49 protein-coding genes, 1 tRNA gene and 1 pseudogene (1 of these 51 running past the window's edge) are annotated in these 57,671 nt (G+C 63.4%); 21 read left to right on the forward strand and 30 right to left on the reverse strand.

Annotated elements, in window-relative coordinates; translation table 11 throughout:
• Positions 1-323: 323 nt before the first annotated feature.
• The 5 genes from NKI59_RS24480 to hisS all read right to left on the reverse strand — a co-directional run bounded on the left by NKI59_RS24480 (position 324) and on the right by hisS (position 7,237).
• On the reverse strand, positions 324-1,427 hold the full coding sequence (locus NKI59_RS24480; RefSeq protein WP_352707416.1) for a calcium:cation antiporter: 1,104 nt from the start codon (positions 1,425-1,427) through the stop codon (positions 324-326).
• Positions 1,428-1,515: 88 nt separating this feature from the next.
• Positions 1,516-3,282, reverse strand: coding sequence for an AMP-binding protein (locus tag NKI59_RS24485; protein ID WP_352707418.1), 1,767 nt, complete (start codon positions 3,280-3,282; stop codon positions 1,516-1,518).
• A gap of 407 nt (positions 3,283-3,689) precedes the next feature.
• Positions 3,690-4,391 (reverse strand): ATP phosphoribosyltransferase, encoded by a 702-nt coding sequence (gene hisG / locus NKI59_RS24490; protein WP_352707420.1) that lies wholly within the window; start codon positions 4,389-4,391, stop codon positions 3,690-3,692.
• Positions 4,388-5,506 carry an ATP phosphoribosyltransferase regulatory subunit gene (locus NKI59_RS24495; protein WP_352707423.1) on the reverse strand — a complete coding sequence of 373 codons (1,119 nt, stop codon included), beginning with the start codon at positions 5,504-5,506 and terminating at the stop codon, positions 4,388-4,390. The genes hisG and NKI59_RS24495 overlap by 4 nt, the downstream gene beginning before the upstream one ends.
• Positions 5,507-5,677: 171 nt before the next feature.
• Complete coding sequence (hisS, locus tag NKI59_RS24500; protein ID WP_352707425.1) at positions 5,678-7,237, reverse strand: histidine--tRNA ligase; 1,560 nt, start codon at positions 7,235-7,237, stop codon at positions 5,678-5,680.
• A gap of 209 nt (positions 7,238-7,446) precedes the next feature.
• Here hisS and NKI59_RS24505 point away from each other — a divergent pair, with 209 nt between their 5' ends.
• Complete coding sequence (locus NKI59_RS24505; RefSeq protein ID WP_352707427.1) at positions 7,447-7,698, forward strand: hypothetical protein; 252 nt, start codon at positions 7,447-7,449, stop codon at positions 7,696-7,698.
• Between the two features lie 4 nt (positions 7,699-7,702).
• Here the strand turns inward: NKI59_RS24505 and NKI59_RS24510 are convergent, their stop codons facing one another.
• Positions 7,703-8,338, reverse strand: coding sequence for a DNA-3-methyladenine glycosylase I (locus tag NKI59_RS24510; protein ID WP_352707429.1), 636 nt, complete (start codon positions 8,336-8,338; stop codon positions 7,703-7,705).
• 222 nt (positions 8,339-8,560) lie between these two features.
• Here NKI59_RS24510 and NKI59_RS24515 point away from each other — a divergent pair, with 222 nt between their 5' ends.
• Complete coding sequence (locus NKI59_RS24515; protein WP_352707431.1) at positions 8,561-9,295, forward strand: L,D-transpeptidase; 735 nt, start codon at positions 8,561-8,563, stop codon at positions 9,293-9,295.
• A gap of 281 nt (positions 9,296-9,576) precedes the next feature.
• Positions 9,577-10,497, forward strand: a complete 921-nt coding sequence (locus tag NKI59_RS24520; protein WP_352707433.1) for a bifunctional 5,10-methylenetetrahydrofolate dehydrogenase/5,10-methenyltetrahydrofolate cyclohydrolase — start codon at positions 9,577-9,579, stop codon at positions 10,495-10,497.
• Positions 10,498-10,509: 12 nt separating this feature from the next.
• Here the strand turns inward: NKI59_RS24520 and glcF are convergent, their stop codons facing one another.
• From glcF to NKI59_RS24545, 5 genes and pseudogenes are all read right to left on the reverse strand, one after another.
• Positions 10,510-11,841, reverse strand: coding sequence for a glycolate oxidase subunit GlcF (gene glcF / locus NKI59_RS24525; RefSeq protein WP_352707435.1), 1,332 nt, complete (start codon positions 11,839-11,841; stop codon positions 10,510-10,512).
• Positions 11,842-11,909: 68 nt separating this feature from the next.
• On the reverse strand, positions 11,910-12,293 hold the full coding sequence (locus tag NKI59_RS24530; RefSeq protein ID WP_352614815.1) for a DUF4870 family protein: 384 nt from the start codon (positions 12,291-12,293) through the stop codon (positions 11,910-11,912).
• Positions 12,290-13,547, reverse strand: a pseudogene (locus NKI59_RS24535) (FAD-binding protein). Before NKI59_RS24535 ends, NKI59_RS24530 begins: the two are co-directional and overlap by 4 nt.
• 230 nt (positions 13,548-13,777) lie before the next feature.
• Complete coding sequence (locus tag NKI59_RS24540) at positions 13,778-15,274, reverse strand: FAD-linked oxidase C-terminal domain-containing protein (RefSeq protein WP_352707438.1); 1,497 nt, start codon at positions 15,272-15,274, stop codon at positions 13,778-13,780.
• Between the two features lie 136 nt (positions 15,275-15,410).
• Complete coding sequence (locus NKI59_RS24545) at positions 15,411-16,745, reverse strand: DUF3422 family protein (RefSeq protein WP_352707440.1); 1,335 nt, start codon at positions 16,743-16,745, stop codon at positions 15,411-15,413.
• 310 nt (positions 16,746-17,055) lie between these two features.
• Between NKI59_RS24545 and NKI59_RS24550 the strand changes: the two genes are divergently transcribed.
• Genes NKI59_RS24550 through NKI59_RS24560 form a run of 3 tightly spaced genes read left to right on the forward strand, consistent with a single transcriptional unit; the run spans position 17,056 to position 19,857 of the window.
• On the forward strand, positions 17,056-17,859 hold the full coding sequence (locus tag NKI59_RS24550) for a FadR/GntR family transcriptional regulator (RefSeq protein WP_352707443.1): 804 nt from the start codon (positions 17,056-17,058) through the stop codon (positions 17,857-17,859).
• A 55-nt stretch (positions 17,860-17,914) separates the two neighbouring features.
• On the forward strand, positions 17,915-19,051 hold the full coding sequence (locus NKI59_RS24555; protein WP_352707445.1) for an alpha-hydroxy acid oxidase: 1,137 nt from the start codon (positions 17,915-17,917) through the stop codon (positions 19,049-19,051).
• A 38-nt stretch (positions 19,052-19,089) separates the two neighbouring features.
• Entirely contained in the window at positions 19,090-19,857 is a 768-nt protein-coding gene (locus NKI59_RS24560; protein WP_352707447.1) for a metallophosphoesterase, read from the forward strand.
• A gap of 28 nt (positions 19,858-19,885) precedes the next feature.
• Here the strand turns inward: NKI59_RS24560 and NKI59_RS24565 are convergent, their stop codons facing one another.
• Positions 19,886-20,017, reverse strand: coding sequence for a hypothetical protein (locus tag NKI59_RS24565; protein ID WP_352506917.1), 132 nt, complete (start codon positions 20,015-20,017; stop codon positions 19,886-19,888).
• Positions 20,018-20,313: 296 nt separating this feature from the next.
• Positions 20,314-21,012, reverse strand: a complete 699-nt coding sequence (locus NKI59_RS24570; RefSeq protein ID WP_352707449.1) for a type 1 glutamine amidotransferase — start codon at positions 21,010-21,012, stop codon at positions 20,314-20,316.
• 74 nt (positions 21,013-21,086) lie between these two features.
• Here NKI59_RS24570 and NKI59_RS24575 point away from each other — a divergent pair, with 74 nt between their 5' ends.
• The 4 genes from NKI59_RS24575 to NKI59_RS24590 all read left to right on the forward strand — a co-directional run bounded on the left by NKI59_RS24575 (position 21,087) and on the right by NKI59_RS24590 (position 25,220).
• A complete protein-coding gene (locus NKI59_RS24575) occupies positions 21,087-21,734 on the forward strand; it encodes a hypothetical protein (protein ID WP_352707451.1) in 648 nt (215 codons plus the stop codon).
• Positions 21,735-21,766: 32 nt separating this feature from the next.
• Complete coding sequence (locus NKI59_RS24580; RefSeq protein WP_352707559.1) at positions 21,767-22,501, forward strand: 16S rRNA (uracil(1498)-N(3))-methyltransferase; 735 nt, start codon at positions 21,767-21,769, stop codon at positions 22,499-22,501.
• A gap of 185 nt (positions 22,502-22,686) precedes the next feature.
• Positions 22,687-24,060 carry a glutamate--cysteine ligase gene (locus NKI59_RS24585; protein WP_352707454.1) on the forward strand — a complete coding sequence of 458 codons (1,374 nt, stop codon included), beginning with the start codon at positions 22,687-22,689 and terminating at the stop codon, positions 24,058-24,060.
• A 101-nt stretch (positions 24,061-24,161) separates the two neighbouring features.
• Positions 24,162-25,220, forward strand: a complete 1,059-nt coding sequence (locus tag NKI59_RS24590; protein WP_352707456.1) for a DUF937 domain-containing protein — start codon at positions 24,162-24,164, stop codon at positions 25,218-25,220.
• A gap of 175 nt (positions 25,221-25,395) precedes the next feature.
• Here NKI59_RS24590 and NKI59_RS24595 read toward each other — a convergent pair whose 3' ends face one another.
• Complete coding sequence (locus NKI59_RS24595; RefSeq protein ID WP_292663848.1) at positions 25,396-25,686, reverse strand: DUF1127 domain-containing protein; 291 nt, start codon at positions 25,684-25,686, stop codon at positions 25,396-25,398.
• 234 nt (positions 25,687-25,920) lie between these two features.
• Here NKI59_RS24595 and NKI59_RS24600 point away from each other — a divergent pair, with 234 nt between their 5' ends.
• The 3 genes from NKI59_RS24600 to NKI59_RS24610 all read left to right on the forward strand — a co-directional run bounded on the left by NKI59_RS24600 (position 25,921) and on the right by NKI59_RS24610 (position 29,648).
• Positions 25,921-26,877 carry a LysR substrate-binding domain-containing protein gene (locus NKI59_RS24600; RefSeq protein ID WP_023680469.1) on the forward strand — a complete coding sequence of 319 codons (957 nt, stop codon included), beginning with the start codon at positions 25,921-25,923 and terminating at the stop codon, positions 26,875-26,877.
• 70 nt (positions 26,878-26,947) lie between these two features.
• Positions 26,948-28,513: an exodeoxyribonuclease VII large subunit gene (xseA, locus tag NKI59_RS24605; RefSeq protein ID WP_352707459.1), complete on the forward strand. Its 1,566-nt coding sequence runs from the start codon at positions 26,948-26,950 to the stop codon at positions 28,511-28,513.
• A 7-nt stretch (positions 28,514-28,520) separates the two neighbouring features.
• On the forward strand, positions 28,521-29,648 hold the full coding sequence (locus NKI59_RS24610; RefSeq protein ID WP_352707461.1) for a DmpA family aminopeptidase: 1,128 nt from the start codon (positions 28,521-28,523) through the stop codon (positions 29,646-29,648).
• Positions 29,649-29,707: 59 nt separating this feature from the next.
• Here NKI59_RS24610 and NKI59_RS24615 read toward each other — a convergent pair whose 3' ends face one another.
• The 4 genes from NKI59_RS24615 to NKI59_RS24630 all read right to left on the reverse strand — a co-directional run bounded on the left by NKI59_RS24615 (position 29,708) and on the right by NKI59_RS24630 (position 32,391).
• Positions 29,708-29,962 (reverse strand): DUF768 domain-containing protein, encoded by a 255-nt coding sequence (locus tag NKI59_RS24615; protein ID WP_023719384.1) that lies wholly within the window; start codon positions 29,960-29,962, stop codon positions 29,708-29,710.
• Between the two features lie 510 nt (positions 29,963-30,472).
• The gene (locus NKI59_RS24620) at positions 30,473-30,817 is read right to left on the reverse strand and encodes an Atu4866 domain-containing protein (protein ID WP_352707464.1); all 345 of its coding nucleotides are present in this window, start codon (positions 30,815-30,817) and stop codon (positions 30,473-30,475) included.
• Entirely contained in the window at positions 30,817-31,545 is a 729-nt protein-coding gene (locus NKI59_RS24625) for an SDR family oxidoreductase (RefSeq protein ID WP_352707466.1), read from the reverse strand. Before NKI59_RS24625 ends, NKI59_RS24620 begins: the two co-directional genes overlap by 1 nt.
• Before the next feature lie 93 nt (positions 31,546-31,638).
• The gene (locus NKI59_RS24630) at positions 31,639-32,391 is read right to left on the reverse strand and encodes an SDR family NAD(P)-dependent oxidoreductase (RefSeq protein ID WP_352707468.1); all 753 of its coding nucleotides are present in this window, start codon (positions 32,389-32,391) and stop codon (positions 31,639-31,641) included.
• A gap of 136 nt (positions 32,392-32,527) precedes the next feature.
• Between NKI59_RS24630 and NKI59_RS24635 the strand changes: the two genes are divergently transcribed.
• Positions 32,528-33,436, forward strand: coding sequence for a LysR family transcriptional regulator (locus NKI59_RS24635; RefSeq protein ID WP_352634650.1), 909 nt, complete (start codon positions 32,528-32,530; stop codon positions 33,434-33,436).
• Positions 33,437-33,497: 61 nt separating this feature from the next.
• Here NKI59_RS24635 and NKI59_RS24640 read toward each other — a convergent pair.
• Both NKI59_RS24640 and NKI59_RS24645 read right to left on the reverse strand, forming a co-directional pair.
• Positions 33,498-33,574, reverse strand: a tRNA-His gene (locus NKI59_RS24640).
• Positions 33,575-33,920: 346 nt separating this feature from the next.
• The gene (locus NKI59_RS24645; RefSeq protein WP_352707470.1) at positions 33,921-34,379 is read right to left on the reverse strand and encodes a phasin; all 459 of its coding nucleotides are present in this window, start codon (positions 34,377-34,379) and stop codon (positions 33,921-33,923) included.
• A 253-nt stretch (positions 34,380-34,632) separates the two neighbouring features.
• On the opposite strand from NKI59_RS24645, the gene NKI59_RS24650 reads away from it, so the two are divergent.
• Positions 34,633-38,379 (forward strand): PAS domain S-box protein, encoded by a 3,747-nt coding sequence (locus tag NKI59_RS24650; protein WP_352707472.1) that lies wholly within the window; start codon positions 34,633-34,635, stop codon positions 38,377-38,379.
• A gap of 281 nt (positions 38,380-38,660) precedes the next feature.
• Here NKI59_RS24650 and NKI59_RS24655 read toward each other — a convergent pair whose 3' ends face one another.
• A complete protein-coding gene (locus NKI59_RS24655; RefSeq protein ID WP_352707474.1) occupies positions 38,661-40,622 on the reverse strand; it encodes an acetoacetate--CoA ligase in 1,962 nt (653 codons plus the stop codon).
• A gap of 280 nt (positions 40,623-40,902) precedes the next feature.
• Between NKI59_RS24655 and NKI59_RS24660 the strand changes: the two genes are divergently transcribed.
• Entirely contained in the window at positions 40,903-42,753 is a 1,851-nt protein-coding gene (locus NKI59_RS24660; protein WP_352707477.1) for an AsmA family protein, read from the forward strand.
• Between the two features lie 7 nt (positions 42,754-42,760).
• Here NKI59_RS24660 and NKI59_RS24665 read toward each other — a convergent pair whose 3' ends face one another.
• The 7 genes from NKI59_RS24665 to NKI59_RS24695 all read right to left on the reverse strand — a co-directional run bounded on the left by NKI59_RS24665 (position 42,761) and on the right by NKI59_RS24695 (position 50,900).
• On the reverse strand, positions 42,761-43,579 hold the full coding sequence (locus NKI59_RS24665; protein ID WP_352707479.1) for an ABC transporter permease: 819 nt from the start codon (positions 43,577-43,579) through the stop codon (positions 42,761-42,763).
• Positions 43,576-44,544, reverse strand: coding sequence for an ABC transporter permease subunit (locus NKI59_RS24670; RefSeq protein WP_352707481.1), 969 nt, complete (start codon positions 44,542-44,544; stop codon positions 43,576-43,578). The genes NKI59_RS24665 and NKI59_RS24670 overlap by 4 nt, the downstream gene beginning before the upstream one ends.
• A 9-nt stretch (positions 44,545-44,553) precedes the next feature.
• A complete protein-coding gene (locus tag NKI59_RS24675; RefSeq protein WP_352683119.1) occupies positions 44,554-45,693 on the reverse strand; it encodes an ABC transporter ATP-binding protein in 1,140 nt (379 codons plus the stop codon).
• Between the two features lie 73 nt (positions 45,694-45,766).
• Entirely contained in the window at positions 45,767-46,864 is a 1,098-nt protein-coding gene (locus NKI59_RS24680; protein ID WP_352707484.1) for a polyamine ABC transporter substrate-binding protein, read from the reverse strand.
• A gap of 352 nt (positions 46,865-47,216) precedes the next feature.
• On the reverse strand, positions 47,217-48,170 hold the full coding sequence (locus NKI59_RS24685) for a DMT family transporter (RefSeq protein ID WP_023677450.1): 954 nt from the start codon (positions 48,168-48,170) through the stop codon (positions 47,217-47,219).
• Positions 48,171-48,352: 182 nt separating this feature from the next.
• Entirely contained in the window at positions 48,353-49,255 is a 903-nt protein-coding gene (locus NKI59_RS24690; protein WP_031211981.1) for a DUF2167 domain-containing protein, read from the reverse strand.
• Between the two features lie 193 nt (positions 49,256-49,448).
• Positions 49,449-50,900: a helix-turn-helix domain-containing protein gene (locus tag NKI59_RS24695; protein WP_352707487.1), complete on the reverse strand. Its 1,452-nt coding sequence runs from the start codon at positions 50,898-50,900 to the stop codon at positions 49,449-49,451.
• A gap of 238 nt (positions 50,901-51,138) precedes the next feature.
• Between NKI59_RS24695 and aceA the strand changes: the two genes are divergently transcribed.
• Positions 51,139-52,428 carry an isocitrate lyase gene (gene aceA, locus NKI59_RS24700; RefSeq protein WP_352683125.1) on the forward strand — a complete coding sequence of 430 codons (1,290 nt, stop codon included), beginning with the start codon at positions 51,139-51,141 and terminating at the stop codon, positions 52,426-52,428.
• A gap of 70 nt (positions 52,429-52,498) precedes the next feature.
• Positions 52,499-52,753 carry an SMc00767 family acetate metabolism repressor gene (locus NKI59_RS24705; RefSeq protein WP_023677446.1) on the forward strand — a complete coding sequence of 85 codons (255 nt, stop codon included), beginning with the start codon at positions 52,499-52,501 and terminating at the stop codon, positions 52,751-52,753.
• A gap of 53 nt (positions 52,754-52,806) precedes the next feature.
• Here the strand turns inward: NKI59_RS24705 and NKI59_RS24710 are convergent, their stop codons facing one another.
• Complete coding sequence (locus NKI59_RS24710) at positions 52,807-53,268, reverse strand: RidA family protein (RefSeq protein WP_352571628.1); 462 nt, start codon at positions 53,266-53,268, stop codon at positions 52,807-52,809.
• A 430-nt stretch (positions 53,269-53,698) separates the two neighbouring features.
• Here NKI59_RS24710 and NKI59_RS24715 point away from each other — a divergent pair, with 430 nt between their 5' ends.
• Complete coding sequence (locus tag NKI59_RS24715) at positions 53,699-54,088, forward strand: ANTAR domain-containing protein (RefSeq protein ID WP_352707491.1); 390 nt, start codon at positions 53,699-53,701, stop codon at positions 54,086-54,088.
• A gap of 32 nt (positions 54,089-54,120) precedes the next feature.
• Here NKI59_RS24715 and NKI59_RS24720 read toward each other — a convergent pair whose 3' ends face one another.
• Entirely contained in the window at positions 54,121-54,837 is a 717-nt protein-coding gene (locus NKI59_RS24720) for an HAD family hydrolase (RefSeq protein ID WP_352707494.1), read from the reverse strand.
• 167 nt (positions 54,838-55,004) lie between these two features.
• Here NKI59_RS24720 and NKI59_RS24725 point away from each other — a divergent pair, with 167 nt between their 5' ends.
• Entirely contained in the window at positions 55,005-56,438 is a 1,434-nt protein-coding gene (locus NKI59_RS24725; protein ID WP_352457076.1) for a glutamine synthetase family protein, read from the forward strand.
• A 148-nt stretch (positions 56,439-56,586) separates the two neighbouring features.
• Positions 56,587-57,671, forward strand: partial view of an NAD(P)/FAD-dependent oxidoreductase gene (locus NKI59_RS24730; protein WP_352707496.1) — the 5' portion only. The gene runs 202 nt beyond the window's last position; only the first 1,085 of its 1,287 coding nucleotides appear in the window; the start codon lies at positions 56,587-56,589; the stop codon falls past the right edge of the window.

Raw genomic sequence — 57,671 nt, forward strand, 5'->3', positions numbered from 1 at the left:
AAACCGAAATCTCCACCCCGCGGGTTCCTTCCCTGGAGGCTTCCGGACGCCGGCCTCGAGCCACGCCATCTCAGTAGACGGCCGGCATCCGAAACCCATCACAGATCGAGACGTTCAAGGCCTCGATACTAAGCGTCCGCCCATGGCGCAAAGGAGACAAATTGGCGCCCGCCCCTCAAGCCGTCTTTGCCGTCACCACCCCAACTCTCGACCATCGCCTCATCGGGAACTTCTGCGGATTGCCTACTTCGCAACTCAGTGCGGAAACGCGTGGCTGCTCGGTCGAGAACAGTCGTCAGTATCTGCCTGCCCCCATGCCTCCCTCACGGCACAAATATCAAAAACACCCAAGTAAAAAACACCACCAGATGCACCAACCCAGTCAGAAACGTCGTTCTTTCCGTGCTGAAGCTTACATTGCATATGAAAAGCGCCAGGACCAAGAGCACCGTGTCGGTCGCCGGCAGCCCCATCGTCAGGCCTCTTCCGGTCAGCAGGCTGGCGGCGGCTATGCCCGGTATTGTCAGGCCGATTGTGGCACAGGCCGAACCCATGGCGACGTTCAGGCCGCGCTGCAGCTCGTTGTTGAGTGCGGCGCGAACCGCCGAAATGGCCTCCGGCATCAGAACCAGCGCGGAGATCATTGCGCCGACAATGGCGTCGGCCTGCGGCACCTGGTAGGCGACGAGCGCGTCCTCGACGCTGGCGGCGACCTGCTCGGCCAGCATGACGATGCCGATCAGCCCGATCAGCAGGAGCAGAGCGCCGGCGGCGATGCTTTCGCGGGCGTCGGCCCGCACCGCGGCGCCATGTGCTTGTGCGTCGATGAAATCGTCGCGGTGTCGGACAGTCTGCGCGAACAGAAAACCGGCATAGAGCAGCACTGAAAGGACGCTGACGAAGCCAAGTTGGGCCGCCGAAAACGTGCCGGGATCGGTGGTTCGCGTGTAGGTCGGCAGAATGAGCGTCATGACGCTCAGCGCGACCAGCACCGCCAGATAGGCGCTGGTCCCTTGCCGGATGATCGCCTGCTTGCGATGGCGCCAGCCGCCAAACGTCAGGCACATGCCGACGACGCCGGTGGAGGTGATCATCACCGTCGAGAACACGGATTCGCGGGCAAGCGTCGGGTTGTTCGCGCCGTGCAGCATGATGGAAACGATGATCGACACTTCGATTGCCGTCACGGCGATGGTCAGCACCAACGTGCCGTACGGCTCGCCTACCCGCCGGGCCACCGCCTCGGCGTGGTCGAGCACCACGAAAATGGTGATGAACATGATCGCGCTCGACAGCGCGCCGATGAATATCCTGGTGCCCAGCGACCCTTCGTCCACCGACACCCCGCTGGCTCTGACCGCGCCAGCCATCGCCAGCGCGGCCAACGGCATGCCGTACGAAACCGCCGATCTTGCGAGACCACTCATTCCAAGCCCCTTCCGCAAGCCCCTTTTGCAAGTCCCTTCTGGGCAAGCCCCTCCTGCGAACCCTGCGAAAGCCTGAAGCGCCTCGCCCTCACGCCGTCTTCTGCGTCACCAATCCCAGCTCGTCGACCATCGCCTGGCGCATCAGGAATTTCTGCGGCTTGCCGGTCACCGTCATCGGCAATTCGGTGCGGAAGCGGATGTAGCGCGGGATCTTGAAATGGGCGATCTGGCCGGCGCAGAAGGCCTTGATCTCCTGCTCCGTGGTGATCTGGCCGGGCTTCAGCACGATCCAGGCGCACAGCTCCTCGCCGTATTTCGGGTCGGGAATGCCGAACACCTGCACCTCCTTGACCTTGGGGTGGCGATAGAGGAATTCCTCGACCTCGCGTGGATAGACGTTCTCGCCGCCGCGGATGACCATGTCCTTGACCCGGCCGACGATGTTGCAATAGCCCTCGGCATCGATGGTGGCGAGGTCGCCGGTGTGCATCCAGCCGTCGGCGTCGATCGCCTCGCGGGTCTTCTGCTCATCGTCCCAATAGCCCTTCATCACGGAATAGCCGCGCGTGCAGAGCTCGCCTGGCGCGCCGACCGCGACGGTGGCGCCTTCGGCGTCGATGGCCTTGACCTCGACATGCGGATGGACGCGGCCGACGGTCGAGACGCGCTTTTCCAGGGGATCGTCGACGCTGCTCTGGAACGACACCGGGCTGGTCTCGGTCATGCCGTAGGCGATGGTCACCTCTGCCATGTGCATCAGCGACACCACCTTCTTCATCACCTCGATCGGGCATGGCGAGCCGGCCATGATGCCGGTGCGCAGGCTGGTGAGATCGAAGGAGGCGAACTCCGGATGGTCGAGCAGGCCGACGAACATGGTCGGCACGCCGTAAAGCGCGGTGCAGCGTTCCGTCGCCACCGCCTTCAACGTGGCGCCGGCATCGAAGCCTTCGCTGGGGAAAACCATGGTCGCGCCCTTGGTGACGCAGCCCATCGTGCCCATCGACATGCCGAAGCAATGATAGAGCGGCACCGGGACGCACAGCAGGTCGTCGACGGTGAGCCGGATCGCCGAGGTGACGAAATTGCCGTTGTTGACGATGTTGTTGTGGGTCAGCGTCGCGCCCTTGGGCGCGCCGGTCGTGCCGCTGGTGAACTGGATGTTGATGGCGTCGTCCGGTTTCAGCCCCGCGGAAATCCGGTCGAGCTTGTCATGCTCGTCGCGTCCGGCCATCGCCAGCACGTCGGCGAAATTGAACATGCCCGGCGAATTCTCCTCGTCCATGCGGATGACGGTCTTCAGCGCCGGCAGCTTGTTGGCGTCGAGCTTGCCAGGGGTGGCCTTGGCGATCTCCGGCGCCAGCGTCTCGATCATGCCGAGATAGTCGGAGCTCTTGAATGTGGCGGCGGTGACCAGCGCCTTACAGCCGACCTTGTTCAAGGCATATTCCAGCTCGACCAACCGATAGGCCGGGTTGATGTTGACCAGGATCAGGCCGATGCGGGCGGTGGCGAATTGCGTCACCAGCCATTCCCAGCGGTTCGGCGACCAGATGCCGACGCGATCGCCTTTCTCGAGGCCGAGCGCCAGGAAGCCGGCGGCCAGCGCATCGACCGTCTCCGACAGTTCCTCCCAGGTAAAGCGCTTGTCCTGTTCGACGAAGACGGCGGCATCGAGCGTGCCGTATTTGCCGACCGTATCGGCAAACAGCCCCGGGATGGTCAGGTTGAGCAGCGGCACGCTGCGCTCGCCCGAGACATGCGCCGTGCCGTCGACCGGCGCAATGAACGAACCGCCATCGCGCTTGGAGCGCAAATTGCTGGCATTCTTCAACTCGTCGAGATTGATCGGCATCGCCGTGTCCTCCGCAGACAGAACGAGCCTATCAGCCCGGCGGGGTGGTGGAAATCCCGCCGATGGTAGGGCTGGGTGGGAACTCGCCTGTAAGGGCCGAAAATAAAAAACCCGCCTCGGCGGGCGGGTCCTCAGGGCCAATTGGCACCATAGCGAGATTAGTAGCATAGCTGCCGGCACAAAGCAAGAACAAAATTGCTGTACATCAAGAAAATCGCGTCAGGTCGGTGCCAGCGGCCAAGCTGCCAATCTCCCTCCTTGAGGGGGAGATGGCCGGCAGGCCAGAGGGGGTCGTCTCGCGTGGAGCACCTGCCTGTTCTGTCCGTTAGGAGAGTCGCGTCAAGACGTACCGACCCCCTCTGTCGCCTTCGGCGACATCTCCGCCTCAAGGGGGGAGATTGGCGACGTCAGCCTGAATTCACCGATGCCATCCTGGCCGCAACATCGCGCAAAGTCGCTTCGTCGGCCGCAGCGCGCGCCTTCCGCGACGCGACGAGGCAGGCCTGCGAGCGCAGGATGAGGCCGTCGGCTAGCACCTTGAGATGGTTGGCGCGCAGCGTCGCGCCTGACGTGGTGATGTCGACGACGATATCGGCCAATCCGGCCGCCGGCGCGCCTTCGGTGGCGCCCAGGCTTTCGACGATGCGGTAGACCTGGATGCCGTGCTTTTGCGAAAAGAACTGCTGGGTCAGGCGCCAGTATTTGGTGGCGATCCTGAGCCGGCGGCCGTGGCGCTGGCGGAAATCGGCGGCGACGTCGTCGAGGTCAGCCATAGTGTCGACATCGAGCCAGATGTCGGGCACGGCGACGACGACATCGGCATTGCCGAAACCGAGGCGGGCGATGATTTCGGCGCGCGTCTCGCAATCGGCGAGGTTTTCGCGCAAAAGGTCCTCGCCGGTGATGCCGAGATCGACCGATCCCTGACCGATTTCGCCTGATATCTCCGAGGCAGACAGGAACGCTATCTCGACGCCGTCCATGCCATCGATGCGGGCGCGATATTTGCGCTCGTCGCCGGGCAGGCTGACGGCAAGCCCGGCCTTGGCCAGCACCTGCAGCGCCTGCTCCTTGAGCCGGCCTTTCGACGGGATCGCCAGCGTGATCATGGCGCCGTCTCCCGCAGCGCCTCGATGCGGTCGAGCCAGACGGAAAAACCGACGCCAGGGATCGGCGTTTTGGCGCCGAGCAGCGTCAGCAGCCGGTCGTAGCGGCCACCACCGGCCAGCGGCCGGTCGCCATCCTGCGCCGCGATCTCGAAGACCAGGCCGGTGTAGTAATCGAGCGGCCGGCCGAAGGCGGCGTCGTAGCTGATTTCAGACATCGGCAGGCCGAGGCTCTCTATGGCCGCGGCGCGGGCTGCGAAATTTTCCAGCGCAGCCCCCAGCGAAAGCCCGGCATCGGCTGCAAATCGTTCGAGCGCTCCGGCGGCGCTGTCGAGCGGCACGTCGATCGCCAGGAAACTCTTTAGTGCCGCGAATGCCTCGTTCGACAGCCGTACGCTGCGCAGTTCGGCTTTCTCGATCAGGCGCCGCGCAATCTCGGACGGCGAACGCCCGGCCGTTGCCGACAGGCCGGCCTCTTCCATGCCGCCGGCGATATGCGCCGAAAGACCGTCCAGATCGCCATCAAGGACAAGGGCGGCGACCGCGCCGGCGAGCTGGCTGTTGCGCGGCGGATTGGCGAGGTCGGCAAGCGCCGCCTCCAGCATCGGCGCCGAGCCGAAGGCCCGCGCCAGCCGCATGCGCCAGCCGCGCGGCAGGCCAAGGGCGGCCAGCACCGCCTCGAAAATGGTCTGGTCGCCGAGCGTCACCGCCAGCTCGCGGCCGGGCAGCACCAGCGACAGCAGCGCATGCGCATCGGCCAGCGAACGTGCGTCGGCGGCGGCCGTGTCGCGGTCGCCAAGGTCCTCGATGCCGGCCTGGAAGAACTCGTTGCCGCCCTCGCGGCGCTGGCGAAACACCTCGCCGAGATAGGAATAGCGGCGCGGTGTGCCGGCCTGGCTGGCAATGTGGTCGAGGCAGACCGGAATGGTGAATTCCGGCCGCAGGCAAAGCGTCTGCCCGGTCTCGCTTTCGGTGAGGAAGATGCGGCGGCGCAAATCCTCGCCGGCCATGTCGAGGAACGGATCGGCCGGCTGCAGCACAGCGACCTCGACCGCATGGGTGTTGCGCGCGGCGAAGAGCTTGGTGATGTCGGATGCGATGGCGGGGCGGGAGGTCATAAAACGCCACCTTCCCTTCTCCCCCTGTGGGAGAAGGTGGATTGGCGCGACGCGCCAAGACGGATGAGGGGTGCCGGAAGAAATGAGGCGTCGGCGTTCCCTGGAACACCCCTCATCCGACCGAGCTTCGCTCGGCCACCTTCTCCCACAAGGGGAGAAGGAAGCGGCGCCCTACTTGCCACGCGCCCGCTCCTCGGCCTGCGCCGCCAGTATCTTCTTCACCTCGGCGACCAGGTCGCTCTCCGCCACCGTCACCTGCGCCGGCCGTGCGGCGCGCCATTCGGCGTTGTCGGCGATCTCGGCCGACATTTTCGCGCCCTCGATCAGGTCCTTGATCTGCACCTCGCCCTTGGCGCGCTCGTCGCCGCCCTGGATGACGGCGACCGGGCTGCCGCGGCGGTCGGCATATTTCAGCTGCGCCTTCATGCCGGCGCCGCCGAGATACATTTCCGAGCGGATGCCGGCGGCGCGCAGCTCGGCCACCATCTTCTGGTAGCGGCCGAGGCTTTCCGTGTCCTTGTCCATGGTCAGCACGACGACCGGCGCGATGACATCGGAAGTATCGAGCTTGCCGAGGTTCTTCAGCGCCGTCATCAGCCGCGAGACGCCGATCGAAAAACCGGTCGCCGGCACCGGCTCGCCGCGAAAGCGCGAGACGAGACCGTCATAACGGCCGCCGCCGCCAACCGAACCGAAGCGCACGATCTGGCCGTCCTCGTTGGGGATCTCGGCCAGCAGCTCGGCCTCGTAGACCGGGCCGGTGTAATATTCGAGGCCACGCACGACGGAGGGATCGATGCGAATGCGATCCTCACCGTAGCCGCTTTGTGCGACCATGGTTCTTATCTGCTCCAACTCCGCAAGACCCTCAACAAACGAGGCATTCGTTATGCCCAGATGTTCGAGTTTCCTTTCCTCGACAAGATTGCTGAGCCCTGGGGTGATAGATCCCAGTGTCTGGACAATTTGTTCGGGATCATGCTGCGCCATGACCGTGAAATAGCTGATCACAACATCGATTTGCGCGTTACCCAGCCCGGCACCCTTGGTAAAATCACCGCTCTCGTCCTTGCGCCCGGCGCCCAAAAGCAGACGAACCCCCTCGACGCCCAGCTTGTCCAGCTTGTCGATCGCCCGTAGCACCTGCAGCCGGCGGCCAGCGTTCTCGTCGCCGCCAAGGCCGATCGCCTCGAGCACGCCGTCGAGCACTTTGCGGTTGTTGACGCGGACGACGTAATCGCCGCGCTTGATGCCGAGCGCCTCCATCACATCGGCCATCATCATCGCCATCTCGGCGTCGGCGGCGACGCCCGGCGTGCCGACCGTGTCGGCATCGAACTGCATGAACTGGCGGAAGCGGCCGGGACCGGGCTTCTCGTTGCGGAACACCCAGCCGGAGCGATAGCTGCGATAGGGTTTCGGCAGGCGCTCGAAATTCTCGGCGACAAAGCGCGCCATCGGCGCGGTCAGGTCGTAGCGCAGCGACAGCCACTGGTCGTCATCGTCCTGGAACGAGAACACGCCCTCGTTCGGCCGGTCCTGGTCGGGCAGGAATTTGCCGAGCGCGTCGGTGTATTCGATCAGCGGCTGGTCGACCGGCTCGAAACCGTAAAGCTCAAAGACCGAGCGTATCCTCGCCATCATCTTCTCGACGGCGCGCAGATCGTCGGCGCCGCGGTCGACAAAGCCGCGCGGCAGCCGCGCTTTCATCTTTTCGGATTTGTCGGCCATGGGATGGGTACTTTGCTATGTAAACGGTGACTTATTTCGGGTCGGCGTGTCCTACCGATGCAGCCCGGAGAAGGCAAGGGTTTGCGCTTCTCCCTGCTCCCCCTGCGCGAGAAGGCAAGAAAAAGAAGCTGAAACAATTGCGCCATGCGCGCGGCATCGTGCCGACACAATCCGGGCCGATAAGCACGCCGAAACAAGGGTTCGGGGCCATGGCCACGCTACAGAAGTTCGACATCATCGATAGCGGCGCACGCGACGCATCGGTCCGGCTGCGGCCGGCCGATGGTTATGCGCCGAAGACGAAGCAAATCGCCGGACCGTTCGAGGTCGCGGCGCAACAGCGCAGCGGGCCGACGATGCGCGACGTGCTGATGACCGGCCTGCTGGTGATCTATCCGGTGTTCGCCGCGCTGGCGGCCATCCTCGCCGGGTTTTTCCTCGCCGGCGCCGGCGGCGCCTGAGCCGCTATTTCGGCCGCTTGAACGCTTTCCGTTCCGCCTCGACCGGCTCGCGGCAGACGCAGCCCTCGAGATGGTCGTTGACCAGCCCCATCGCCTGCATGAAGGCGTAGACGGTGGTCGGGCCGACAAAGCTCCAGCCGCGCTTCTTCAGCTCTTTCGAAATGCGGACCGAGACGGCCGTCGTCGGATTGGCGCGCAAATGCGCGAGGTCGACGATCTCGGGCCGGTCGTGCGGGCCGGGCTCGAACTTCCAGAACCAGGCGGCCAGCGAGCCGGCCTCGTCGATGAGTTCGTGGGCGCGCTTGGCGTTGTTGATGGTCGAAACGATCTTGCCGCGGTGACGGATGATGCCGGCATTGCCGAGCAGGCGCTCGACATCGGCGTCGGTGAAGGCGGCGATCTTGTCGACATCGAAGCCGGCAAACGCCTCGCGGAAATTGTCGCGCTTGCGCAATATGGTCAGCCAGGACAGGCCCGACTGAAAACCTTCGAGGCAGATCTTCTCGAACAGGCGGCGGTCGTCGGCGACCGGCCGGCCCCATTCGTGGTCGTGGTAGTGCAGATAATCCGGCAGGTTGCCGTGCCAGAAGCAGCGGGCGATGCCGTCGGGACCGGCAAGCAGACCTGTCTTTTCATCCATGGCGGAATTCCGTTCGTGTCTTGGCGTTAACGCGTTTTGACGCGGCCTTTACCGCGGCTTTACCAGATTCCTGAACCGGGCGGTAACCACACCAAAAGCTTTACTGACAGATCGGCATTTTACGCATTCCGATTCATGTTTCGGTTGCCGCTTCGCGCCCAATGTCGGCGAAATCGGGGAGGCTTTGCACCCCGGCATGTTCGACGATCAAGGTGCGTTGCGATGAAGACATTCTTGTTCCCACTGTTCGGCGCCGCGGCCGTGCTTGCGGCCGGCGCCGCCAATGCCAACGACCGCTATGCCGAGAGGCCGCCGGTGGTGGTCAGCCCAGATCTTTCGGCGCCCTGGGTGCTGCAGCTCGGCCATGCGCCGGGCATCGTGCGGCAGAGCCGGCAAGAGGCGCAGCCGCAACGGCGCTACCGGCGGCTGGCCGAACCCGATCAGCTGCGCACCGCAGCGGTGCGGGCGCCGGCCAGGCGCATGGTGATGCGGCCGCAGATCGACCCAATCTATCTGCCGCAGGAAGTCGCCTATGACGGCCCGCAGAAGCCGGGCACGATCGTCATCGATACGCGAGAGAATTTCCTCTATCTGGTCGGGAAGAACGGTAAGGCGCGGCGTTATGGCGTCGGCACCGGCAAGCCGGGCTTCGAATGGTCGGGCACCCACAAGATCACCAACAAACGGGTCTGGCCGGACTGGCGGCCGCCGGCGGTGATGATCGCCCGCGAAGCCGCCAAGGGCCGTTATCTGCCGACCTATCTCGCCGGCGGCATGGAAAACCCGCTCGGCGCACGCGCGCTCTATCTCGGCTCGACCGAGTACCGCATCCACGGCACCAATCAGCCCTGGACAATCGGCGGCGCGGTATCGTCGGGCTGCATCCGCATGCGCAACGAGGACGTCGTCGATCTCTACGAACGCGTGAATATCGGAACAACGGTGGTGGTGATATAGTTGCGGTAACGAATCACCTGGTCTAGAAAGACATTAGCTTTGGCTTTCTGAGGCCAGATGAATAAATAACGGGGGACGGGCCGTGTGGGGATGCGGCCAGTCACGAAAGGGCAGCGCGGCAAGCCGTGCTGCCCTTTTTGTTTCCGCCAGCGCCAGCAAGAATTGACGGGAAGATTTCGCCAGCACGTCGCGCGACCGGCATAGCGGTTCGCTTTTCGCGCTGCCTTTTCGCCGTTGCTTTGCTATGTGGCGGCTAAAATCCAGATAAAGGCCCCATCCCGATGTCCCTCTCCGATGACAGCCGCTATCTCAAGGGCGGCCCGGTTGCCCAACGCATTATCGCCGGCGTGCGCGAAGACGCGGCGATCGCCACAGCCGAAGGTTTTCCGCCCAAGCTGGTGTCGATCACCGTCGGCGACACCGCGGCGGTCGATGTCTATGTCCGCAACCAGCGCGCCAAGGCGGGGCTGGCCGGCATCGGCTTCGAGGAAAGGCGTTTTCGCGCCGACATCACCGCCGGCGAACTCGAAGCGGCGATCCACGGCCTGAACGCCGATCCGCGCGTCACCGGCATCATCATCCAGCGGCCGGTGCCGGTGCACATCCCGATCAAGACCCTGCAGGCGGCGGTGCATCCGCTCAAGGATGTCGAGGGCATGCATCCGGCCTCGATCGGCAACATCGTCTACAACCAGCTCGACCTGGCGCCCTGCACCGCCGCCGCCTCGGTCGAACTGCTCAGGGAAACCGGGCTCGACCTCAAGGGGCTCGAAGTGGTGGTCGTCGGCCATTCCGAGATCGTCGGCAAGCCGATCGCTTTCCTTTTGATGAGCGAAGGCGCGACGGTGACCGTCTGCCATCACATGACGCGCTCGGTGGCGGCACACGCACGCCGCGCCGACGCGCTGTTCGTCGCAGTCGGCAAGCCGCGGCTGATCAAGGCCGACATGGTCAAGCCCGGCGCCGCCGTCATCGATATCGGCATCAATTCGGAAATCGGGCCGGACGGCGAGAGCCGCATCGTCGGCGACGTCGATGCCGAGAGCGTCAGGCATGTCGCGTCGTGGATCACGCCGGTGCCGGGCGGCGTCGGCCCGATCACGGTGGCGATCCTGCTGCGCAACACGATGGTAGCGCTCAGCCGCCAGCGCGCCCGCTACCAGGCCACCTACGGCATAGCGGACAGGCTGGCGGCGGAGTAGGCGACTGGCGCATCACTCGGCTGCGACAACCGCCCTCTCTTCGCGAACGCCTTCGGGCCTCGGCCCGCCATAGGCCCAGTCGAGCAGCTTTATCGTATGCACCACCGGCAGCTTGGCGGCAGAAGCGATCTGGGTGATGCAGCCGATATTGCCGGTGGCGACGATTTCGGCACCGGTCGCCTCGATATTCCCGACCTTGCGGTCGCGTAGCGTTGCCGAAATCCCGGGCTGCAGGATGTTGTAGGTGCCGGCCGAACCGCAGCACAGATGCCCTTCGCGCGGCTCGCGCACGACGAAGCCGGCTCTGGCCAGAAGCTCCTTCGGCTGGCGAGTGATCTTCTGGCCGTGCTGCATCGAGCAGGCTGAGTGATAGGCGACGATGGTGCCCGGCTTGCGGACCGGCTCGGGCAGGTCGAGGCTTGCCAGATATTCGGTGATGTCCCTGGCCAGCGCCGACACGCGCGCGGCCTTGTCGGCATAGGCCGGATCGAGGCGCAGCATGAAGCCGTAATCCTTGATGGTGGTGCCGCACCCGGATGCGGTGATGACGATGGCGTCGAGTCCACCCTGCTCGATGGCGCGCGTCCAGGCGTCGACGTTCCGTCGGGCCGACGCCAAGGCAGCGTCCTCGCGCCCCATATGATGCACCAGCGCGCCGCAGCAGCCCTCGCCCTCGGGCACCACGACCTCAACGCCAAGCCGGGTCAGCAGCGAAATCGTCGTGTCGTTGATGCCGGGATCGAGCACGGATTGCGCGCAGCCGGTGAGGATGGCGACGCGGCCATTTTTCTTCGCGCCCTGCCCGGCATGGACGCCCGGCGAGGCCATCGGCGAGACTTCCGGGACCGACGCCGGGGCCAGCTTCAACATCGCGCCCAAAGGCTTCAATGCCTGGATTTTCTCAAACAGGCCGGCGAATGGCTGGCCGAGCTTCGCCAGCTTGAGCGCCGCGCGGAAACGCGAGGGATAGGGCAGCACGAAGGCCAGCATGGCGCGTGTCAGGCGATCGGCCAGCGGACGCTTGTAGGTCTCCTCGATATGGACGCGGGCGTGGTCGACCAGATGCATGTAGTTGACGCCCGACGGGCAGGTAGTCATGCAGGCGAGGCAGGACAGGCAGCGGTCGATATGAGTGACGATCTGCTTGTCGGCCGGTCGTCCGTTTTCCAGCATGTCCTTGATCAAATAAATCCGGCCGCGCGGCGAATCCAGTTCGTTGCCGAGCGTCACATAGGTCGGGCAGGTGGCGGTGCAGAAGCCGCAATGCACGCATTTGCGCAGGATCTTCTCCGATTCCGCGACATGCGGATCGGCGAGCTGGGCAGCTGAGAAATTGGTCTGCACGTAAACGAATCCCTACCCTTTGAGCTTGATCTTTTCCCAAAACCGGTACCCAGTTTTGGGGATCATGCTCATAATCCCAGAAACCAGCTTTCCGGGTTCTTGACCGCCTCGCCGCGCTGCAGCGCCTGCAGGCCGAGAATGCAGCGGGCGATGAACCAGACGGCGACGGCAACCATCAGCACGACACCGATGACCACGATCATCAGCAGCGCCGAGATCAGTGCATAGAGCAGGCCGATCCAGAAGGTGCGGATCAGGAATGTGTAGTGGCTTTCGACGAAGCCGCCGGCCTTGCCGCGATTGATATAGGCCAGGACTATGCCGACAATACCGCTGACGCCGATGGCTAGGCCGGCGAGATAGAGGATGTAGATGACCAGCGCGTTGGTCGGGCCGGGCTCCAGCCAGCGGTCGGTCTGGCGTGACGTACCGTTTTGGCCTGGATCGCTCATTGTGCTCCTCCCTCGGTTGCCGGCGCGAGAGTAGCAGAGCTTGCGCCCGGCGCCATACGGCCGGGATTGAGGATATTCTTCGGGTCGAATTCAGCCTTCAGCCGCGCCCGACAGTGCTGCCAGTTGCGGCGCTTGCGGTTCGAACACCGGCACGGCGGCGCGGTGCGAAGGAGTTGCGCGCACCAGCGTCGCATGGCCGCCGCCGTGTCTTCTGATCAGGCCGCGCAACAGGCCAGCCTCGGGATCGTCCTGCTGCATGCGCAGCCAGATCAGCCCGCCCTGCCAATCGTAGAAGGCATCGACCGGGGCCTGCATGCGCAGCGCCAGCACCATCTGGTGGCCCCGCGACGGCGCCATCGAGACGCGCCACACCGGCCTTTCGCTGCCATCGGCAAACGGCGCGCAGTCGCGGACATCGCGCCAGACCGAGTACGAGACCGAACCGGAAATCTCCTGCAGCGGCCCGGCGTTTTTCAGCAGGTTTTTCAGCGCGGCGATGCGGTAGGCGACCGACGGCCCGAAACCCTCGATGCGCAGCAGCGTCGCGGCATCGCTGCCGAGACTGCCGCCAGCGACCCTAGCTGCGACCCGTTCGGGAAGATGGGCAGCACTCGACACTTCGGCGCTGGAACCCAGCGCCAGCGCCATGGCGGCAGCGGCGTGATCGTCGAGCAGGCCGCGGATGGCGAGCGTGACTTCGGTCTCGGCAGCAGGCAGCACCTTGAAGGTGACGTCGGTGAGCACCGCCAGCGTGCCCCAGCTGTTGGCCATCAGCTTGGACAGATCGTAGCCGGTGACGTTCTTGACGACGCGGCCGCCCGACTTGAAAGCCTCGCCGCGCCCGGAAACGGCCGCTATGCCGAGGATATGGTCGCGCGCAGCACCCACCTTCAGCCGGCGCGGGCCGGAAAGGTTCGCGGCGAGTGCGCCGCCGATCGTGCCTCGCGCTGGCTCACCGCCGAGCAGCGGGCCGTAATCCATCGGTTCGAAGGCAAGTTGCTGGCAGTTTTCGGCAAGCAGGCTTTCGATTTCGGCCAGCGGCGTGCCGGCTTTTGCCGACAGCACCAGTTCGGCCGGCTCGTAAAGCATGACGCCGGAGAGTCTGGAAAGGTCGAGCGTATGCTCACTCTGCTGCGGCCGGCCGATACCGCGCTTGGAGCCGTGGCCGACGATTTCGAGCGGCGAGTCTTCGGCGGCCGCCCAGGCGATTGTGGAGAGGGTTTCCGCGGCGGTTGATGGGGTGAAGGAGGTCATGCGGTGGCGCCGCTGGCAAAAATGCCGCGATCCTTCGCGCCCCCCTCTGTCCTGCCGGACATCTCCCCCACTTGGGGGGAGATTGGCAGCTTCGCCGCTGGCGCTCGTTCAGCAGCGTTGGCGATTGGCGAAAGCGAAAATGACGGGCAATCTCCCCCCTCGTGGGGGAGATGTCCGGCAGGACAGAGGGGGGCGCGAGGGAACGCCGACGTTGAGAAGCGAAGCATCACTCAAAACCTCGGAATGTCCGGAAACGCCACTTGCCCGCGATGCACGTGCATCCGCCCGAGCTCGGCGCATCGCCTCAATTGCGGGAAGACCTTGCCGGGATTCAAAAGATGGTTGGGGTCGAAGGCGCATTTGACGCGCATCTGCTGGTCGAGGTCGATCTGGTTGAACATTTCCGGCATCAGGTCGCGCTTCTCGATGCCGACCCCGTGCTCTCCGGTCAGCACGCCGCCGACCTTGACGCAGAGCCGCAATATGTCGGCGCCGAAGCTTTCCGCCTTGCCGAGTTCGCCCGGCACATTGGCGTCGTAGAGGATGAGCGGGTGCAGATTGCCGTCGCCGGCGTGGAAGACATTGGCGACGCCGAGCCCGTATTTCTCCGACAGCTCGCGCATGCCGGCGAGCACGCGCGGCAGTTCCTTGCGCGGGATGGTGCCGTCCATGCAGTAGTAGTCGGGCGAGATGCGGCCGACCGCCGGGAAAGCCGCCTTGCGGCCGGCCCAGAAGCTCAGCCGCTCCTGCTCCGATTGCGAAATGCGGCATATGGTCGAGCCGTTCCTATAGGCGATGGCTTCGACCAGGCCGATCAGGTGATCGACCTCGACACCCGGCCCGTCCAGCTCGACGATCAGCAGCGCCTCGACATCCAGGGGATAGCCGGCCTGGACGAAATCCTCGGCGGCGTGGATGGCCGGGCGGTCCATCATCTCCATGCCGCCCGGAATTATGCCGGCGCCGATGATGTCGGCAACGCATTGGCCGGCCTGCTCGCTGGTCGCGAAACCGATCAGCAGGGCACGCGCCGTCTCCGGCTTCTTCAGGATGCGTACGGTGACCTCGGTTACGACGCCGAGCAGTCCTTCGGAGCCGGTCATGACGCCGAGCAGGTCGTAGCCTTCCGCGTCGAGATGGCTGCCGCCGAGGCGCACCACCTCGCCATTCATCAGCACCATCTCGATGCCGAGCACATTGTTGGCGGTGAGACCGTATTTCAGGCAGTGCACGCCGCCGGAATTTTCCGCGACATTGCCGCCGATCGAGCAGGCGATCTGGGAGGATGGATCGGGGGCGTAATAAAAACCCTCCTGCTCGACGGCGGTGGTGATGCCGAGATTGGTGACGCCGGGCTGGGCGACGACGACGCGGTTCTGAAAATCGATCTCGATGATGCGGTTGAAGCGGCTCATCACCAGCAGCACCGCGTCTTCGAGCGGCAGCGCACCGCCGGAGAGCGAGGTGCCGGAGCCGCGCGGCACGACGCGGATGTTGCGGTCGCTGCAATATTTCAGCACGCGCGAGACCTGCGCCACGGTTTGCGGCAGTACCACGACCAGCGGCAATTGCCGGTAGGCGGTGAGCCCGTCGCTCTCGAAGGCGCGCATGGCATTGGCGGCGTCGACGACGCCCTCGCCCGGCACCATGATGCGCATATCGGCGACGATCTCGTCGCGCCGGCGCATCGTGGTGTCGTCTGGTTTCGGCATGGCAAGGCCGGACATCGACAGCCTCCTTCGATCGACTGGTAAAAATCTTTTACCAGCGACCGCGGTCGGTTGCAAATGCCGCTTTGGCCGCGATGAGAGGCCTATGGCCGAGACAGCCTTCCGCAGCGGCAATCTGCCGCTGCGCCCCACATTACTCGCCCGGCTGCTTGCCTGGTTCGGAGTGCATGCGGCGGACGCGGCGCACGCCCCACCAGACGAGCACGATGGCGAGCGGCACCGAGGCGGCGGTGACCATTTCCGGCGCGAAGGCATGGCCGAAGATCGAGGCGCCCTTGGCGACGTAGCCGATGAGGCCGACGACATAGTAGGAAACCGCGGCGACCGAGAGCCCCTCCACCGTCTGCTGCAGCCGCAATTGCAGGCGGGCGCGATTGTTCATCGATGCCAAAAGATCGCGGTTCTGCTTCTCGACCTCGACGTCGACCCAGGTGCGCAGCAGTGTGGTGGCACGGGTGAGCTTCGTCGACAGGTTGGCCTGACGCTCCTCGACCGAACGGCAGGTACGCATCGCCGGCGCCACGCGGCGCTGCAGAAAACCGCCCCAGGTGTCGTAGCCGGGCACCACCTCTTCGTCGAGCGCCTCCAGCCGTTCGCGCACGATGCCGTCATAGGCGCGGCTGGCGCCGAAGCGGTAGAGGCTGGAGGCGGCATCGGCCTCCAGCTCGGCGGCCAGTTCGGTCAAGTCGGCAAGTAGCGTCTGGCTGTCGCGGGTCTCGGCGACCTTCATTTCCAACGTGGTCTGGGCCAGCCTGTCTTCGATGCGGCGGGCGCGACCGGACAGCGTCAGGGCCAGCGGCAGGCCAAGCATGGCCAGCGTGCGGTAGGTCTCGATGTCGATCAGCCGCTGCGACAGTGCCCCGGTGCGCGCCGGGGTCAGGCCGCGGTCGAGCACCAGCATGCGGGTCAAGCCGTCGCCATCCTGACGGAAATCGGTGACGATGGCCGCGTTGCCGCGCTCGACCAGCGAATAGCACAGGCTGGTCGGGTCGAAGCCGGCGATCAGTTTTTCGTTCGCCGGCGTCCATTTGCGGATCTCCAGCCTGATGCCGGAAATCACCGTGCCCGGCGGCGAAAACCCGTTGCCGAACGGTGTGTCTTCTTGCCCCCTGCCGTTTTCGGCGAGCGGCCCTTCCCAGAGATAGGTCGAGAATTCCGTGTGGCGTTCCCAGCGCAGCGAGCCCTTGCCCCATTTCATCGCGTGGTGGCGGGCGTGAGGGTCGGGCGCGGCGATGCCGAGGCGTCGCGACAATTCGGAAAGCACGGCCTGATCGATCCCGGATCCAGCTTCGGTCATGAAGGAAAGCTGCACCAGCACGCGCGGCTTTTCGACCAGCGGCTGCGGCCGGGCGTGGACCTCGCCGAGCGCGCCCGGCCTACCTTCATGCGCGGGAAGGCCCATGACGGTGCCGCCCACGGCTTTGGCGCGCAGCTGGAATTCGAGGTTGGAAGGGTCGGCGTCTGGCACGGCTGGTCCCCGGGGCTTCCCTGAGCCCTTTGGCAATGATGTCCCTCTAGGGCGGTCCATCGTTTCACGGAAACGCCGACCGCTCTATCTCTTTGATTCCGCGCAATTCCGGACGGAAAACCGTTTCACACTTTTCCTGGTTGCTCTAGAGGCAATCTCCAGAGGGCGCAAACGGCCAGTTTAGCTCAACCTGATATGAAGCCGCGGCTGTGAAACGGACCCGGCCACGGCGAATTGGATAAATAATTTGACCAGTTGGCGACGCCGGCTTTATCTTGCGCGGCATCGGTTCAACCCCCAGGCATCCCGTTTGAGCGACATTTTCTCCCGGATCGAGCATTCGCGCACCGCCGACGAGGTGGTGCAGCAGATCGAGAGCCTGATCCTCGAAGGCGTCCTGCGCACCGGCGACCGGCTGCCGGGCGAACGCGAACTGGCGCGCCAGTTCGAGGTGTCGCGGCCGATCCTGCGCGATGCCTTGAAAGCCTTGGAAGGGCGCGGGCTGTTGACCACACGGCCAGGCGGCGGCACCCATGTCGCCGATGTCATCGGCCAGCTGTTCACCAAGCCGGTGACCGACCTGATCTCGATGCATCGCAAAGCGGTGACCGACTATCTGGAGTACCGCCGCGAGATCGAGGCGGTGGCGGCGGAATATGCGGCGCGGCGTGCCACATCGGACGATCTGGCGCTGCTCGACCGCATCATGGCACGTATGGACGAGGCGCACCGGACCGGCAATTTCGACGACGAGGCGGAAATCGACATCGAGTTCCATCACGCGATCTGCGAATGCGCGCACAACATCATCCTGCTGCACACACTGCGCTCCTGCTATCGGCTGCTGTCGGAAGGCGTGTTCCAGAACCGGCGGCTGGTGTTCAATGTGCCGGGCGCGCGCGAGGCGCTGCTTTGGCAGCACCGGGCAATCTATGCGGCGGTCAAGGCCGGCGATCCGGCTGCGGCGCGGCAGGCGGCGATGGACCACATCTCCTACGTCGAACGGTCGATGGCCGAGGCCGAGCGCAGCGGCGACTGGCAGCGCGTGTCGCGGCTGAGGCTCAGGCAGCGCTCCGAGCCCGGTGGCGGTGAGCCGGCAAGAAAACAGCCGTAGGCACCGCCCAGAAAATTCAACGACGAACCAGCGAAGAACCAGCGGAAAAAGATCCATGAGCAGCATTCTCACCATCGCCGACCTCAAGGACCTGGCGCGCCGCCGCGTGCCGAAGATGTTCTTCGATTACGCCGATTCCGGCGCCTGGACCGAAAGCACCTACCGCGCCAACGAAGAGGATTTCCAGAAGATCAAGTTTCGCCAGCGCGTGCTTGTCGACATGGACAACCGCTCGCTGGAATCGACCATGATCGGCGAGAAGGTGGCGATGCCGGTGGCGCTGGCGCCGACCGGCATGACCGGCATGCAGCATCCGGACGGCGAGATGCTGGCGGCCCAGGCGGCGGAAGAATTCGGTGTGCCGTTCACGCTGTCGACAATGAGCATCTGCTCGATCGAGGATGTCGCGTCGGTGACCAGGAAGCCGTTCTGGTTCCAGCTCTATGTGCTGCGCGACAAGGACTTCGTCTTCGATTTGATCGATCGCGCAAAAGCGGCGAAATGTTCGGCGCTGGTGCTGACGCTCGACCTGCAGATCCTCGGTCAGCGCCACAAGGATATCCGCAACGGGCTTTCGGCGCCGCCGCGGATGACGCCGAAGCACCTCTGGCAGATGGCGACCAGGCCGCGCTGGTGCGTCGGCATGGCCGGGACCAAGCGCCGGAGCTTCCGCAACATCGTCGGCCATGCCAAGGGCGTCGGCGACCTCGCCTCGCTGTCGTCGTGGACGAAGGAGCAGTTCGATCCGCATCTGTCGTGGAAGGACGTCGCCTGGATCAAGGAGCGCTGGGGCGGCAAGCTGATCCTGAAAGGCATACTCGACAAGGAAGATGCGCTGATGGCCGCCAGAACGGGCGCCGACGCGATCATCGTATCCAACCATGGCGGCCGCCAGCTCGACGGCGCCTCGTCATCGATCATGGCGCTCGAAGAGATCGCCGATGCCGTCGGCGACACGATCGAGGTGCATATGGACGGCGGCATCCGCTCCGGCCAGGACGTGCTCAAGGCGCTGTGCCTCGGCGCCAAGGGCACCTATATCGGCCGGCCTTTCCTGTACGGCCTCGGCGCACTCGGCAAGGAAGGGGTTACCAAGGCGCTGGAAATCATCCGCAAGGAGATGGACATAACGCTGGCTCTGTGCGGAAAGCGTCTGGTCACCGACATGGGCAAGGATCAGCTTCGGCGCTAAAGTCCCGTGACGGCATGATCACGGAGGCGACGTAGGCATTGACGGAGCCCGGCATCAATTTTTTCGACGCGCGCGGACCGGAAGGTATGCGCCTCTATGCGATCGGCGATGTGCACGGTCGGCTCGACCTGCTGACCGCCATGCACCGCCGGATCGAGAGCGAACTGGAGTGGAAGCCTGCTGCCGATTGGCGCGTGATCCATCTCGGCGACTATGTCGACCGGGGCCCTGACTCCAAGGGCGTCATCGATTTCCTGATCGACGCACAAAAACGCGATCCACGTCACCTGATGCTGGCCGGGAACCATGATGTCGGCTTCCTCGATTTTCTCGATGTCCCCGATCCGGACGGTCTGTTCATGCGCTATGGCGGCATCCAGACGGCGCTGTCCTATGGTGTCGCGCTGACAGCGAACGCCTACTGGTTCGGCAAGGCGGAGACGCTTCGGCAAGGCCATGCCGCGCTGATCGAGGCCGTGCCGCAGAACCATCTCGAATTTCTGCGCTCGTTGGCCTTTTCAGTGACATTCGGCGACTTCTTCTTCTGCCATGCCGGTATCCGGCCCGGCATTGCGCTGGAAAACCAGAGCCGGCAGGACCTGATCTGGATCCGCGAGGTCTTCCACGACCACACCGGCCTCCATCCGAAGATCGTGGTGCACGGTCATACGCCGGTGCCCAAGCCCGAGATCACCGGCAACCGCGTCAATGTCGACACGCTCGCCTGGCAGTCGGGAAACCTCACCGCGCTCGTGGTGGACGGCGCGGACAAGCATATCCTGACAGTGACGGGTGAGCGGGCATAGGTAAGGCGTGGAGTTATGTGCAGAGGGTCTAGCGAAGCGCGGCGGTGACGCCGTAGCCGTCGACGGCATTGTGGTCGTTGGCCGCGTCGGCGGAATAAATGCCGAGGCCGCACAAGACGATGGCCGACAACATGGCAAAGGACAAAAAGGCTGCTTTCACGGACGTCATCTCTTGTTGAGCTTCCTGCATCTAGGCACGAGCGGGTTACCAATGCGTTGAAACGCAAAATACGTCGCAAATGTCTGACGGTTTCGCGCTTCTAGGCATGTTCTGTATCGGCGGTGTGTCGCGCGGGTCACAGGAAAGGTTCATCGCGGTTGCACGCAAGATGCAGAGCGGGCGCCTTTTAGGCTGGCGGACAGACACAGGCCAAGGATGAAACGCGTTATCCCCGGCGGATTTGCCGCCGCGTGCCAAATATGCAACGTCGCCAAATACGTCGACTATATGGGCCGTCAGATCGTCGCCACCCAGGCGCGGGCGATGGCCAGGCCGGCGGCATCGGCTTGCGGTCCGTTGCGGGCCAATTCGTCGTCGAGCCGGACGGCCCAATCCGGTTGGCGTTCGGCGATCAGCGGTGCGAAGGACGTGCTCCAGTCGCGAACCATCGGCCGGTCGGCCTCGAAATGGAACTGGAAGCCGTAGACGGCGCGGCCGATGCGGAACGCCTGGTTCTCGGCGACGGCATTGCCGGCCAGCCGCACGGCAGTCTCGGGCAAGGCAAAGGTGTCGTCGTGCCACTGGAAGATCGGGAATTTTTCGGGCAAGGCGGCGAGCACCGGATCGGCCTGCGCCGCCGCGGTGAGCGCGACCTCGTGCCAGCCGAACTCCGATGCGGCGCCGATCTGGTTCTCGCCGCCAAAGGCGCGCGCGACCAACTGGCTGCCGAGGCAGATACCAAGCACCGCGCGATCCCTCTCGGCAAAGTCGCGCGTCAGGTCGAGCAGGCCCGGAAAATAAGGACAGAGCTCGTCGTCCAGCGCATTCTGCGCGCCGCCGAGCACCACCATGGCGTCATGCCCGCCGCTATCTTGCGGCAGCGCGTCGCCGCAGTAGGGACGGCGCAGGTCGATATCGACGCCCGCCTCGACAAGCGCCGCGCCGATCTGGCCAAGGCCCTCATTGTCGAAGTTCTGGACAACCAAGACCCGCATCGAAACCTGCTGACATGAAATTGATGCAACGAGCGATATCATGGCACCAGCATTGCAGCCAACAGGGAACGCCTATGCCACTGCAAAACCGGGTCGATCCGTTCGGCGCCATCCATGCCGTGCCGGAGCGCGGCCTGTTCATGGGCAATCGCGGCATCATTCACGACCCCGAGACGAGAACGCTGTTGAGGAAGCGCTGGGCGCTGCAAGCCTGGATCATCTGCGTCTGCGAATTCGGCAACGTGCGGCGCGAGCCGATGGGGCGCAACCGGGCTGGCGGCAAGGCCGGCTGGACCGAGCTGTTCTTCCTCGACGAGGTGACGGCACTTGCCGCCGGCCACCGGCCCTGCTTCTTCTGCCGGCGCGAGCGGGCCAGGGATTTTGTCCGGCGTTTCGGCGACGCCTTCGGCATTGCCGAGCCACGTGCGCCGCAGCTCGACAAGCGCCTGCACAAGGAGCGGCTGGCATCGGGCGGGCGGGCGACGAGACTGGAACCGGAAGCGCTTGCGGACTTGCCGGACGGCACGATGATCTCGTCAGGAAACAGGGCGTACGCCCTGTTTGATGGCGCCGCGCTGCCCTGGAGTTTCGGCGGTTATGGCGAGCCGGTGGGGTTCGGCGGTTTTACCGACGGTCCAATCGGCATGCTCACGCCGGCGACAACTGTTTCGGTGCTGCAGAAAGGCTACGAGCCTGTCTGGCATCCTTCCGCCGAGGCTTGACGCCGAGGGTGACGTTGCCGCATTCCTCGGCGATGCGCGCCAATTACAAGATGCAGCGGCTGTTCGTGCCGGACGAACTTGGACCTGATGCTGAGTTCGACGTCGGCCCGCAGCAGAGCCATTATCTCTCGCACGTGCTGCGGCTCGGCGAAGGCGCCGAAATTCTGGTCTTCAACGGCCGCGACGGCGAATGGTCGGCGGCGATCGCCACGAAGTCGAAGAAGGCGTTGCGCCTGAAGTTGCTGGCATTGCAGCGGCCGCAGCCGCCGTTGCCCGATCTCGTCTATTGCTTCGCGCCACTGAAGCAAGGGCGGCTCGACTACCTCGTGCAAAAGGCGGTGGAGATGGGCGCCGGCATCCTGCAGCCGGTCATCACCCAGCATACACAAGTGGCAAAACCCGGCATCGAGCGCCTGCGCGCCAATGTCGTCGAGGCGGCCGAGCAATGCGGCATATTGGCGGTGCCGGAGCTGCGCGAAGCGGAGAAATTCGAACGCCTGCTGGCAGGCTGGGACCGCGAGCGGCGGCTGATCTTCTGCGACGAGGATGCATCGACCAACAATCCCCTGCCGGCATTGCAGGTGGTGCGGGAGAGAAAGCTCGGTCTGCTGGTCGGACCGGAGGGCGGCTTTTCCGACGAGGAACGCAGGATGCTGAGAGCGCTGCCTTTCGTTACCGCGATTCCGCTCGGGCCGCGCATCCTGCGAGCGGATACGGCGGCGGTGGCGGCACTGGCGCTGATCCAGGCGACAATCGGCGATTGGTGATCAATTCCAATTACCCGCTGGCTCAGGATTTTTCGCTTGATCGGCTACTGACATTTCGTCCATCTAGCGCCGGCAGTGGCCGCGTGTCCTTTCGGGCGCGCAAAGGACGCTGTAGCATTTGATTGGGCACCTGATCCCTTCCGAAAATCGAAGCCGATTTTCAGGGTCATGTGCGGAGGGCTCCTATGGCGCGCGATACAACCGATTTCCGGCCGATCGAAGGCGTCGACGAACTCGTCGAGCACCTGGCCGAAGGCAACAAGCCGCGCGACAAATGGCGCATCGGCACCGAGCACGAGAAATTCCCGTTCTATGTCGACGGCAATGCGCCGGTGCCCTACGGCGGCGAGCGCGGCATCCGCGCCATCCTCGAAGGCATGCAGGACAAACTCGGCTGGGACCCGATCATGGATGCCGGCCGCATCATCGGCCTGGTCGAGCCGACCGGCCAGGGCGCGATCTCGCTGGAGCCCGGCGGCCAGTTCGAGCTGTCCGGCGCGCCGCTGGAGACGATCCACCAGACCTGCCGCGAAGGCAATGCGCATCTGGCGCAGGTGCGCGAGATCGCCGAACCGATGGGCATTCGTTTTCTCGGCCTTGGCGGCAGCCCGAAATGGTCGCTGGCCGAGACGCCGAAAATGCCGAAATCGCGCTACGAGATCATGACCCGCTACATGCCCAAGGTCGGCACCAAAGGTCTCGACATGATGTACCGGACCTGCACCATCCAGGTGAACCTCGACTTCGAAAGCGAAGCCGACATGCGCCGCAAGATGCAGGTGTCGCTGAAGCTGCAGCCGCTGTCGACGGCGCTGTTTGCCAACTCGCCCTTCACCGAAAGCCGGCCGAACGGCTTGGAGAGCTGGCGCGGCGAGATCTGGCGCGACACCGACAATCAGCGTTCCGGTCTGCTCGAATTCTGCTTCTCGCCCGATTTCGGCTTTGCCGATTATGTCGAATGGGCGCTCGACGTGCCGATGTATTTCGTCATCCGCGACGGCCAGTACCACGACATGACGCACATCACCTTCCGCCAGTTCATGGCGGGCGCCGCCCGCAACGAACTACCGGACGGGCTGCCGACGATGGGCGATTGGGCGAACCATCTGTCGACGCTGTTCCCCGACGTGCGGCTGAAGCGCTTTCTCGAAATGCGCGGCGCCGATGGCGGGCCGTGGCGGCGCATCTGCGCGCTGCCGGCCTTCTGGGTCGGGCTGCTCTACGATGCGGCTGCGCTCGACGCCGCCGAGGCGCTGACCTCGAGCTGGAGCTATGACGAAGTGCTGGCAATGCGTGACGCGGTGCCGGAACAGGGCATTTCGGCGCCCTTCCGCAACACGACATTGCGCGAGATCGCCCGCGACGTGCTCGTCATCTCGCGCATGGGACTGAAGAACCGCGGCCGCAAGAACCGCGACGGCTACGACGAGACGTCGTTCCTCAATACGCTGGACGAGGTCGTCGCGCGTGGCACCACCAGCGCCGAAGAGATGCTCTCGGCCTACCACACACGCTGGGGCGGCTCGATCGAGCCGGTGTTCATGGAATACGCGTATTAACGCTTCGCTATCCGCTTGGCCGATGGTCCGGCAAATTCGCTTCAATCAGTGATGGAAACGAACTAGGCTTCTCCAACGAGGATTTTCCCGGAGGAGAAACAATGCCTTCATTGTTCGATATTCTGGCACAGGCCCAGAACGGCAACGGCATGCAGGCGCTGGCCCAGCAGTTCGGGCTTTCGCAGCAGCAGACGCAGGCGGCGGTCGCGGCGCTGCTGCCGGCCTTTTCGCAGGGGCTGAAGCGCAACACGGCGGACCCTTATGGGCTCGGCTCCTTCATGACGGCGATGGCCAGCGGCCAGCACGCCAAATATTTCGACGATGCAAGCCGGGCCTTCTCGCCGCAGGGCCTCGATGAAGGCAACGGCATTCTCGGCCATTTGTTCGGCTCGAAGGACCTGTCGCGGGCCGTCGCCAACCAGGCCGCGGAGGCGAGCGGCGTCAGCCAGCAGGTATTGCAGCAGATGCTGCCGGCAATCGCCTCGATGATGATGGGCGGGCTGTTCAAGCAGACCACCAACCAGCTAGGCGGGCAGATGCATGCGGCAGGCGGCGGCAATCCGCTTGGCGAGCTCATCGAGCAGATGATGCGGCAGGCGGGCGGCGGCAGCCAGGCACCGGCCCCTCAGCCTGCAGGCCCCACAGATAACCCGCTCGGCAAGGTGTTGCAGGACATGTTCGGCGGCGCACAGCAGCCGCAACAGACGCAGAGCCCTTACGGCGACAACCCGCTGGGCAAAGTGCTGCAGGACATGTTCGGCGGCGGGCAGCAGCCGCAAAGCCAGCCGCAGCAGACACAGAACCCTTATGGTGACAATCCGCTCGGCAAGGTGCTGCAGGATATGTTCGGCGGCGGTGCACCACAGCCACAGCAGCCGCAGAACCAACCCCAGCAAACACAGAACCCTTATGGTGACAATCCGCTCGGCAAAGTACTGCAGGACATGTTCGGCGGTGGTGCACAACAGTCTCAGCCGCGTCAGGCGCCGCAGCAACCTCAGGCGCCGCAGCCGCAGGCCAATCCGAGCGGCAGGCCGAGAAATCCGTTCGACGACCTGTTCGGCAAGATGTTCGAGACAGGCGCCCAGCAGCGCGACGACTACCAGAAAGGCATGGAGTCGATCTTCGACCAGTTCAAGCAGGGCATGGGCCGGCGCTAGACCAGATACCGGCAACCAGTTATCAGTGCCGCCCAAAAAAGAAAGCCCGGTCCTGGGAGGACCGGGCAGCGCGCAGGCTGGCCGGGGGGATCCGGCAGGGAGTGGGGAGCCTGCGTAACTTAGTGGCGTCGTGCCTCAAAAAGGTTCAACGCGCCCGAACGGCGAAACCACGCGATCACACCACCTTGCGGGCAATATCCTCGATCGTTTCGGCGCGCTCGATCGCGATGACGCGAAGCCTTTCTGTCGGATCGCGGCCAAAGGGTACACCGACAGCGACGTGCAGGTCGGCGCGGGTCAGGCCGATGTCGGCGAGCTCGGCATCCGACATCTCGCCGAGGCGATAAAAGGCGCGGCGGTTTTTCCAGGCGCGGTAAACATTGGCAGCGGCATTGGCCACGCGCGTCGCAACGGCCGGACGCGAGGTGATGCGCGAGGTCTCGGTAGCGAAATCAAACGTAGCCATGTCGGTCTCCTTCACATTCGAACGGGCGAAACCGGTCGATCGGGCGCTGGCGACAGCGGCCGTTCCGGCTTCGATTCATCTAAGATGATGCATGTCGTCGCCCCAAAACCGGTGCCCACTTTTGGGCGACATGCATTCGCTTCATGTGGACAATGGGAATTTGCCATGGCCCGATTGATTAATCCAACGAATGTTTCTAATCTTTAGCATCAGCATCAATGATGGATTAGGCCAATGAAAGCGCCGCTCGATCTCGATCAGTTGCAGACCTTCATCTCGATTGTCGACACCGGCAGCTTTACCCGCGCGGCGGAAGCGGTGCATCGGACCCAGTCTGCGGTGTCGATGCAGATGCGGCGGCTGGAGGAACGGATCGGCAAGCCGCTGTTCGAAAAAGACGGCCGCACCAACAGGCTGACCGAGGAAGGCGACAGACTGCTCTCCTACGCAAGGCGGCTGCTCTATCTCAACAAGGAAACACTGGCCGCCTTCGACGACCGCCGGCTCGAAGGCACCATCCGCATCGGCACGCCGGACGATTATGCCGATCGCTTCCTGCCAGAGATCATGGCGCGGTTTGCCCGTTCCAACCCGCATGTCGAACTGACCGTTATCTGCGAACCGACGCCGGGACTGGTCGAACACATCAAGCGCGGCAATCTCGACCTGGCGCTGGTGACGCACAACGACGCGCGCGGCCAGTCGGAAGTGGTGCGGCGCGAACCGCTGCTGTGGGTTACCTCGGCCAACCATGCGACGCATGAGCAGCCGATCCTGCCGATGGCCTTCGGCCGGCCGAACTGCATCTGGCGGCGGGCCGCCGCCGACGTGCTCGATCAGCAGAGCCGCGACTATCGCATCCTGTTCACCAGCTTCTCTGCCACCGTCATCGCCGCCGCGGTGCTTTCCGGTCTGGCGATCTCGGTGCTGCCGGAATGCGCCCTGCGGCCCGGCATGCGGGTGCTGGGCGAGGCCGACGGTTTCGGCGCCCTGCCCGATTGCCGCATCGGCATCATGCGCGGCCAGACCTCGAGGCCGGAGATCGTCGATGCGCTTGCGCGCCACATTTCGGAGAGCCTCGACAATATTTCCGTGCCACTCGGCGAGGAGACCGGCACGTTCGATTTCGCCGCCCTCGCCTTCGCCAAGATGAAGCGGACCAAGCCGAACCAGATCCTGCCGGGCTGGTGATCGCGCGATTGGGGCGGACATCGAACACGGCCGCCTTGACGCCGGCCAGCAATCGTCCCCCAATCGGCCGATGAGCGACGCAGCATCCGAATCACGCACCAACGCCACCGAATATACGGTGAGCGAGATTTCCGGCGCGCTGAAGCGTACGGTCGAGGACGTCTTCGGCAATGTACGGGTGCGCGGCGAGATTTCCGGCTATCGCGGACCGCATTCCTCCGGCCATGCCTATTTCTGCCTGAAGGACGATCGCGCGCGGCTCGACGCCGTGGTGTGGAAGACCACGATGAGCCGGCTGAAATTCCGTCCAGAGGAAGGCATGGAGGTGATCGCCACCGGCCGGCTCACCACCTATCCCGGAAAATCCACCTACCAGATCGTCATCGACAATCTCGAGCCGGCCGGTGCCGGTGCGCTGATGGCGCTGCTGGACGAGCGCAAGCGCCGGCTGCAGGCCGAAGGCCTGTTCGACGCGGCGCGCAAGCGGCGTCTGCCGTTCATGCCCTGCGTCATCGGCGTCGTCACCTCGCCGACAGGCGCCGTCATCCGCGACATCATCCACCGCATCAAGGATCGGTTTCCACTGCACGTGCTCGTCTGGCCGGTGCGGGTGCAGGGCGAGACGGCGGGTGCGGAAGTGACTGCTGCCGTCAACGGCTTCAACGCACTGCCATGGGACGGCGCCATCGCGCGGCCCGATCTGTTGATCGTGGCGCGCGGCGGCGGGAGCCTGGAGGATCTGTGGGGGTTCAACGACGAAGCGCTTGCCCGGGCCGTCGCCGCTTCGGGCATTCCGGTGATTTCCGCGGTCGGCCACGAGACCGACTGGACATTGATCGATCTGGCGGCGGATGTGCGGGCGCCGACGCCGACAGGCGCCGCCGAGATCGCCGTGCCGGTCAAGGTCGACCTCGAAGCGACGCTTGCCGGCCTTGGCGCGCGGTTGAAGACCGCACTGTCGCGCAATTTCGAACGCAAGCGGCAGGCGGCACGCGCGGCCGCCCGTGCGCTGCCCTCGCCCGACCAGTTGCTGGCGCTGCCGCGGCGGCGCTTCGACGAGGCGACGAGCCGGCTCGGCCGGGCGCTGTCGGTCAGCGTCGAGCGCAAGCGAGCCAGGCTTCTGGGGCAGCGGCTGACGCCGGCGACTTTGTCGCGGCGCATGAACGAAGCTCGCACTCTGACCCGCCGCGACCTCGCCCGTGCGCAAGCGGCTTTCTTCGCCATCGTGCGCGAGCGTCGGGCGCAGTTTTCACGCACGGCGACCAGACTGTCACCGGCGCCGATCGCAAGACGGCAGAAACTGCAAGGCGATGCCCTGCTGGCACTGACGCGGCGGCAGGACCAGGCAATTTCGCGGCGGCTGGACCGCCTGCGTGGAAAACTGACGCAGGCAGACCGGCTGCTGGCGACGCTCTCGCACAAGGCCGTGCTGGCGCGAGGCTTCGCGCTGGTCAAGGATGCGGACGGCGCCGTGGTCAAGCATGCGGCGGAAGTGGTGTCGGGAATGGCGCTTTCGCTGGAGTTCGCCGACGGCACCGCCGATGCAGTCGCCATCAGTGGCACGGCGCGGCCGAAGACGGTTGCCAAGCCCGCGGCCAAGCTCAAGGCGCCGGGCGGCCAAGGTTCGCTTTTCTGAGGAAAAAATGACCGACCCGCATCTTGCGACACCCTCGGGCAAACTGCGCGCCCGTGCCTTCGCGATCCCATTCGATGGCACGCCAGGCCGCTTCAATGCCATCACCGATGTGCCCGGCGTGACGGTGGGCTATACCACGCTGATCTCAGGGGACGGGCCGCTCGTCGTCGGCAAGGGTCCGGTACGCACCGGCGTGACCGCGATCCTGCCACGGCCCAGAGACGAGTTGGCCGTCCCTGCGTTTGCCGGCGTGTTCAGCGCCAATGGCAATGGCGAACTGACCGGCTCACATCTGATAGAGGAGCTCGGAGCGTTCAATCTTCCCATCACCATCACCAACACGCATTCCTGCGGCGTCAGCCGCGACGCAACGTTGCGCTGGATGCAGACGGTGCTGCCGCAATCGCTCGACAGCGCCTGGGCGCTGCCGGTGGCGGGCGAGACTTACGACGGCTTCCTGAACGATATCAACGGCCACCATGTGAGCTTCGAGCACGTGTTTTCCGCGCTCGAAACGGCTGAAAGCGGGCCGATCGAAGAGGGCAGCGTCGGCGGCGGCGCAGGCATGATCACCTTCGGCTTCAAGGCAGGGTCCGGCACATCCTCGCGCAGCGTCGACTGGAATGGGGAGCGTTTCACGATCGGCTGCTTCGTCCAGTCGAATTTCGGTGCACGGCGAAACCTCGTGATCCGTGGCATCAGAGCCGGAGCGGAACTCGCCGAACCGGCGACTCGGGACAACACGCCGCGAGCGGACAAGAGCTCGATCATCGCGATCGTCGCCACCGATGCGCCATTCATGCCGCATCAGTTGAAAAGACTGGCGAAACGCGTGCCGCTCGGCGTGGCGCTGATCGGCGGCTATGGATACAATTCATCCGGCGATATCTTTCTGGCCTTCAGCACGGCCAATGCCTATGCGGCGCGCGGCGCGACCGGCAAGTTGGTCAGCGCCGGCTACATACCGGATGCCGATATCAACCCGTTCTTCGACGCCGTCGTTCAGAGCGTGGAGGAAGCCATCCTCAACGCGCTGGTCGCCAATGAAGACATGACCGGGCGCGACGGCAATTTCGTGGCGGTATTGCCGAAAGAGTGGCTCAAGGAGAGATTTGGCAAGGCTGCGCGGCGATAGGACCGCGCAACTGCATCAGACAGGCAATGGTCGCCCGGCAGGTTTGCCGGGGCGGTCCGTCAGCCGGCAGGCTTGTTGGAATTCTGCTCGTCCTGGTCGGCCTCGGCCGCCTCTTCGAGCCTCGAAGCAATGAGCTCCTGAATGTCGCCGACCTCTTCCTGGATATCCTCCAGGGGTATGCCGGCTTCGGCAGCTTTGGCCGCACATTCCCTGGCGAGGGTCTCGGCCTGCTTCTCGATTCTGGCTGGCGAGGGCTGGCAGTGGACTTTTTCGCCGATCCACCCGCGCAAGAACTCGATCGCGTGTTCACTCATACTGCTGTTTCCCTAGCGGCTATGCCGGTTGGTAATCATAAACGTCGGCATCTACGAAAAGATGCGTGCTGCCATTCGAGCCGAGTCGGCTTCGCCCGGCAAGCCGAACTTGTCCGAGGTCCACAGATCTGAAGGGAATGGAGGGTTCAAGGAGCACGTTCTAGTTCTTGAGGACTGATTCTCTCGACGAAACTCGTTCGACCCGCGCTATTGTTTCTATTTGCTTTTTTTCGGTTTTCAAGCCGTTTTAGATCACAATAGATGTCGCAATGACTAGCACATTTACCGCGCTCTCGCCGGCACCATGTAAGAGGCGAGCCGTCAAAGCCGCCGCTATATAGTGACAACCATTTGCAATGTCGACTCTGCTCGCGGTCCTGCTTCTTTCCGCCGCGCTTGCTGGGACATATGTGGTGTGGCGAGGCTTGCTGTGCAAACTGCCGAGCGCCTCATGCAAGGCGTGCAATAGCATCTTGTGGAACCCTCAAGTGCTTGTCTCAGGGTGGCTCTCTACCGCTGGCGGTAAAGGATCATGCCGGCATGATAGAGGACGCCTTCGACGAACTCACCATCCGCGGTGAAGCCCGTATCGTCCCAGTATTCTATGTGGCTGCCGTGCACTTCATAGCGTCCCCGATAGGCGCTCTCGCGGTCACCGCGCGCTTCGTCATAACGGCCGTTCGGCAGGAGTTCGTGCCTGATATGGCGATCCTCGGTGACCCACATTCCGACATAGGGATGATCTTGGTGCGTCATTGGTTCCTCCGCAAGGATTGGAGTTGAAGGAAGGGTCAGGCCGGTTGGAGCTACAGCAACGGCAATACGCGTAAGCACTGCGGCCAAAGTGGATCGCATCAATGCGCCGCCTTCGTCGGACGCACGACGATCTCGTTGACGTCGACATCGTCGGGCTGTTCGATTGCGTAGCGCACTGCCCTGGCGATTGCATCGGGTTGCAGGGCAATAGCACGCCAGGTTTTCATGGCGGCGGCAGCGGCTTCGTCGGAGATCGTGTTCGCCAGCTCGCTTTCCACCACGCCAGGATGAATGCAGGTTACGCGGATATCGTCACTCTCCTGGCGGAGCCCATCGGAAATCGCGCGGACAGCGTATTTCGTTGCGCAATAGACGGCAGCCGTGGGCGAGACGGCCAGTGCGCCGATGGAACCGATATTGATGATATGCCCGGAGCCGCGTGCCGTCATCTCAGGCAGAACCGCTGCGACGCCGTACAGAACACCCTTGATGTTGACGTCTACCATCAGCTCCCACTCGTCGACCTTCATGGCTGCCATGGCCGACAGCCGCATGACGCCCGCATTGTTGACGATGACATCGACCTGGCCCCATTCGGCCCGGGCTGCGTCGGCGAATGCTGCGACATCCGCCCTCCTGGTGACGTCGAGCGCTCGCACGCGAACCGTTCCACCAGCTGCCTCGATTTCGGCCGCAAGCGCTTCAAGGCGGTCGGTGCGGCGTGCGCCGAGCATCAGCTTCGCACCTGCCGCGCCAAGCTCGCGGGCAATGCCAGCGCCGATGCCGCTGGAGGCACCGGTGATCAGAACAACTCTGTTCATCGTCATCGAGATGATCCTTTTGGTTCTGTGATTATTTTCACGATGTGAAGGGATGGCGTGCAGGTGAGCTCCCGCGGCGCGCCGGCCCTATTGGGGGGCTCACTGGGCGGTGTAGCCGCCATCGACCAGAAGCAAGGCCCCGGTGATGAAGCTGGACGCCGGCGAGGCAAGAAAGGCGATGGCCTCGGCAACTTCTTGCGGCTGGCCGATCCGGCCGATTGGATGCGCGCCGCCGAAGCTGCGCAGCATCTCCCGGCCATTCTCCACCACGCCTTCCATGATGTCGGTTTCGATCACGCCAGGGGCAACGGCGTTGCAGCGAATGCCCATGCGCCCGTATTCGATCGCGATCACCTTGGTCAGCTGTGCGACAGCCGCCTTGGAGGAGGCATAGGCCGCCTGCGTCTCGAAGGCCGCGACGGCCGAGATCGACGAGACATTGACGATTGAGCCGCCACCGCCGGCAGCCATCAGTTCCACCGCGGCACGGGCGGTGACAAAGCTGCCGCGCGCATTGATCTGCAGGATGCGGTCATAGTCGTCGACTGAGGTCTCAGTCAGTCGTTTGTTGAGCGTGCGACCGGCATTGTTCACGACGATGTCCAGTCGTCCGAAGCGCTTCGCGGCGAGTTCGACCGAGCGTCTGGCCAGGCCCTCATCGGCGACATCGCCGACCAGCGTTGCCACATCCTCTGCTTCCAATTCGCGTACGCTGTCGCTGAGATCGCTTGCCACGATCCGGGCGCCCCGCGCCCGCAGCAGTTCCGCCGTGCAGCGGCCGATGCCGCGTGCCGCGCCGGTCACGAGGGCGACTTTTCCATCCAGGTCCCAGGAGGAAGGGAGTGATGTCATGGGATATCTCCTTGTCGGTCGGCTTCGGCATGGATCGGGAGGATCAAGCCTTCTTGCCGTTGCGACAGAGATAGAGCCGTGGCATTGTCGCGATAACCCGCCCGCCGTTAACCTCGATGGTAAGTTTGACTAACCAATGGATATCGATCTCAATGCAATTGCCGTCTTCGTCGCGGTGGCCGAGGAACGCAATTTTCGTGCTGCAGCAGGCCGGCTGGGCGTGACGCGCTCGGCGGTCAGCCAGAGCATCCTCAGGCTTGAACAGCGCCTTGGCATCGCATTGCTGCAGCGCACGACACGCAGCGTCAACCTGACCGAAGCGGGCGAGCGCCTGCTGGCGAGCGTCGCACCGGCGATCGCCGACGTGAACGCGGCAATCGAAGCCACCACGGAGTTGCTGGACCGCCCGCGCGGCCGCCTGCGGATCGCGGTTTCGTCTATCGCAGAGGCCTTTCTGTCAGGACCGTTGCTGGCGTCCTTTGCAGAAAGGTTTCCCGAGGTGCATCTGGATATTGTGGTCACCGACGAGGAATTCGACATCGTTGCCGAAGGCTATGATGCGGGAGTGAGGCTCGGCGAAGTGATCGAGCAGGACATGATTGCCGTGCCGGTATCGGGCGATCAGCGGCAGATGGCCGTCTGCGCCCCGCGCTATCTCGAAAAGTTCGGAGCACCCGCCCATCCGCGCGAGCTTGTGGCTCATCGCTGTATCGGCTGGCGGCCGGCGCCGGGAGTTTCGCCCTATCGGTGGGAGTTCGGCGAGGACGGGCGCGAGTTCGACGTGGCGGTTGCGCCCGAGATCACTACCAACGACATGTGGCTGATGATCCGGCTGGCCGTTGCAGGCGCCGGTATCACGTTCGGCATGGCCGATACATTCCGCCCCTGGCTCGACCGCGGCGAGCTCGTGCCAATCCTCGACGGCTATTTTCCGCCGTTTGCGGGTTTCTATCTCTATTTCCCAAGCCGACGGAATATCGCGCCGAAGCTGAGAGCCCTCGTGGATCACCTGCGCGGCGCGCGTCAGGCGCGGGACCGTGGGTGAGCGCTACGGGATCGTAGTGAACGCTCGGCGCTATTGGTCAGAAACCTGGCTGAAAGCTGAATGGTACCGTTGGCTGGGATCGAACCAGCGACCTCCGGATCCACAATCCGGCGCTCTAACCATCTGAGCTACAACGGCACGCTTGCCCGAGCGAGATCCAGACGGAACGTCCATTCTCCGGGACCCGCTCTGTCGTTCGGCGATGCGTCCATACGGGCTATCGGAGTTTAATTCAAGGCTTTTGGCAAAGCAAAAGATCGCTCCGGCATCGCGTCATTTTTTCGCCGGACAAAGAAAAGGCCGGCGGGAGGAGGTGCCGGCCTTTTCCTGTTACGAGCCAGCGGGAGGAGATGCTGGCTGGTCATCCCGGTGAGCAGAGGGAGGAGGTTCCACCCGCCGGGTATTCACTTAAGCCACTATATCGCACATCTATTTGTCTGACGAAATGCGACCTTTTGATGCATCGTCAAACTGTGCGCAAATATTAGGCGATCTTGATTTCTTTCACGGCCTTCTCGAAGGCGGTCTTGATCGGCTTGGATACGTCCTCGGCCGCCTTGGCAGCAACCGCCTGGAAGTCCTTAGCCTGCTCGACGGTCATTTCGACGCGCTTGCGCAGGAAAGCGGTCTGCAACTCGACGACTTCCGACAGCGACTTGGCGCCGATCAGCGCTTCGAAATGCGAGAAGCCGGCTTCGGCATTGGCGCGCAGGGCGGCAATGGTCTTGAGCGACAGGTCGCTGGAAACGGTCTTGGCGGTCTCGTAGGTCGACTCCAGAGCCTTCTGGGTCTCCTCGGCGCCGGTCTTCAGCTTGGCATAGGCCTCTTTCGACTGCTCAACGCCCTTTTCGGCGAAGGCACGGATCTGGTCGGTCGCCTTGGAAGCGTCGAAGCTCGGGAATTCAACGTTTTCGATCGTTTCAGCGGTCTTGGTCCTGGACATTTTCCATCCTTTTCAGCGGCAGCGGCTTTGACAGAATGCCGTCTCGTTCATCTATCATGGCAATATAAAGGCAAATTTTGTGCATTGCAACATGTTTGTTGCATCGCACCATAAAATATTTAGTTCGCGACGTTAACCACGCACCTAGAGATTCCGCTGGTTGCACGCTATGACTTGTGGACCTTCGCGCCGTCGGCTTTTATTAACAAAGCGTTAACCGCAAATTGCCCGCTCTGTGAGGGTCGCCAAGCGCATGCCGGCTGAAAACTACTCCTTCCTCGATGTCGCCGTGCTCGACGCGGTCCGCCTGCGCTTCGCCGCAGGCGACGCGATCGCCATTCTGTCGGCAGATCTCGAGCAGGTGATCTGGGCCAACGGCCCCGGCGCAGCGGTATTCGGCTATCCGGACATCGGCGCGATCATCGGCGCCTCGGCAGGTTTGCCGCTGATCGCCAGGCGCCAGATCATGGCAACCAGCGGTTTTCCGCAGATCGGCCGCGACCGTGCCATCACGGTCCGGCTGGCGACCGGCCTGACCAGCCGCGCGGTCGGCTTCCTGGCCAGCGCAGTGACCATGCCCGATGGCGAGGAAGCCATCGTGCTGGCCTTGCCGGCCGCGCAGACCGGCTCGCGCAGCGCGGCCGAGATCGCCGACCGCGCCATCGGTGGCTTTACGGAAGACGGCCACTACATCGCCTTTGTCGATGCCAAGGGCAATATCGACGCCGCATCGGACGGCTTTTCGGCGCTCGGCATCCGGCCTGAGACGCTGGCCGCACTTGTCGCCGACGTGGCGAACGAGAGCGACCGCATCGTCAAGCGCCTGGTCCCGGGCAGATCCAGCTCCTATCCCGCGGGCCTTGCCCGGCTGACGGAAGAGCGGCACCTGCTGGTGGTGATCGACGAGGACCGGCTTGACGGCGAGGCCCCCGATGGCGAACGCGCCGGCGGGGAAACGGAGGCGGCAGCGGCACCGAGCGGTGGCGATCTTCCCCAGCCAACGGACCAGGACAACGAGCAGCCGATCGCAAGCAGCGGCGCGGCGGAGATCGACCTTGCAGCGATGGAAGGCACCTCGGCATCGGCGGAGCACGAACCTGCCGACGCGGCCGACGATCACCGCACGGTTGGCAACGCGCCGACGCAGCATGACCATTGGTACTTCAATGCCGTCGACGACGCGCAGGTCCCGCCCGGCGCAGCTGCGTCCGGCAAAGTCGAGACCAGCCCGGACGCTTCGCAGGCCGGCGCGGATACTTCGCCGGAAAGCGCCGCAAAAGCCACCAAAGCCGCCTCCCCGGCCGAACACCGCGCTTCGGCGATCGATCGCACCGCCGCGCCCATGCGTTTCGTCTGGCGTACCGACGCGGAGGGCCGGTTCAGCGCCCTGTCGCCGGAATTTGCCGAGCTCGTCGGCAAGCCTGCAGCCGACGTGATCGGACGTCGCTTCGAGGATGTTTCGGCCGCCTATGGCCTCGATGCTTCTGGCGAGATTGCCGGCCTGCTCGAACGGCGCGACACCTGGTCCGGCCGCTCCGTGCTGTGGCCGGTCGCCGGCACCGATCTGAAGATACCCGTCGATCTGGCGGCGCTCCCGGTTTACAGCCGCAGCCGCGTTTTCGAAGGTTTTCGCGGTTTCGGCGTGGCCAGGAGCGGCGATGCGGTGGTCGATCCGGACGCGGCCGGCATGGCCCTTGTCGCCGAGGAGAAGCCCGCCGCGAGCGTTGGGCCGGAAGCCGTCGAACCTCTCCCCGAGACACCTAAACCCGCCGATCCGTTCAGGGGCGAAGTGCCGGCGTTGACCATCGTGCCAAAACCCGAGCGGCGCTTTGCCGACAAGGTGATCCGGCTGGCCGAGCACCGGCAGCCGGCCAACGACAAAGGCCTGTCGACGCTGGAACGCAGCGCGTTTCGCGAGATTGGCGAGCGTCTCAAGAAGGACAGCACCCCGGCCGAAAAACAGCCCGGCGCCGGAAAGCAGAAGCCGGTTGAGAAAGTCGAGGCAGCAGGCAAGGCCGACGAGCCAAAGCTGAAAGAAGCCGGCCCGACGGACAAGGGTGAGATGCCGGCGCAAGGTCCGGAAAGCGGGGCGGCTGCCGCCGAACCGCCCGAGGCCGATGCCGAAGACCAGAAGGATCTTGCCCGGCTCGACGGCGAGCAGCCGGATGAGGTGGAAGCAGAGGCGCAAGCCGGCGAACCCGTCACACGCCCTGTTTCCGGATCGCTGCTCGACTATGCCGACCGCGAACCCAGCGATGAGGCGCAGGAAGGCGTTGAGCCCAGCACGAACCGTCGAACGATCGTCGCCGAAGCGCCGCGGGATGGCGACGACGACAGCATGACGGCCGAAGACTTCCGTGACGCCGAAGACAGCGAGGATTGGTCCGAGGACAGCGCAGCCGCAGCCGACGCTGCCGGCCAGGTGCCGCCCGTCGAGCGGCCGCAGGCACCACCGCTCAAACTCGACGGCTTCGTGCCGTCGGCGTTTGCCGGAGAGGACAACACGGGGCCGGATACCTCGATCCTCGGCAAGCTGCCAGTGCCGGTGCTTATCCATTCCGGCGACCAGCTGCATTACGCGAACGACGAATTCCTCGGATTGACCGGCTATGCGACGCTGAATGCCCTGGACGAGGCCGGCGGGCTCGGCGCGCTGTTTGCCGACCCTTATGCCGACGACGGCAGTTCGGATGGCGGCGACCGCGCTCTGCGGCTGAAAACGCGCGAAGGTCAGGAGTTTCCGATCGATGCGATTTTACGCTCCGTGCCCTGGGGAAACGGCAAGGCGCTGATGCTGGTCGTACGTCGTTCCGGCGACGACGAGGCAGCAGCCATTCCACATGGCGCCGCCGAAGACCAAACGCAGCCGGATGTTTCCGAGCTCAAGGCACGCATTGCCGAAATGCGCACTATCATCGACACCGCCACCGACGGCGTCGTGCTGATCGGCCGTAACGGAACGATCCGTTCAATTAGCCGTCCGGCGGAAGCGCTGTTCGGCTTCGACAGCGACGAGGTGACCGGCAAACCGTTCGTCTCGCTGTTTGCGATCGAAAGCCAGCGCGCGGCGCGCGACTATCTCGAGGGGTTGTCGGAGCCCGGCGTTGCAAGCGTGATGAACGATGGCCGCGAGGTGATCGGGCGCGAGGCGCAGGGGCGTTTCATTCCGCTGTTCATGACCATCGGCAGGCTGCCCAACGACAGCGGCTTCTGTGCGGTGGTGCGCGATATCACCCAGTGGAAGCGGGCCGAAGAGGACTTGACCCAGGCGCGCGCGGTCGCCGAACGCGCCTCGTCGCAGAAGACCGATTTTCTGGCCCGCATCAGCCACGAGATCCGCACGCCGCTCAACGCCATAATCGGCTTTTCCGAGCTGATGGTCGACGAGAAATTCGGGCCGGTGGCCAATGACCGCTATCGCGACTATCTGCGCGACATCAACCGTTCGGGCAACCACGTGCTCGATCTGGTCAACGACCTGCTCGACATTTCGAAAATCGAGGCCGGCCAGCAGGAGATGGCCTATGAGGCGGTGTCGCTTAACGACACGCTGGCCGAAACCGTGGCGATGATGCAGCCGCAAGCCAACCGGGAACGCGTCATCATCCGCTCCAGCTTCGCCTCGCGGCTGCCGGAAGTGGTGGCCGATCTGCGCAGCGTGCGGCAGATCGCGCTCAACATCCTGTCGAACGCCGTCCGCTACACGCAGGCCGGCGGCCAGGTGATCGTGTCGACGGCTTACGAGATCTCCGGCGATGTCGTCATGCGCGTTCGCGATACCGGCATCGGCATGAGCCAGTCCGAGATCGAGCAGGCGCTGAAGCCGTTCAAGCAGATCAATGCGCTGAAGCGCGGCCGTGGCGACGGCACGGGTCTTGGGCTGCCGCTGACCAAGGCGATGGTCGAAGCGAACCGGGCCCGGTTCACCATCAACTCGACGCCCGGCGAGGGAACCCTTGTCGAAGTCGCCTTTCCCTCGACCCGAGTGCTCGCCGGTTAGCTATGGCTGCGCAAAGAAAAAAGGCGTCCAACAGGACGCCTTGAGAAATTGGAATTGCTGTCACAACGGGGCTTGAGCGAATCAGATCCTCTCGGGGCTAAGAGGAACGGGATTTCTCCCTCAAGTTACGCACGACTATTGATGCCGGGCCTTAACAAATCCTTACCGGCACGCCGGAAAATTTACCAATGTGTACCACTCATGAAATCTAGGTAAATTCCGAAGAGATAATTCGTTAACGATACCGGAGACCTCAAAACAGCTCCCACCTTGAACCCGGCTCAGTCGGCAAGCTGCGGCAGGTTGCGGAACAGCTCGAGCGCTTCGGGATTGGCGAGCGCTTCCTTGTTCTTGACGGCGCGGCCATGCACCATGTCGCGTACCGCGAGCTCGGTGATCTTGCCCGATTTGGTGCGCGGAATATCGCTGACGGCGACGATCTTGGCCGGCACATGGCGCGGGCTCGCCCCGGTGCGGATTTTCGCGCGGATGCGTTTTTCCAGCTCGGCATCGAGCTCAACGCCGGCCGCCAGCCGCACGAACAGCACGACACGCACGTCATTGTCGAAATCCTGGCCGATGCACAGCGCTTCGAGGATTTCCGGCATCTGCTCGACCTGATTGTAGATCTCCGCCGTGCCGATCCTGACACCGCCCGGATTGAGCGTGGCGTCGGAACGGCCATGGATGATCAGGCCGCCATGGACGGTCCATTCGGCGAAATCGCCGTGGCACCAGACATCGTCGAAACGTTCGAAATAGGCGGCTTTGTATTTCCTGCCGTCAGGGTCGTTCCAGAAGCCGATCGGCATCGCCGGAAACGCCTTGGTGCAGACGAGCTCGCCCTTCTCCTGGCGGAGCGGGCGGCCGTCATCGTCCCAGACATCGACGGCAAGGCCGAGCCCGGGCCCTTGGATCTCGCCGGTCCATACCGGTTCGATCGGCACGCCGAGCACGAAGCAGGAGACGATATCGGTGCCGCCGGAAATCGAAGCCAGATGCACGTCCTTCTTGATGCCTTCATAGACGAAGCGGAAATCTTCCGGCGATAGCGGCGAGCCGGTCGATGAGATGGTGCGCACGCTGGAAACATCGTGCGTGCGGATCGGCTTTAGGCCGGCCTTGCGCACGGAATCGATGAATTTGGCCGAGGTGCCGAAATAGGTCATCTTTTCGGCATCGGCGAAGTCGAACAGCGCATTGCCGTCCGGGTAGAACGGCGAGCCGTCGTAGAGCAGCAAGGTGGCGCCCGATGCCAGGCCCGACACCAGCCAGTTCCACATCATCCAGCCGCAGGTGGTGAAGTAGAAGAAGCGGTCGCCGTCGAGCAGGCCGGCATGCAGCCGTTCTTCCTTGACGTGCTGGATCAGCGTTCCGCCGGCCGAATGGACAATGCATTTGGGAATGCCGGTCGTGCCCGATGAAAACAGGATGTACAGCGGATGCGAAAACGGCAGCCTTTCGTAGGCGACAGGCCTTGCGGCAAAGGGTGACAGCGCCTCTTCCAGCGCGGCCGCCTTGCCGATGGTCGCGGCGACGTCGAGCGAGGTGCCGAGATAGTCGACAATGAGGACCTTGCGGACGGTGGCAAGCTTGCCCGCCACGGCTGCGATCTTGTCGGCGACTTCGATCGCCTTGCCATTGTACCAGTAGCCGTCCGGCGCGATGAACACGACAGGCTCGATCTGGCCGAACCGGTCGAGAACCCCCTGCTCGCCGAAATCTGGGGAGCAGGACGACCAGACCGCGCCGATCGAGGCGGCCGCCAGCATCGCAGCAACGGTCTCCGGCATGTTGGGCATCATCGCGGCGATGCGGTCGCCCTTCTTCACCTTGAGCGACAGGAAAAGCTGCTGCAGGCGCGAGGTCAGCGCATGCAGCTCGTTCCAGGACAGCCGCCGCTCGACCTTGTCCTCGCCGCGAAAGACGATTGCGTCGCCAAGCCCGGTTTTCTTGAGGAGATTCTCGGCGAAGTTCAGCTTTGCCTCAGGAAAGAAGGTCGCGCCGGGCATCTTGTCGCCATCGACCAGCACGCGTTCGCCCTTGTCGCCGACGATGCCACAAAAGTCCCAGACCAGGCTCCAGAAGGTCTCGCGAGCATCGATCGACCAGCGATGCAGGTCGGCATAGGAGGAGAAAACCTTGCCGGCCATGTTCGCCGCGGCGTTCATGAAGGCGGTCATCGGCGCTGCGTCGATCTGCTCTTGCGTCGGGATCCAGAGCGGTGCGTCGTCAGCCGTCATTGTTCCTCCGCAAAGCACGTCACGTTTGAAGAGATTCACGCGACGCGCTTTAAACTTTTGTCTTTATGCATGTCGTTTATCCCAAAACCGCTGCGCACTTTTGGGCGACATGCATTGGCATCGCTTATGCATATCGCGATGCAGCAGAGCAAGATTTTGTTGGACCGCGCCGGTCAGGGTGTGCGCAAATGCCATCGCCGGGCCATAAAGACTTGAAATGCGTCAGCCGTCGGTTACACCCGTCGGGCGATTTTGTCGGAATGGAAGCATACGGGGCGATATGCCATCACCTTTGATCCGACGCGGAATATGGGCGATCGGCGCAGCCGTCATCGTCATCGCGCTGGTTGTCGCAGCCTTGCCGTTGATCGCCTCGACCCGCATCGTACGCGACCGTATCGCGTGGGAAATGAGCGCGTGGAGCGGTTTCCGGGTCACCATCGACGGCGCGCCGCGTATCGAGGTCTGGCCGAATTTCCGGGCGATCCTGAGCGACGTGACGCTGTCGCAATGGACGGAGACGGATGCGCCGCCCGTGGTCGAGGCCGAACGGGTCGAGGTCGACCTCTCAGCGATGGCGGCGCTGCGTGGCGATGTGGTGTTTTCGACGGCGCGGCTGGTACGACCGACGATCCGGGTTCAGCGTACCGCGAGCGGGTTTTTCCTGCCTGCCATTCCCAGCGGCGGGCGCATTACGCGTTCGATCGATGCTGCCCGCGCGGTGATCAACACAAATCCCGCCAAGCCGGATCTCGGCAAGCTGCCGACAGATCCGTTCGGCACAGTCGAGTTCAGGGACGGCCGCGTAGTGGCTGCCATCGGCGGCAAGGACCAGGAGATATTGAGCAGCCTGAGCGGCCAGGCGAACTGGGCCGCGATGAACAGCAATGCGACGCTGTCGGCGACCGGGATATGGCGCGGCGAAAGTGTTGCCATCGACGCCGCATCGCCGAGCCCGCTCGTGCTGTTTGGTGGCGGCACAGCACCGGCCACATTTTCCTTCAAGGCGGCACCGGCCAGTTTTTCGTTCGACGGCCGCGCCAGCATGTCGGAGAACGGCTATTTCGACGGCCAGGCAAAATTCGCCGCACCTTCGCTGCGACGCGTGCTCGAATGGTCGCAGGCCGGCATCGCGCCCGGTGCCGCAATCGGCTCGATCTCGGTTTCAAGCAAGATCACGGCGACGGCCGGGCGCGTCAAATTCGAAAACACGGCCCTGACCCTCGACAACAACCCGGGAATGGGTGCGCTGGACTTCACCTATGGTGAGGCACTGCCGGTGATCTCCGGCACACTTGCCTTCGATACGCTCGACCTCAGATCATTTCTCTCCGCCTTTACGCCGGTGCCATCCGCCGGCGGCACCGGCCCGGGCGAAATCGACACAAGCTTCGCCGACCGGATCAATCTCGATCTCAGGCTGTCGGCGGCGCATGCCACCGCCGGCGCCATCCAGCTTGCCGACGTCGCTGCCACTGCCCAGGTCAAGAACGGCCTTGCCGTCTTCGACATCTCGGATGCATCCGCCTTTGGCGGCAACGTCCAGAGCAGCGTCCGTTTCGACCGCAAGCCCGCCGGCACGGAAGTCGAGATCCGGCTGCTTGCTTCCGATATCGACGGCGGCGCTTTCGGCACCGCGGCCGGGATGACGCGGCTGGTGCCGATCGGCACTGGAACCGTTTCGGTCATCCTCAAGGGGCCTGGCAGAACCTGGGACTCGATTTTCGAAAACGCCAATGGCTCGCTGTCCGCGACGTTCGGCGCGGGTGCGCTGAGCCGGCTTAACCTGCCGGCGTTCCTCAAGCACACCGAACAGGGCGGATTCTTCGCGCTGGACGACGTCTCGGACGGAACGCTGCCGATCGACGGGGCCGAACTCAAGGCGAGCGTTTCGAACGGCGTGGCGCGCATCGACAAGGCCGAGGTGAATTCCGCGCAATACAAGATCTGGCTTTCCGGCATCGCATCCTATGCCGGACGCGGGCTGGCGCTGTCCGGCGGCATCGTCCAGCCGAGCCAGGCTGCCACGCAGACGAATGGCCAGGCACCCAAGCAGTCGTCGTTCTTCGTCGGCGGCACGTGGAGCACGCCGTTCATCTCGCCGATAAGCCGCGGCGTTTCGGGAGAGTAGCGAGCCTTCAACCTCGCTGCGCGGCCTGCTCGTCGCGCTGGCGCTGCACCTCGCGGCGTTTGTTTGCGAGCGAAGCGATGATCACGCCAACTGCGACGACCGCGATCAAGATGGTGCAGGCTGCGTTGATTTCCGGCGTCACGCCAAGGCGGACCTGGCTGTAGATCTTCATCGGCAGCGTCGTGGCGCCGGGTCCCGAGGTGAAGCTGGCAATAACCAAATCATCGAGCGACAGCGTGAAGGCCAGCATCCAGCCGGAGACGATAGCCGGCATGATAACCGGCAGCGTGATCTGGAAGAAGGTCTTCACCGGTGGCGCACCGAGGTCCATCGCGGCCTCTTCCAGCGAACGATCGAACGTGATCAGGCGCGACTGAACCACCACCGCAACGAAGCACATGGTTAGCGTGGTGTGGGCAAGCGTCACCGTCAGAAAGCCGCGGTCGAGGCCGACGGCGACGAAGAGCAGCAGCAGCGACAGGCCGGTGATGACTTCCGGCATGACTAGCGGCGCAAACACCATGCCGGAAAACAGCAGCCGGCCGCGAAAGCGCGTGTAGCGTGTCAAGGTGAGCGCCGCCAGCGTGCCGAGCACGGTCGCCACGCTTGCCGAGATGACGCCGACGCGGGCCGTCACCCAGGCGGCGTCCATCAGACCCCGGTTGTGGAACAGCGACACGTACCATTTCGTCGAGAAGCCACCCCAGACGGTGACCAGCTTCGATTCGTTGAAAGAGAACACAACGAGCAGGACGATCGGCAGGTAAAGAAAGGCAAAGCCGAGCACGATCGAAATGATGTTGAAGCGGCTCCAGGTCGCGTTCATTGGTCCTGCTCCTGGGCGCGCGCCTGGGCTCGCTGGAAGAGCATGATCGGCACGATCAGCAGCAGCAGCAAGATGACGGCAACCGCGGACGACACCGGCCAGTCACGGTTGGCGAAGAACTCGTTCCACAGCGTTCTGCCGATCATCAGCGTCTGCGAGCCGCCGAGCAGGTCGGGAATGACGAACTCGCCGACGGCGGGAATGAACACCAGCAGGCAGCCAGCGATGACGCCGGGCAGCGACAGGGGGAAGGTGATCTTCCAAAAGGCGCTGGTCGGCGGACAGCCGAGATCCTTGGCGGCCTCGATCAGAGAATGGTCCATCTTCTCCAAGGACGAATAGAGCGGCAGCACCATGAACGGCAGATAGGAGTAGACGATGCCGATGAAGATCGCTGTATAGGTGTTGAGGATGATCAGCGGCTGGCTGATGATGCCGGTGGCGAGCAGCAGCTGGTTGAGCAGGCCCTCGGGCTTGAGGATGCCGATCCAGGCGTAGACACGGATCAGGAACGAGGTCCAGAACGGCAGGATCACCAGCATCAGCAAGGTCGGGCGAATCGTCGCCGGGGCGCGCGCCATGCCATAGGCTATGGGATAGCCGACCAGCAATGTCAGGACCGTCGAGATGGCGGCGACAATGACGCTCGTCACATAGGCATTGAAATACAGCGCATCCTGCGCCAGCCAGGTATAGTTGTCGAAATTGAGCGCGCCGAATTCCGAAATAAACCCGGAAATGCCGCTGCGGAAATCGAGCACCGGCGTGTAGGGCGGCATGGCGATCGCCGTCTGCGACAGCGAAATCTTGAAGACGATGATGAAAGGCACGAGAAAGAAGAACAGCAGCCAGAGGTAGGGGACGATGATGACGAGCCGGCTAACGAAGGCCGCTCCCAGCCTGACCAAGGCGGATTTGCCGGCAGCGCTTGCCGGAGAGCTTGTTGCGGCGGTGACAGCGGACATGATCAGTCCCTACCGTGTCAGGACGACGCCGGCGTCGGGGCGGAAAGAAACCCAGGCGCGGTCGTTCCAGGTCAATGGGTCCTCGGTGAGGCGTGCCGCGTTCATGGTGCTCGCCCGCACCACCTGACCGTCGTCCAGCCTGACGTGATAGACGGTCATGTCGCCGAGATAGGCTATGTCGTAGACCTCGCCCTCGATGGCGTTGACGGCACCGGCCGGTTTCGTGGAGGACACCTTGATCTTCTCCGGCCTGATGGCGAAGGTGACGGATGTTCCGGCGGCGGCACTGCTGGCATTTTCGGTCCGGATGGTGATGCCGTTGCCGGCATCGATGCTCGCGCTGCCGGCCTCGCCAGCCGCGATCTTGCCGTCGAACATATTCACATTGCCGACGAAGCCGGCGACGAAGCGGGAACCCGGCGCCTCGTAGACCTCGGCCGGCGTCGCCACCTGCATCACCTCGCCCTTGTCGATGATGGCGATGCGGTCGGCCATCGTCATCGCCTCTTCCTGATCATGGGTGACGACGACGAAGGTGAGGCCGAGGTTCTGCTGCAGGTCCATCAGCTCGAACTGGGTTTCCTCGCGCAGCTTCTTGTCCAGCGCACCAAGCGGCTCGTCGAGCAGCAGGACTTTCGGCCGCTTGGCCACCGAGCGCGCGAGCGCGACGCGCTGGCGCTGGCCACCCGACAATTGGTGCGGTTTGCGCTTGGCGAACTGCTCGAGCTTGACCAGCTTCAGCATCTCGGCGACGCGCTTGTCGATGTCGGCCTTGGCCATGCCTTCCTGCTTGAGGCCGAAGGCGATGTTGTTCTCGACCGTCATGTGCGGAAACAAGGCGTAGGACTGGAACATCATGTTGACCGGCCGCCGGTAGGGCGGAATGCCGCGCAGATCCTGGCCGTCGAGCAGGATGCGGCCGGCGGTCGGCTCCTCGAAGCCGGCAAGCATCCTGAGCAGTGTCGATTTCCCGCAGCCTGAGGCCCCGAGCAAGGCAAAGAATTCGCGTTCGAAAATGGTCAGCGACAGGTTGTTGACCGCTGTGAACTCACCGAATTTCTTGGTAACGTTGTCGAACTGGATGTATGGCTTGGCGTTCGGATCGTTCCATGGCGCAAAATCCCTGCGGATGCTGCCAAGCGATTTCATGTCCCACTCCGTCCTGCTGCTTGCCCCATGAGAAAGCGGCCCCGGCAACGGCTGCCGGGGCGTGGTCAGATTGCTATTGGCCGGTGACGATCTTGGTCCAGGTGCGGGTGATGATGCGCTGGGTCTTGGGATCGTAAGGCGATACGGTGTAGAGCTTCTGCAAGGTGGCTGCATCCGGATAGATCGCCGGATCTTCCAGGATCGCCTTGTCGATGAACTGCTGCGAAGCCTTGTTGCCGTTGGCATAGAGCACATAGTTCGACGATTTGGCGATCACTTCGGGCTTCATCATGTAGTTCAGGAACTCATGCGCTTCGGCGACATGCGGCGCATCGGCCGGGATCGCCATCTGGTCGAACCACATCTGGGCACCTTCCTTCGGCACGGAGTAGCCGATCTCGACGCCCTGCTTGGCTTCGTCGGCGCGGTTGCGGGCCTGGAAGACGTCACCCGACCAGCCGACCGCCAGGCAGATGTCGCCATTGGCAAGGGCGTTGATGTATTCGGACGAGTGGAACTTGCGGATATAGGGCCGGACCTTCAGCAAGGTTTCTTCGGCCTTGGCAATCTCATCGGGCGACGTGCTGTTTGGATCGAGGCCCAGATATTTCAGTGCCGCCGGTATGATGTCGGCCGGCGAATCCAGCACATAGACGCCGCAGTCCTTCAATTTGGCCAGGCTTTCGGGATTGAAGAACACGTCCCAGCTGTCGATCTTGTCGGTGCCGAGCGCTGCCTGCACCTTCTTGATGTTGTAGCCGATGCCAACCGTACCCCACATGTAGTTGATCGAATATTCGTTGCCGGGATCATATTTGGCGGTCCGTTCCATGACCGTGTCCCACATATTTGAAATGTTCGGCAGTTTCGACTTGTCGAGCTTCTGGAACACACCCGCCTGGATCTGGCGTGCAAGGAAATTGCCGCTGGGCACGACGACATCGTAGCCGCTGCCGCCGGCGAGCAGTTTCGTTTCCAGGATCTCGTTGGAATCGAAAGTGTCGTAGACGACCTTGATGCCGGTTTCCTTGGTGAAGTCGTCGATGATCGAACTGTCGATATAGTCCGACCAGTTGAAGACGTTGACGACGCGATTCTCGGCATGCGCGCCCAAGGTGAAAACTGCCAGAAACGCCGAAGTCGCCGAAAGCCAGAGCGCTTTGCGGGTCATGCTATTCTCCTTTGATGAGTGTTCCGTCGCCAGCTCGTCGCGGCGTCCGCGCGGCTGGGCATTTGCTTCAAGGTATTGGGCTTGCAGGCAGGCGACAAGCGCGAATTGCCGGCGCCATTATCGTTCGGCGGCGAGCCGACAGCGAAGACCTGGCGTGGCGTTGGTGGTGTTCCGACGCCGTCGGAAGCTTTCGCTACGGCGCGGGCAGGGAGACGACGATATTGTCCGGCCTCGATGCGGCCGGCATGGAGACTTGGCAAGATACGCCTGTCTTGTTGTTGCCGTGATCGCAGCCTGCCCGCGCGGCTGCAACGTTGTCAATGGCTCATCTCGCTTTGACGCGCGCACTGCATCAATTAGGTGACGGCACACCGGTGACGCCCGCTCGCGCGGGCCGCGTCTGACGCTTGAACTCGAGCCCGATATGGACGAGCAGCGCGGTGACCACGACCGCACCGCCGACGATGGTGCGCGCCGACGGCACCTCGGAATGGATGAGCCAGACCCAGATCGGGCCAAGGATCGGTTCGAACGTGCCGAGCAGCGCCGCGACGGCGGCCGGAACAAGCCGGGCTCCGGTGGCGAAGAAGGCGAGACCGAGGCCCAGATTGATCACGCCAAAGGCAAAGAGGAAGCCCATATCATGGCTGGAGACGCCCAGCGCCGACGCCTGCGATGCCGCAAAGGCGGCCGCCAGCATCGTGCCGAGGCAGGTCGCCGGCGTCATGCGCACATGGGCAAAGCGGCGCGTGATGACGGTGGCGATCGAGAACATGACGGCGATGAGCAGCGCCAGCCCGTCGCCGATCGGCGACACCGCGCCATCGAGCGATTCCGACACCATAATGGCGACGCCGACAATGACGGCGGCGATCGCCACCCAGGTCGCCACCGCCACCCGTTCGCGAAACAGCGCCCAGGCAAACAGCGCCGCCAGAAGCGGCACGCCGGCCTGCATCAACAGGATGTTGGCGACGGTGGTATAGGCAAGCGCCACGACGAAAGAGGTCGACGCCGTGGCGAAGCAGAACGCCACCGCAAGGCCGGCCAGGCCCATGCCGCGAAACAGCTTCAGCGTGCCACGCCAGCCGTCGCGCCAGACCATGAAGCAGAGCAGGAAGGCGGCGGCCCAGACCGAGCGCCAGAACACCACCGTCCAGCTGTCGGCGTTGTCGATGAAGCGCGCAATGCTGCCGCCGAAGCTCCACATCAACGCCGACAGGAATACCAGCAGGAAGCCGACGCGTTCCCCTTGCGGCGACACGATCGGCGAAGCGGCAACCGGAGATGATGCGGTATCGGTCATGGGTACGACTGTCGCCGAATTCGGAGCAGCACGATGTGCAATGGACGACAGAGACGTGCCTAATTCGCGTAACGCAAAGCAGAAGGCCGGGCGTGATCCAGTTCGATGTTCCGTTTGGCGCACTGATGAGGGCGCCTCGCCCCTCGCCCGGCGATGATCCGAGGCGACCTGTCGATGATGCGTTACGAGGTGCTCTTGTTGCCGCGGATAAAACGCCAGAGACCGGCCAGCGGAATCAGCAGGAGCAGGCCAAACTTTTTCAGCGCGATCAGCGCCACGAGCAGAAAACCTGCTTTCGCCGCCAGCTTGCCGGCAATCAGGCCACCGACGCCAATCGCCGCAACCGTATCGACGCCCGGCACGAAATCGGCGTATGTCTTGCCGGTATTGAAGTCCGCGAGGCCAAGCACTTCATCCAGGCTTTGCCTTATCTCCGGCAATTGTTCCACCGTCGCGATATAGCTCATCACGAAGACGCCCTCCCTGCCAAGGAAACGGACGTCGTAGTTGAGCGTATGGGCGGCATCGTTGCCAAATTGCAGCTCCTTAGCCCAGTGCAGGCGCTTGTGGGCCGCGTCATAAACCGGCGGCGACGCCCAGCCGATCAGCGTAATGGGCGCATAGCCATCCTTTACCCTCTGATCGTTGCCGGACAGAGTGTCTGACTGCATGTTGCGCAGCAGTTCATTGTAATCAATGGACGCGGCGTCGCTGTCGTCGACGTAACCGATCTTTTCCCAGCGCAGCTCTATCCCCCAATTGTTGTCGGCAATGGGATCATGGGAGACTGGAAAGATCATGCCGAGGGCATCGGAACCAGAGTCGGGCGGATTGCCCCAGGCTTCGGTGAGGACGGAGAGCGTGTCCTTCTTGTCCAGAAAATAGAACTTGTCCTTGAGGTCGAGATGGATGCCTTCGGCAAGATTTATCGCGCCGGTCTTCGGATCGATCTTGTCCAGGAACGCCTTGCCGGCATCGTTATAGTGTTGATAGGAATTGAAGAAATCCGAGGACTTTTCAGCCAATGCGGGATCGGCGGAAAACGCGAGCGCCAAGCCAAGCCAAAAAACTGTCCTGCCCATCATTGATCCCCCGACCGTTGCGCAGTTCTTTTTTTTGATACCGTACCGTCAATGCTGAATCAATATTCGGCTGAATCAATATTTTGGCTGAACCAATATTTTGGCCGGCAACCGCGAACCAGCTTACTGGTTGCGGCCGCAGGAACAGATGAGGTCCTTTGGTCGAAGATTCAGCCGCAATATTGCTGGAGCCGAATCACTGGAAATCGAACGCCGACAGTCCCGTGACCATCTCGTCGAGGCCGAGCGGACGTGTAACGGGTGGCTCGGCGCGGGCGAGGCAGCCGATGCGCTCGCACAGCCGGCAGGCAGGGCCGACCGGCGTCGCCAGCGCAGCGGCGCTCTGTCCGGTCTTACCGATGGCGGCCGGCCCCGGCAATGCCGCTCCATAGACGACCTCGTCGCGAAAACCGATGTCGCAGCCGAGCAACAGCGCCGTGCGCCGCGGGCGCTCGGCAAACGAGCCCTGCGGCCCTTCGAGCGTGCGGGCCATGCAGAGGAACGCCGCACCGTCGGGCATTTCCACTGCCTCGACCAGGATCTGGCCGGGCTGGGCGAAGGCGGCATGGACCGGCAGCTTCGGACAGCCGCCGCCGAAGCGGCTTTGCGGAAAGCCGTGGCTGCCCGCCTTGCGGAACCGATTGCCGGCACTGTCGACCTCGAGCATGAAGAACGGCACACCCGACGCACCCGGCCGCTGCAGCGTGGTCAGCCGGTTCGCCGCCTGCTCGAAAGAGACGCCGAAGCGCGACCGCAACATGTCGATGTCATAGCGGGCACGGACCGCAGCGGCGCGAAAAGGTTGATAAGGCATCATCAGAGCGTGCGCGGCATAGCGGCCGAGCTCGAAACGCGCCAGCCGGCGGGCTTCGTCCGTGGTCAGCTTCAGCGCCTGGATCTCGGCGGCGACAGCGACGCTCATGCGGATCAGGCAGGCCTCCATCGCCACCTCGCGCACTTGATCGAATGGCGACAGCCGCTCGGACAGGAACAGGCGTTGCGAGTGACGGTCATAGCGACGCCGCCAGTTGGGCATGGTGGCGACCGGCAGTACCTTGACGACGATGCCGAATTCACGCCGCAGCCAAGCCTTCAACGCACTGAACAGATCGTCGCCGGGATCGAGCACCGACGTGAATGCCTCGGCTTCCTCTTCGAGCGCGGCAAAATGGTTCGGCCGGCGTTCGAAAATCTCATGCACCTCGTCGATCGGCAGCCTGGCACCGGAGAGGGCGGTGGCCTTGCCCTCACGCGCGAGCAGCTCGTTGATATCCGACAATCGCTCGGCCTGCTCGCGATAGGCGCGAAACAGTTTTATCACAGCGGCGGAAGCGTTTGGCGCCGCCTCGGCAAGCTCGATGAGTTCCTGGTCGCCCGGCAGTTCGCCGGCCAGCAACGGATCTGAAAACACTTCCTTCAAATCGGCGACCGACCCCCTCGCCTCGCCCTGCAATTCATGTGGGTCGACCTTGTAGACGGTTGCCAGCCTCAGGATCAGTTGCACCGTCAGCGGCCGCTGGTTGCGCTCGATGAGATTGAGATAGGACGGCGAGATGCCGAGCCCTTCGGCCATCGCCGTCTGGGTCAGCCCCTTGGCGTTGCGGATGCGACGAATGCGCGGCCCGGCAAAGATTTTGTGGTCGGCCAATCGAGTTTCCTTGACAGAAATTTACATCCGCCGATGGCATGACTGTCTTTACAATCATGACAGATTTACAGCTCTCATCGGTCAAACACAACACAGGTTTTCCCTTATTTTATGACTGATCAGGAGGTTTACCTCGCTTGCGTCGTGCCGACGTGTAAATGGTGTCACACATATGGCGCACATATTTTCCCTCTGCGACGCCTTCCCAAACCGGCATCAAAACCGCCTGGAGTGATTAATGACCGACTTTTACAACCTCGTCCCATCGGCGCCGCAAGGCCGCTTTGATGGCATTGAAAGGCCCTATTCGCCGGACGACGTGAAGCGGCTGCGCGGCTCGGTTCAGATCCGGCAGAGCCTCGCCGAAATGGGGGCAAACCGGCTGTGGCAGCTCATCCATGAAGAGGATTTCGTCAACGCGCTGGGTGCCATGTCGGGCAACCAGGCGATGCAGCAGGTGCGGGCCGGGCTGAAAGCGATCTATCTGTCAGGATGGCAGGTCGCCGCCGATGCCAACACCGCTTCCGCCATGTACCCGGACCAGTCGCTTTATCCCGCAAATGCCGCGCCCGAACTGGTCAAGCGCATCAACCGCACCTTACAGCGCGCCGACCAGATCGAGACTTCGGAAGGTAAGGGGCTGTCGGTCGACACCTGGTTCGCGCCGATCGTCGCCGATGCCGAAGCCGGCTTCGGCGGGCCGCTCAACGCCTTCGAGATCATGAAGGCGTTCATCGAGGCGGGTGCGGCCGGCGTCCATTACGAGGACCAGCTGGCTTCGGAGAAGAAATGCGGCCATCTCGGCGGCAAGGTACTGATCCCGACCGCCGCACACATCCGCAACCTCAACGCGGCGCGGCTTGCCGCCGACGTCATGGGTACGCCGACGCTGGTCGTGGCGCGCACCGACGCTGAAGCGGCAAAGCTCTTGACCTCCGACATCGACGAACGCGACCGGCCCTTCGTCGATTATGGCGCCGGCCGCACGGCGGAGGGCTTCTACCATGTCAGCAACGGCATCGAGCCCTGCATCGCCCGCGCCGTCGCCTATGCGCCCTATGCGGACCTGATCTGGTGCGAGACCTCCAGGCCCGATCTGGGGCAGGCCAGGACGTTTGCCGAGGGCGTGCGCAAGCATCATCCAGGCAAGCTGCTTGCCTATAATTGCTCGCCGTCTTTCAACTGGAAGAAGAATCTCGATGACGCGACGATTGCGAAGTTCCAGAAGGAACTCGGCGCCATGGGCTACAAGTTCCAGTTCATTACGCTGGCCGGCTTCCACCAGCTCAATTTCGGCATGTTCGAGCTCGCTCGCGGCTACAAGGAGCGGCAGATGGCAGCCTATTCGGAACTGCAGGAGGCGGAATTCGCCGCGGAAGCCAATGGCTACACGGCCACCAAGCACCAGCGCGAGGTCGGCACCGGCTATTTCGACGCCGTCTCGATGGCGATCACCGGTGGCCAGTCTTCGACCACGGCCATGCAGGGATCGACCGAGCGCGCCCAATTCAGGCCGGCGGCGGAATAGCAGACAAACAGAGGGAACGCCCAAACGGGCATGGCAACACAACAGGCATGGCAACACAGGGAGAAGACCAATGGCATCGATAAGCCGCGTCAAGGAACGGGCCGAAGAGCAGGCCACCAGCATGAATGTCGACCAGCAGGCGACCATCCGCATGCTGGCGAACGATCTGCACAGGCTCAATCAGTCGGTGATGAAGGCGGTCGAGGCCGGCGTCTCGGTCGAGCTGGTGCGCTCGGCACGACACCATGGCGGCGACGGCAACTGGGGCGATCTGCTGATCCCGGTCATCGTCACGCAGCGTAGCCACGACAGACAAACCCGATAGCACCGCGCCTCTTTTGAGCGCATGCTATTGCACCTTGCACGCCGCGGCTTTGCCTAATCCGGCAGAGCCGCTAATGCAACGATTTCAATGACAAGATCAGGCTGCGCAAGCGCTGCAACGCCAATAATTTCCGAGGGCGGCGGGTTGTTGTAGCTGCAGTGCTTCGGGCAGTGCACCGCAAAGAATTCGTCCAAGACGTCCAGGCGGAAATTGGGAGAGCTCAGAACACCGCCATCGGGAAATGGCCCCTTAACAAAGAAGGTCAGCCTGATGAGATGCTCGAGCGCAGTGCCAAGCTCTTCCAGATCTGATTTGATGTTGGTGAGAATCTTGCGCCACTGCGCCGCGGCATCTCCAACGGCGCCGCCACCGCTTTTGCCGATCGGATCGTAGTCGTCGGCCGTCGCGGTGTTTCCGGAAAGGTAGACAAACCCCTTTGCGCCGGTAACGACCGTACCCTTTCCCCATGGCATCAACCGGCCGTTTTTAAATTTCTTGTGAGTCACGAGTTCCATTGTCATCTCCCGTCGCCCAAAGAGACGTGCTTAGCCAACGAGGAAGGATAGTCCAGCGAGACGGTGCGACAAGCTCGCGACAGACTTGCCTCGCCTTCATCCAACCTGCGTCAATCCGGCTATGGCTGCGAGTTGATGCGTTCGCGCTGCACAGCCAAACTTCGCTGAAGCCTGCCCAGTTGCAATGGCGACTTCTCCTTTCGAGCGGCGGCAAAGAAAAGCACTTAATTTAAATTTTAATGTTCTTGCGATATTCTCCTGATATGCCATTTCAGCTTGACATGAGCAGCGATCTCACGCCAATTACCTCCAAGTTTCAACCCTGCATTGAAACATTGAACAACGGCCTGCCCCCGCCATGTGCCCAGCGAATCGCGATATCGAGACTGCAAAACAGCTGGCTTTCGGTAGCCGGGACGTGGAGACCGGCATGCTTCCGGATTTCTCGCGTGTGCTGGTGGTCGGAAAATCATCGATCAACCGGGTCGTGGTTTCAAAGATCGTCGAGCGGTCCGGCCTCAAACCGATCTCGGAAACGCCAGAAACCGCGGCAAAGGCCTTGCACGCACTGGTTCCCGGCACTGTCGTTCTCGACGGCGGAGCGGAGAACGGGGACTGCGACGCTTTGCTGACTGGCATCGATGCACTGCGGAGGGCGTCAGGCAAATCGCTTCCGTCGGTGATCCTGCTTTCAGTCAAGACCGGCACTCCGGAGACCCTGGGCCTGTCGAGCGTCATCGATGCGGTGGTCGTCAAGCCGATCACCACCGAACGGCTGCAGCCGGTGATCGACCGGCTGGTCGGGGTCGGCCGCAACTGACTTCTACCGCGACGCGTCGACTGCAGACCTGATTAATCAATCTCGCCGATACGCTCGATCAAGCCCGGCAGTTCACCGAGATTGGCTATCTGGCGAAAGCGTGGTGCCGAGACCGGCGGCTCGACATGTTCCAGCACCCAGGTCAGATCATGCGGAACGTGGATGCCCCAACTGCCGGCTTCGATGGCCGGTACGACGTCCGATTTGAGCGAGTTGCCGACCATCATGCCCTTTTCCGGGCCGTCGCCGTGGCGGCTGAAGATGCGGCTATAGGTGGCCGCGCTCTTGTCGCTGACGATCTCGACGGCATCAAACAGCTCGCCCAGCCCGGATTGCGCGAGCTTGCGTTCCTGGTCGAACAGGTCGCCCTTGGTGATCAGCACCAGGCGGTAGGCGCCGGCCAGCTTTTCCACGGTTTCGCGCGCATGCGGAAGTGGCTCGATCGGATGGTTGAGCATCTCGCGGCCCGCGGCGAGAATTTCGGCGATAGTCGAGGCCCGCACCTGGCCGTTGGTGACCTCGATCGCCGTCTCGATCATCGACAGCGTGAACCCCTTGATGCCGAAGCCGTAGACCGCGAGGTTGCGCTTCTCGGCCTCCAGCAATCTTGCCGTAATCCGATCCTCCTCGGCGTGGTCGGCGAGCAGCGCGGCGAGGCGCTGCTCGGTCACGCGGAAGAACTGTTCGTTCTGCCACAGCGTGTCATCGGCGTCGAAGCCGATCGTCGTCAGTTTGCGGCTGTGTTGCATGGGGACCATTAATTGCAGCGTTGCGGGAGGCCGACCCTAGACCAGGAGGCTTTTATCCGGAAGTCGTTGTGTTCCCCCGGTTATCGAGGCGCACGCCAGCCGGCTCCCCTTCCCTTTCGTCGTCGGCAACGGCTATACTCCACAATCTGCAACAAATCTGGTGATTGATGCCGCCTGCAAAAAAGGAAGTCCGTCCGTCGAGCCGCGGAGGACGCGCCCGCACGCCTGCCTTCGTGAAAAACCAACGTGGCGTCAAGAACTGGAAGGAAGTCAGCGCCTGGCTGGAATGGCGCGGCATCGAAGATATCGAATGCATCACACCCGACCAGGCCGGGGTTGCGCGCGGCAAGATGATGCCATCGAAGAAGTTCACCTCCAACACCTCGCTGGCGCTGCCTTCGGCGGTGTTCATGACAACGATTTCCGGCGGCTATCCGGAGGACGGCAACGGCTTCCACTATCCGGAGGACGACGGCGACCTCAAGCTGATGCCTGACCTCTCGACGCTGACGGTGGTGCCGTGGGAGGAGGACCCTACCGCGGCGGTTATCTGCGACCTCGTCCACCAGGACGGCCGCTCGGTCGAGTTCACGCCGCGCAACGTGCTGAAGCGCGTGCTTGCCGCCTACGACAAGCGTGGGCTGAGGCCGGTCGTGGCACCCGAGATCGAGTTCTACCTGGTGCGCAAGAACCCCGATCCGGACTATCCGCTGACCCCGCCAGTAGGTCGATCGGGACGGCCGATCGGCGGCGGCGCCGGCTATTCGATCGCCGGGGTTAACGAATTCGACGAATTGATCGACGACATCTACCATTTCTCCGAAAGCCAGGGCCTGGAGATCGACACGCTGATCCACGAGGAGGGCGCCGGCCAGCTCGAAATCAATCTGCGTCACGGCGATCCGATCGAGCTCGCAGACCAGGTGTTCATGTTCAAGCGAACCATCCGCGAGGCGGCGCTCAAGCACGAGATCTACGCCACGTTTATGGCCAAGCCGATCCAAGGGCAGCCCGGTTCGGCCATGCATATCCATCAGTCGATCATCGACAAGAAGACCGGCAAGAACGTTTTTTCGGCGGAGGACGGCTCGGAGACCGAGGCCTTCTTCCATTTCATCGGCGGCATGCAGAAACATGTGCCGAACGCGCTGGTGATGTTTGCGCCCTACGTCAATTCCTACCGGCGGCTGACGCAGTCGGCCTCGGCGCCGGTCAACAACAAATGGGGCTACGACAACCGCACCACGGCCTTCCGCGTGCCCCGCTCCGACCCGGCGGCGCGGCGCGTCGAAAACCGCATCCCCTCCTCCGACGCCAACCCCTATCTGGCGCTGGCGGCATCGCTTGCCTGCGGACTGATCGGCATGACCAACAAGATCAAGGCCGAGCCGCCGGTTCTGACGACCGCCAACGAGGACCAGATCGACCTGCCGCGCAGCCTGCTCGAAGCCGTCGACCTGTTCGAGGCTGACGAAGAACTCGGCGCGCTGCTCGGCAAGTCATTTGCCGCCACCTATGCGGCGATCAAGCGAGCGGAATTCGAGACCTTCATGGAAGTGATCAGCCCGTGGGAGAGGGAGTATTTGCTGCTGAATGTGTGAATGGTGAATGGTGAATGGTGAATGGTGAATGGTGAATGGTTGAGATGAAAAATGTTTTCGCCGGCGGCAAGCGGGCCGCTTTGTGTTCTATTCACCATTCACCATTCACCATTCACCGTATTCACCGCTGCCGAATGGCGGCGCGCCTATGATTTACCAATCCCCAATCTCCCCCGGCCGCTCCTGGTACGAAGACACGGCCGGGCCAAGGCCAGAATATCCGGCGCTCGACGGCGACCGGACATGCGATGTGGTGATTGTCGGCGGCGGCTTTACCGGTCTGTCGGCGGCGGCTCATCTCGCCAAGACAGGCGCGGATGTCGTGCTTATCGAAACGCATCGTTTCGGTGACGGCGCATCGGGCCGCAATGGTGGCCAGCTCGGCACCGGACAACGGGCCTGGGCAGAGGAACTGGAAGCGGAATACGGCTTTTCCCGCGCCAAGGCGCTGTTCGACCTGGCCGAAGAGGCCAAGGCGCATCTGCTCGACTTTGCCGCGATGCACCAGATCGAGATCGACTATATGCCTGGCCAGATGTCGGTGGCGCACAAGAAGCGCTATGTCGACGACTACAAGGCGCATGCCGAGATCATGGCGAGCCGTTTCGGCTATCCGCACATCTCATTCATGGATGCCGCGGAGACAGCCGAGCGGCTGGGCTCGACGCATTATTTCGGCGGCACCCGCGACACCGGCACCGGCCACATCCATCCGCTGAAACTGGTCATCGGCACCGCAAAGGTGGCGGCAGAGGCCGGCACAAAGCTTTTCGAGCAGACGCCGTCGACCGGCATCACCTCCGGCGGCGGCAAGGTGAGGGTTGTGACGCCGAAGGGCACGATCACCGCCGCTAAATGCCTGATCGGGGTCAACGCCTATGGGGGCACGCTCGAACCGGTGAGTGCCGCGCATATTATGCCGATCGGCTCCTTCATCGGCGCGACGGTAGCGCTGGGAGCCGATTCCAAAGTACTGCCGGGTGGCGAGGCGGTCGACGATTCGCGCTTCGTCGTGCGCTATTTCCGCAAATCGAAGGATGGGCGGCTGCTGTTTGGCGGGCGCGAGATCTATGCGGTCAACGATCCCAAGGACATCCACATCCACATCCGCCGGCAGATTGCCGAGATTTATCCGGCACTGAAGGACGTCGAGATCACCCATGGCTGGGGCGGCTATGTCGGCATCACCGTGCCGAGAAAGCCGTTCGTGCGCGAAGTGATGCCCAATGTGAC

The sequence above is a fragment of the Mesorhizobium sp. M0598 genome (assembly GCF_040320865.1).
Taxonomy (GTDB): Bacteria; Pseudomonadota; Alphaproteobacteria; order Rhizobiales; family Rhizobiaceae; genus Mesorhizobium.

Coding starts and splice junctions, on each gene's coding strand:
- NKI59_RS24480 (WP_352707416.1), bottom strand. CDS start 1,427: ATGAGTGGTCTCGCAAGATCGGCGGTTTCGTACGGCATGCCGTTGGCC.
- NKI59_RS24485 (WP_352707418.1), bottom strand. CDS start 3,282: ATGCCGATCAATCTCGACGAGTTGAAGAATGCCAGCAATTTGCGCTCC.
- hisG (WP_352707420.1), bottom strand. CDS start 4,391: ATGATCACGCTGGCGATCCCGTCGAAAGGCCGGCTCAAGGAGCAGGCG.
- NKI59_RS24495 (WP_352707423.1), bottom strand. CDS start 5,506: ATGACCTCCCGCCCCGCCATCGCATCCGACATCACCAAGCTCTTCGCC.
- hisS (WP_352707425.1), bottom strand. CDS start 7,237: ATGGCCGACAAATCCGAAAAGATGAAAGCGCGGCTGCCGCGCGGCTTT.
- NKI59_RS24505 (WP_352707427.1), top strand. CDS start 7,447: ATGGCCACGCTACAGAAGTTCGACATCATCGATAGCGGCGCACGCGAC.
- NKI59_RS24510 (WP_352707429.1), bottom strand. CDS start 8,338: ATGGATGAAAAGACAGGTCTGCTTGCCGGTCCCGACGGCATCGCCCGC.
- NKI59_RS24515 (WP_352707431.1), top strand. CDS start 8,561: ATGAAGACATTCTTGTTCCCACTGTTCGGCGCCGCGGCCGTGCTTGCG.
- NKI59_RS24520 (WP_352707433.1), top strand. CDS start 9,577: ATGTCCCTCTCCGATGACAGCCGCTATCTCAAGGGCGGCCCGGTTGCC.
- NKI59_RS24530 (WP_352614815.1), bottom strand. CDS start 12,293: ATGAGCGATCCAGGCCAAAACGGTACGTCACGCCAGACCGACCGCTGG.
- NKI59_RS24540 (WP_352707438.1), bottom strand. CDS start 15,274: ATGTCCGGCCTTGCCATGCCGAAACCAGACGACACCACGATGCGCCGG.
- NKI59_RS24555 (WP_352707445.1), top strand. CDS start 17,915: ATGAGCAGCATTCTCACCATCGCCGACCTCAAGGACCTGGCGCGCCGC.
- NKI59_RS24570 (WP_352707449.1), bottom strand. CDS start 21,012: ATGCGGGTCTTGGTTGTCCAGAACTTCGACAATGAGGGCCTTGGCCAG.
- NKI59_RS24575 (WP_352707451.1), top strand. CDS start 21,087: ATGCCACTGCAAAACCGGGTCGATCCGTTCGGCGCCATCCATGCCGTG.
- NKI59_RS24580 (WP_352707559.1), top strand. CDS start 21,767: ATGCGCGCCAATTACAAGATGCAGCGGCTGTTCGTGCCGGACGAACTT.
- NKI59_RS24585 (WP_352707454.1), top strand. CDS start 22,687: ATGGCGCGCGATACAACCGATTTCCGGCCGATCGAAGGCGTCGACGAA.
- NKI59_RS24590 (WP_352707456.1), top strand. CDS start 24,162: ATGCCTTCATTGTTCGATATTCTGGCACAGGCCCAGAACGGCAACGGC.
- NKI59_RS24595 (WP_292663848.1), bottom strand. CDS start 25,686: ATGGCTACGTTTGATTTCGCTACCGAGACCTCGCGCATCACCTCGCGT.
- NKI59_RS24600 (WP_023680469.1), top strand. CDS start 25,921: ATGAAAGCGCCGCTCGATCTCGATCAGTTGCAGACCTTCATCTCGATT.
- xseA (WP_352707459.1), top strand. CDS start 26,948: ATGAGCGACGCAGCATCCGAATCACGCACCAACGCCACCGAATATACG.
- NKI59_RS24610 (WP_352707461.1), top strand. CDS start 28,521: ATGACCGACCCGCATCTTGCGACACCCTCGGGCAAACTGCGCGCCCGT.
- NKI59_RS24615 (WP_023719384.1), bottom strand. CDS start 29,962: ATGAGTGAACACGCGATCGAGTTCTTGCGCGGGTGGATCGGCGAAAAA.
- NKI59_RS24620 (WP_352707464.1), bottom strand. CDS start 30,817: ATGCGATCCACTTTGGCCGCAGTGCTTACGCGTATTGCCGTTGCTGTA.
- NKI59_RS24625 (WP_352707466.1), bottom strand. CDS start 31,545: ATGACGATGAACAGAGTTGTTCTGATCACCGGTGCCTCCAGCGGCATC.
- NKI59_RS24630 (WP_352707468.1), bottom strand. CDS start 32,391: ATGACATCACTCCCTTCCTCCTGGGACCTGGATGGAAAAGTCGCCCTC.
- NKI59_RS24635 (WP_352634650.1), top strand. CDS start 32,528: ATGGATATCGATCTCAATGCAATTGCCGTCTTCGTCGCGGTGGCCGAG.
- NKI59_RS24645 (WP_352707470.1), bottom strand. CDS start 34,379: ATGTCCAGGACCAAGACCGCTGAAACGATCGAAAACGTTGAATTCCCG.
- NKI59_RS24650 (WP_352707472.1), top strand. CDS start 34,633: ATGCCGGCTGAAAACTACTCCTTCCTCGATGTCGCCGTGCTCGACGCG.
- NKI59_RS24655 (WP_352707474.1), bottom strand. CDS start 40,622: ATGACGGCTGACGACGCACCGCTCTGGATCCCGACGCAAGAGCAGATC.
- NKI59_RS24660 (WP_352707477.1), top strand. CDS start 40,903: ATGCCATCACCTTTGATCCGACGCGGAATATGGGCGATCGGCGCAGCC.
- NKI59_RS24665 (WP_352707479.1), bottom strand. CDS start 43,579: ATGAACGCGACCTGGAGCCGCTTCAACATCATTTCGATCGTGCTCGGC.
- NKI59_RS24670 (WP_352707481.1), bottom strand. CDS start 44,544: ATGTCCGCTGTCACCGCCGCAACAAGCTCTCCGGCAAGCGCTGCCGGC.
- NKI59_RS24675 (WP_352683119.1), bottom strand. CDS start 45,693: ATGAAATCGCTTGGCAGCATCCGCAGGGATTTTGCGCCATGGAACGAT.
- NKI59_RS24680 (WP_352707484.1), bottom strand. CDS start 46,864: ATGACCCGCAAAGCGCTCTGGCTTTCGGCGACTTCGGCGTTTCTGGCA.
- NKI59_RS24685 (WP_023677450.1), bottom strand. CDS start 48,170: ATGACCGATACCGCATCATCTCCGGTTGCCGCTTCGCCGATCGTGTCG.
- NKI59_RS24690 (WP_031211981.1), bottom strand. CDS start 49,255: ATGATGGGCAGGACAGTTTTTTGGCTTGGCTTGGCGCTCGCGTTTTCC.
- aceA (WP_352683125.1), top strand. CDS start 51,139: ATGACCGACTTTTACAACCTCGTCCCATCGGCGCCGCAAGGCCGCTTT.
- NKI59_RS24705 (WP_023677446.1), top strand. CDS start 52,499: ATGGCATCGATAAGCCGCGTCAAGGAACGGGCCGAAGAGCAGGCCACC.
- NKI59_RS24710 (WP_352571628.1), bottom strand. CDS start 53,268: ATGGAACTCGTGACTCACAAGAAATTTAAAAACGGCCGGTTGATGCCA.
- NKI59_RS24715 (WP_352707491.1), top strand. CDS start 53,699: ATGCTTCCGGATTTCTCGCGTGTGCTGGTGGTCGGAAAATCATCGATC.
- NKI59_RS24720 (WP_352707494.1), bottom strand. CDS start 54,837: ATGCAACACAGCCGCAAACTGACGACGATCGGCTTCGACGCCGATGAC.
- NKI59_RS24725 (WP_352457076.1), top strand. CDS start 55,005: ATGCCGCCTGCAAAAAAGGAAGTCCGTCCGTCGAGCCGCGGAGGACGC.